The sequence below is a fragment of the candidate division KSB1 bacterium genome, from assembly GCA_034506395.1.
In the GTDB taxonomy this organism is placed as follows: domain Bacteria; phylum Zhuqueibacterota; class Zhuqueibacteria; order Thermofontimicrobiales; family Thermofontimicrobiaceae; genus Thermofontimicrobium.
This window is the reverse complement of sequence record JAPDPQ010000036.1, coordinates 1-48,865: the sequence shown is the minus strand read 5'-3', so window position 1 is coordinate 48,865 and position 48,865 is coordinate 1. Positions and strand designations below refer to the sequence as shown.

The window sequence follows — 48,865 nt, the reverse complement described above, 5'->3', positions numbered from 1 at the left end:
AACTTCATTTTAAGGGCGAGGTGAATGGCATCTCTACCGAATGGAGCGATGAGATTTCCGCCAGCAGCGGCTCGACTATCTATTTGACTGGCGCTCAATGGCAGCGCCGAGTTTCGTTGGTGAGCGAGCAAAATCTGACCATTCATTTCGAAGGCTATGATGGCGATGAGCCCGATGCCGATGACTCGCTGGGCAAGATCGATCTGACTTTTGGGCCTCCCAACTGGGGTGTGCAATATAATATCCAGAAAATCAAATCCAGCAATGGCGATTTCACCTTGTACTATTGGATCGTGGATGCAGGTACGCCTACGGGCTACAAGCGCCTGCAGGTAAAATTCGATCGCATCGATCTGAATGATGATGAAGACCCGTACGGTTCGGGCGAGCTATTTTTCAGCGGTATCGTGAATGGTCAGGAGACTGGCAAAAGCGGTCAGTTCGATCGGGATAGCGGCACCAAAATTTATCTCGGCGGAAAAGGCTGCTGGGAAAAAACCGTTTATGTCCCAGAGAATGGCTCGCTGCGCATTCATTTCAGCGGCTATGATGATGACTGGCCCGATTCGGATGATTCGCTGGGTGAGATCAATTTGGCTTATACCCAGGCGGACAATTGGGGGATTGGCTGCAACCAGCGTGCCTCGAGCAATAACGATTTTGTGTTGCATTATCGGATAAAAGATCTGGACGCGAAGCCGGCTGCCGATGAAGAGCTGTTTATCGTCACCTTCAGAAAGATCGAGGTGCATAACGACGAGGATAATGCTGGTTCTGGCGAGCTATTTTTCTATGGTGCGGTGAACTGTGATTACACGTCGCTCAGTAATCAGATGGATTTGAATTCTGGCTCCAGCCGCGAGTTAGTCGGAGGCAATTGGTTCAAGCGGGTTCGGGTACGCGTTTACAACGGTGCAAACATTCATATCTTTTTTACAGGCTACGATGCCGATGTCACAACGGCTGAGTCATTAGGCGATATTTTTGTCACGCATTCAGCGCAGGACAATTGGGGGGTTGATCAATCGCATCGGGTCCGATCGTCCAATGGGGATTTCACGCTGACTTATACGGTGGAACGACCGTATGTGACCAAATAATGAGCCGATGCCCGTTTAATGATGGATGATCACGCTGAGGCAATTTAATAATCAGCATCGGATCATTTCAGATCCCAGATCGGCTGTCTGAAATCATTTTTTTCCGATTCAAAAGGCATTTCTGTGGCATTTCAGTTCTGTGGGAGCTCATTTTTCATGAAGCTTACTAAAAAAGAACAAGCATTATTAGACGGCAAACACGGACTTGGCTTAAAAAAAGCCATAGAGATTCTGGTTGCTCTGGGCCAAATCTATGGGGCGAAAGAAATGGTAGCGGTAACTTCTGCCCAGATCGCAGGAGTCAGCTATAAAAACATCGGCGATCCAGGGTTGGAATTTTTGCGCGATTGGGCCGATCAGAATGCCCGGGTTCATATCCCAGCATTTATGAATCCGGCTGGGATCGATCGGCAGTTGTGGCGGCAGCTGGGATTTCCCGAGGAATTTGCGCAAAAGCAGCTCGAGATTATCGAAGCGCTGAAACGAATGGGCGTGCGGGCGACATTAACCTGTACACCGTATCACATCGGAATTGTGCCCCAGAAGGGGGAGCATATTGCCTGGAGCGAATCTTCTGCAGTGTGTTACGCTAATTCGGTCTTAGGGGCGAGAACGAATCGAGAAGGGGGGCCCTCAGCATTAGCAGCCGCATTTTGCGGTCGAACACCACGATTTGGATTGCATCTTCATGAAAACCGATTAGCGACGCACCGGGTTTTGGTCAATTGCCAATTAAAATCATCGGCTGATTTTGGTTTGCTGGGTTATGTAGTCGGCAAAAAGATTGGGAATGGCGTTCCATTTTTTCATGGGATCGATCTGCCAGCCGATGAAACCGCGCGGATAGTCTGCCTCAAAGCATTGGGAGCAGCGATGGCAGCTTCCGGAGCGGTGGCGCTGTACCACATCGAGGATTTTACGCCCGAGGCAATATCCTATGGCGAGCGAATGATCAAGCAAAATGCGGCTGTGATCGAAATTCAATATCTGGAAGACGCAAGAATCGTATTGAATCAGCAAGGCAATCAAATCGACCTGGTAACGCTGGGATGTCCTCACGCCTCGCTGGAAGAATTGAGAGTGATTGCAGAAATGATTGGCCAGCGCCAATTGAAAAAACCATTATGGATCGCCACTTCCGCCATTGTCCGAGAGGATGCCAGAGCCAACGGCTGGCTCGAAATCATCGAAAGGGCTGGTGGAAAAGTATTGGCCGATACCTGCATGGTGGTCGCCCCACTTGAGGAGATGGGGATCAAATATATTGCGACCAACTCGGCCAAAGCCGCGACTTATTTGCCATCTCATCAGGCGGCCGTTGTCCGTTATGGGACGACGGAACAATGTGTTCAAGCGGCGATCAATGGGCATTTTTAACTTGCAATTCAAGAATCGGAGCTGATAGTCGTCAGACCATATTGCCCGAAAAATAGATGAGCTCAACGGGTGAAAATCCAAAAAGAAAAATCCTTCAGGTTCACCTATCAGCGGGGTGACAAAATAACCGATCAAATTTTTCACACTCGAGGTCTATGGGAGCATCCGATGGATAGCTAACCTGACTCCTAAAAATCTAAAGAATGAAAACCAGTTAGGTTGGTTCTATCAATTGAGTATCTTTTTCTGACAGGGATCGCAGGGAGATGTTGATGAGTATCTTGACAGGACGAGTTATCTTTTCCGGCAAAGCGCGCGGAAAAGTTGTGAAATCCGATTTGCCCATCAGCTTTTTTGGTGCAGTAGATCAGAAAACCGGGATCATCAAAGAGCCGAGACATCCATTGCAGGGACAATCCATTGCTGGGAAAATTTTGGTGTTCCCTCACGCCAAAGGCAGCACGGTAGGGTCTTATATCCTTTATGCATTAAAGAAAAATAATGTTGCCCCGGCTGGCATGATTCTTGAACAATGTGAGACAATCGTCGCCGTTGGGGCGATCATTAGCGAGATCCCTACGGTCGACCAAGTGGCAATTGATCGATTTCAGACCGGTGATGTGGTTCGGATTGATGAAGGAGAGATCAAGATTGAGAAAAAGAGTGATTGTTAAAATTGGGGGGTCGTTTATCACGGATAAAAACAAGCCCGAGAGCCTGAAAGAAGATCGCGTGCGCAAGGTCGCTCGGGAATTGCTGGTGGCCGTGCGAACGGGTCAAGTGAGTTTGCTATTAACTCATGGCGCTGGCAGCTATGGCCATATTGTGGCTAAAAATTATCGAGCGCAGCAGGGAAGCAATGCCCAATTCGGTTGGCAGGCGTTTTATCAGATCCGGCAGGATATGATCAAAATGAACCTCCGCATCCTTCAGCTTTGTGCCGAGGAAGGCTTGTTTCCGATCACTGTTCAACCATCAGCCATTGCGATGGCCCAGGATGGCAAATTGCTGTTCATGGATACTCGGGCTATCCGCTTTTTACTGGACTCTGATCAGATTCCTCTGATCCACGGCGATATTGTGTTGGATGAAAAGCAAGATTTCACCATTGCCTCAACCGAAGATCAAATACAGAAATTGACCGATTATATCTTTTTCCACCGCATTGTGTTGATCAGCGATGTGCCTGGCGTGTTAGACGCTGAAGGAAAAGTCATCCCAGTGATCGACCAGAGCAATTATGAGAAGATAATTGCTCAATTGGGTGGCTCGGCTGGAACCGATGTCACCGGCGGGATGCGCTCCAAAGTAGAACAAACCTATCAGTTGATCCGAGAGAATCCCAATATCCAAGCGATCATCATTTCAGGAGATTCGGAGCCTGGCTCGATCGCTAAAGCGATTTTGGGTGAAGCGACCAGGGGAACAAAAATTTGTTACTGATAAATCTCAATAAGCAAGTTCCAAATATATCTCCATGCCGGTTCTTTTCAGATCAGAGATGACCATTTAGAGCAAAGGTCGTCAATTGCTTTTAAATTGGCTTTTGAAATTTGAGATTCTTTTGCCATTTGGCAGTCATAGCCGGGAAACTGTTAAATAGCCGAAATTCAGATGCTTTCAAAATTAATCTCCTACTGGCAAAATAAATCTGTGCTTATTACTGGTGCCTCTTCAGGTCTGGGCTATGCGCTGGTCGAGGCGTTGGCTCCTTTCCAAATTCATTTCTGCCTGTTAAGCCGCCGTGAAGAAAGAATGAAAGAGTTGGCCGAAAAATTGAAAAACAGCGGCAGCCGGTTCTGGATCCGGGCTTGCGATGTCCGCGATCGGCAAGCCGTTTATTCCGCCATCAACGACTTTTATCGCGAAGCAAGGCGATTGGACGTGGCCTGGGTGAACAGTGGCATCGGCGTCAATAATTCTTTTCACAAATGGGACTGGGACAAAATAGAATCGGTGATCAATACCAATTTGAAAGGGGCGATTTACACGATCCGCGCCTGCCTTGAGATCATGGTGCCGCAAAATTCCGGGACGATCGTCGGCATCGGCTCGGCCGTGGCCATGCGGGGAGTGCCGACTCGGGGGATCTACGGATTAACCAAAATCGGCCTCGATTATTTCATGGAGAGCTTGGCAACCGAATTCCCTCAGCTTCAATTCACCATAATCCATCCTGGTTTTGTAGATACTGAGATCAATCGCGGCCAGGGCCATCGCATCTGGTTAATGTGCCCAGAGAAAGCTGCCAAACTGATGATCAGGGCAGTGGCACGCAAACGAAAGGTCTACATTTATCCGTTCAGGATGAAATTGCTCTTCCATCTTATCCGAATGCTTCCCACACCCATCTATCGTTCGCTGGCACGCAAGGTGATCCTCCAACGCTACGAAAAAAATCCTGAATAGAGCAAGTTATCTATCTTGATACCACCATGCGACCAGGTTCATTCAAGCCAACCAAAGAATGGTCGCTGTGACGGCTTTCGCTTTTCATTTTCTCAATATTTTTATTGTAGAATTTCATCGGCAAGCGGATCACCTGCTTGAAGTCGATAGAGATTTGGAAATCGAAATTAGGTTTCAACAGTTCTAATACTTTGAGCCATAACCGGTTTTTCTTTTTCCAGATGCGGTTCAGTTTTCGAGCGTAGAGGCCGACCAAAACTTGATACCAACGGAATCGAATGGCGCGCTTCAATAGCTGTGTCCATGAATAAAAGGATTGATGGCCTTTGATCTGAGCGCGTTGCAGTTCGCCGATGCTCAAATGCTTGGCATCGAACACCGCGTGATGCGCATCGTACAACGTCCAATCGAAAAATTTGATACGTCCCTCTTCTTTCAATTTTCGAAACGTCTCTGAGCCAGGCAATGGGGTTAGAATTAGAAATTGGACTGTCCCGATAGCACTGCGGTTGGCGAAACGGATCGTTTCCTGAATCGTGGCAGGAGTATCGGTGTCGAAACCGAACACAAACATGCCATGGATCTGGATGTTATTTTTTGTGAGCACTTTGATGGCGGTTTTGATCTCGTCGACGGTTTGATTTTTTTTCATCGCTTTGAGGCTTTCTGGATCGACCGATTCGAAACCGATATAGACGGTTTCGCAACCTGCCTGACGCATGAGTTGAACCAGTTCCAGGTCCTTAGCCACATCGGCCCGCACCTGAGTGGACCAACTAAATTTGAATTTCTCAGCGATCATTGCGCGGAGCAGCTCTTTGGCGCGCTGGCGGTTCGCGGTAAAATTATCATCATAAAAAAATACCGCGTTCTTCTTGTCATCATATTGGCGCAGCTCATTGATGATATTCTCAGTGGAGCGATAGCGCAATTTCCTCCCAAACATGCCTGTGACCGAGCAGAACTCGCAATCGAACGGGCAGCCGCGCGAGGTTTGGATGGGGATGATCCGATACCCAAAGGTCCGCTTGATGCCCCCTTGGATGAGGGATAAATCAGGATAAGGAATGGCGTCCAAATTTTGAATGGGCTGACCCATCGGATTATGAAAATTCTTTCCATCTTGTCGAAACGATAAATTCGGAACGGAGCTGTAATCCCTTGTTGTCAGCCATTGTTGGAGGAACAGCGGCAAGGCTTGTTCGGCTTCGCCCCGAATGACAAAATCGGCGTGTTGTAAGGCTTCATCTGGCAGGTAACTGACGTGGGGTCCCCCCATGATAACTGGGATGCCCATCCCCCGCACCTGATCAGCGATAACGTAAGCCCGCGGCGCGGTGGATGTGATGGTCGAAATACCGATCATGTCTGCTGAGCTGATATGATCGAAATCCAATTCCTGGTTCTCCTCCAGAATTACCTGGACATCCCAATCCATTTTTTTCATAATCGTACCCAGAATCAAAATTCCGAGGCGGGGAATGACGAATTTCGAATAAATGTGTAAATTGGGGGATTTCGGTTCAATAAAAATGATCCTGGGACGGGTGGTAGAATTCATGTTTTTTTCTCCTTCGCAGCTTTGGTCGCTTGCAATTGATTCAATCGGTTTTCAAATTGTTTGATCTCTTTTTCTTTCTTTTTTAGAAGTTCCTCCCAGCGGTGAATACCCTCCTTGAATTGGTTCATTTTATCGAAAAAGGATTGGATGCGCTCTCGCATGGTTTGCAATTTGGTGCGTGTCTCGTCTGGTGGAAATGCATGGATGGACTTCTGGATCGCTAGAAAATCGCGGAACAGGTCTGATATCTCCTTAATTTCTTCAAGAGTGTAGCCGAACAATTGCAAATCGCTGATCAAATTGCAGAGATAAACCCAATGTTCTGCATAAAGTCGAAACCCACCCTCTGACCGTGTATCTGGTTCAATGATCCCCCGTTCTTCCCAGTATTTGATCGTGCGCGGATTGACATTTACGCGCGTCGCCAATTCACCCACTGTGAGCAGGCGCATCGATGGATGACTCTTTTCCTCAGCCTGTTTGGTTGATGGCAGACCGACCTTTTTGAGAATCTTCTCAATATCCTCAATACTGTATCCCATCGACTGAAATTGCATGATCTCTGTGAGCTGTTGAACCACCCGTTTTTCGAAGACTGGGACGTTTTCATCCACGGTTCCGATCGGCTTGATCATTTTGCGTTTCAAAATTTCCTGAAAGACTTCAGAATCAAGTTTCAGTTGCTCAAGAATCTCTTTTGTGGTCAGAATTTCCTTGTTCATAAATTTGCCAGTATGCTGATAGTTTATATTTTTCGACAGTATCAGTATACGTATAATTTTGATTAAAGTCAAGCTTTTTGTGTAAAACAAGTGTAAAAGAACAGGCCAATTTGATATCCATGCTGGTGCTTCATAACAAACAAATCAATGTGAGCGCGCTTCATGCTGGTCAGTATTTCCATAGTCCGAGGCAAAATATTTAGCAATTATGATTTCATGCAGGTTCCTCTGGGGAGCAACTTGGTCGATGAAAGTATGACAATAAAAAAATATCAGGACGGAAAAATTATGTTGCTATTTTAACAAAAATGGTTTAATTTTAATTGCGCTTTTGGAAAAGTAGACTCGCTTTTATAGCTTCATAAAATGGGGGGACTTAGTTTTCAGTTTCCAACTTGCAGCTTTGGGAGATGCGCTATGGCGAAAAAAGTCTTAATGTTTATGATCATCTGGGGCGCGTGGCTGATTATGATGGTTATTTCCAGCGCGGCACAGATTGCTGGCTATTGGAATAATGCTCGGGATTTGGACCCTGTGGTGGTTTCAGGCAATCTTATCCTTGGTTTGACAGGTGTTCCAGTCAATGAGGTTTATGTCTATAGATTTGATAACAGAGAACGCGATTGGTGTCCGATTCCTTTTCAGATTGATGAGAAGGATAATACAACCAATTACTGGCTACCCAATCCAAATGGTGTTTTTGACGGAAATGACGAGCTCGTTTTCATGGCTAAGGATGTTGGCGAGCAAGCCCCAGATGCCAGCTATTGGATCGATGACGCTGACTCTAAACAATATGAGAGGCTCGAAATAGCAATCGTGGACACCGTGACAAAACAGACTGGTTATGTCTATGTGTTTCGGTCCCCAAATAGGCTTCCTCTTTCTTCCGTTTCTTACATGATGTACCGCCCTGCTACTTCGAGCCAACCCGGAGCCGATAGCGTCCTCGCAAAAAGTTATGTAGAAAATCATACCCAAGGTGGCATTCCGACCGATTGGAAAATGCTCCATGGCACAGGAGTCGATATCTTGGATCGGCAGAAAATTCGGATTACGCTAAATTATGGGATTCTTATCTACGTCGATGAAACCATCAGTGAAACATCGTTCGATACAGTCAGAATCAAGCTCGGGCCAGTGCGGGTGATTCGAGAGGTTTTCTGGCATATCGATCTGTTCCCTGGCCTTATCTCACCAAAAGATCTGAATTTTCCTTTTCTGTACTACCCATTTAGCATCGAATCGGGCGGAATATCGGGATCGATCAAACCGAGTGATCATGTCGATATGATCCGGCAATCATTTGATCTCAATCCGAATGCCAATGGGATGAAATTTTATAATCCCTATAATCTTGCAGGGAAAATCATCGATGGGAGCGGCGGTACTGAGAACATCAATAACAAGATTGACGATGCCCCGGCAGTGAATTGGTGGATGGTGACTGGAAATCAGGGAACTTACAGTTTGGTCTTCCGAATTGAACCGATCGGCAATAAACGGACGCTGTATTACTATGATGAAAAGAAGACCAATAGCGACGATACTGGGGATCAGATGTCCTGGGGTGATACCGGGATCAAGATAGAAGGTAAAGATATCTCTGGAAATATCAGCGTCGGTTATCGCATCTATTTTTTGGGGCCGAATCAACCCATTAGCCTGGGGAGTGCATTGGCTAACAATTTTGCCAGTCCATTCAAACTCCAATTTCAGGCTAACCAGTATGTTCCTGTTGAGCTGGTTTATTTCCGAGCGTTGGAGACCCATGGAATGATCCGCTTAGAATGGCAGACCCAGACCGAATCGAATAATTACGGTTTTGAAGTCCAGCGGAAAACTGTTATAGATACGCTCTGGAAAGCTATTGCCGTGGTGCATGGACATGGAACGACCACCACGCCGCAATTATATTTCTATGAGGATCGCCCTGGAACGGTAGGAACGTACTATTATCGGCTCAAACAAATCGACTTTGACGGCAAGTTCGAGTACTCTCATGAAGTCCGAATAGATCTTGGTGCTCCGAAAACTTTTGCACTTCATCAAAATTATCCCAATCCGTTTAATCCAGAGACCACCATCCGCTATGAAATCCCAGTGGTGGATCAATCCGCTGTAATGGTGGAGCTCAAAATCTTTGATCTCTTGGGCCATGAGGTGAAAACCCTGATTCATGAGGAACAAAAGCCTGGGTATTATGCTGTTCGTTGGGATGGCACTGATGATAATGGTAGGATGGTCGCCCCAGGGACCTATTTCTATCGCCTCAAAGCAGATAATTTTATCCAAACCCATAAAATGCTGCTGATCAAATAGCTCAATGAGGACATGGATTGGTTGGCCATAGAAATAGCTTTCTTGATGAATCGGATGGATCAAACCGCTGAATTGATCGATTGAAATGATCCGGTTCATTGATTGTTTAGTGCATTATTTGAGTTAGTTCGACGATAAGAATACTAATGGCCTTTCGATGGCCATGAAATTAAGCCCCGCGACAATGGTTATCAGAATTTTGAGACAATAATTTTGCCCTACTTTGCAAAGGCGACCAGGTTTGCCTGGGAGAAAAATCCTCTAATCTTTTCGAGTAAAACTGGCTATGAAGAAAAGAAGCTGCTTATTAATTGTTCTGCTGATCGGTTGGCTCAGCCAAAAAGTTTTTGGGGGCGATTGGAGTGAGTCCCGCAAACATGAGGTGATGCTGTTCACGGGCAACTCGATCCCCAGGTTCATCCCAGCGCCGATCAGCCATATTTTCGTTTTCTCTTATCACGAATTGGATAATTCATGGCGCGAGCTCACCGTCCAAATTGATGAGCTGGATGGGAATGCTGGCTATTTTGGGACCAACTATAATGCATTGGTCGATACTGTGGATGAATTTCTGTTTCTGGCGGGAGAAGCGGGAGATAGAGCCCCAGCCACCAGTTGGATTGATGATGAAGACTCGCGGCAATATATTCGCTACGAGTTTGAGATCAATAATCCAGATGACCCCGCTACAAAAAAATATGTTTATGTCTATCGCTCCAGCACGTTGGCACATGACCCAAATCTGCCGATTTATTACATCAAATATATCGCGCCGACGACCGGGGTTGCAGATACCATTAAAGCCAAAGCCTACCTCGAAGGCCATAACTCGCTTGGCATTCCAGATGTTTGGCGAATCGCTGATTCGACTGGTGCCTATGGGCCAGATATTCTGGATCGACAGAAAGCGCGAGTGAATGGCAAATACCTATCGTTCCTCAGCTATAACATGACAGAAGAGAATTTAACTGTCACTCAATTAAATTATAAACGCGGGCCAATTCGCATCTTGCGCGATATCAGTTATAAAAGCTCGTTCGCTGGACTCGATATAAACGTAGGTACCTTTCAATATCGCTACTATCCCTATTATATCGTTGCGTTAGGTGCAGATAAAAAATTGGATAGCGATTATGGTGTGAAACTTATTCGACAGTCGTTTGATTTGAGCGCGAATGCGCGGGGCATGTTGTTCAATAATCCTTACAACCAAAATTTGGTGATTGACGGAATTGCTGAGCCTTCTCCACCAAATAAAACGATTGCTCCGAGCCCGGTTATGAATTGGTACATGTATCGAGGAAACATGGGGTCGGTTGTGGTGCTCAACGAATTTACGCCGCCAAGTAACGCCAGTTACGAATTATATTATCATGAGAGCCTCACTGGCAGTACGGCAGATGGGACAAATGATACTGGTGATAAAGTTTCCTATGGAGATGTGGGCATTTTGTTCAAGGGGGAGAAATTAAAAGGTAGCATCAGCCTGCCGTATCTCAATTATTTTCTGCCTGGCTTGCAGGACTCAACTCTGGGCCCTATTCTGGCAAATCAAGCAAAGAATCCCCTAACAAAAGATGTTTTCTTGCATAATTATATCGCTCCAGCACAAATCGCTGTCTCACTTCCCGATACGACTGGAGCCAGCCAGTATCCGATAGCTATTCCGATTACGATTGGAAATACGAACGGTTTAAATATCCTATCCACACAACTGGTTGTTCGTTTCGATCCCCAAATTTTGCAGGCCAAAGGGATCAGTCAGCTTAATACGCTGACCCAGGGCTGGGATTCTTCTGCTGTAAAAATTGCGAATGATACCCTCTTTGTAACACTGCAGGGGACACAAGCTCTCCAGGATAGCGGCGTACTTGTTTATTTGAATTTCAATGTGATCGGCTCGGAGGGCCAGCAATCACCGCTGCAATGGATTCGCGCCCGATTCAATCAATGGAATCCCATTGCTTTGGCAGATCATGGTTCGCTTCGGGTGCTCCCAATTCCAGAAGTTTCGGTCAGCCTGCCAGATACCACTGGTTTGGTCAATAGCCAGATTTTGATCCCAATTTACATCAGTGATGTCACTGACTTAGCCATTACCAGTTGCTCAATGGAGCTGCAGTATAATAAAAATATCCTCAAAGCTATCGAAGGGGTGACAGATCGAACGATTGCAGCAGGATGGAGCATTACCAACTTTGTCGATGTTGGTGGAGCATTAAGGATAAAAATGAGCGGCTTGCCCTTAAGCGGGAGCGGTCGCCTGCTCTGGATCAAATTTCAGATTATTGGTCAAGCCAATCAGTCCACCAATCTGACTTTTATCAGTGTGGTTTTCAATCAAGGTGTACCAAAATCGAAGACGACAAATGGCAAATTGCTGGTTATCAGCCCTCAATCCATCGAGGTTCAAGTGTCCATTCCTGATACTACCGCCCCTTCCCTCAGCCAATTGATCCTGCCAATTTATATTGCAAAGATCGGGGGATACCAATTGCGCGACTACGCTGGAGAAGTGAGATTTGATCCAAATGTTTTAGAATATCAAGGGGTGGATACGACTGCGACCGTTGCTTTTGGTTGGGAGATGCCGACAACGAATTATTCCTCTGGCGTTTTAAATTTCAGTGCTGTTGGTACGCAACCTATTGATCGCGAGGGAGTATTGCTATGGCTCAATTTTAATGTCATTGGAGCAGATAGTTCCACAACCCTAGTGGATCTTAGTCAAATGTCATTTAATTCAGGGTATTACTTGGCAGAAATGCGCGATGGAATGGTGCGTGTATTCGGTGTTGTTCCAGTCGAATTGAGTTCTTTTTCTGCCACGATAGTGGATCGGGATGTCCATCTCATCTGGACAACGGCTTCGGAACGCCATAACTTCGGCTTTTTTATCGAGCGGAAAAGTGAAATGGCATCGGAATGGCAGACAATCGGGTTTGTGCCCGGGAAGGGAACCACCGCCAAACCTCAGCAGTATGTTTTTATCGATCGCCATCCTGGTTCGCAGAATTGGTGCTATCGCCTGAGGCAACAGGACCTGGATGGGTCAATCACTTTTTCCCAAATCATCATGATCAATTTGCTGCCGAAACAGGTGGCTTTGGCGCAAAATTATCCCAATCCCTTTAACTCGACGACCCAAATTCGTTACGAATTGCCAGCTGGCCAGCATCAAGTGCGGTTGGTGATCTACGATTTGACAGGAAAAACGATCAGAAAATTAGTGGATGAAGCAAATCAAACTGGTGGGGCTTATCATATCATTTGGGATGGCCGTGATGAGATGGGGAACGCTGTTGCCTCAGGCATTTATTTCTATCAACTCTTGTCTGATGGCAAAATTTTCAAAAAGAAAATGATATTAGTAGAATAAAAGCATGGTGAAATCATTATTGCACACCACCAATCACTGATCACTGATTACTGATCACTGATTACTGATCACTGATCACTGATTACTGATTACTTTCTCTCACCCAAAAATCAGTGGGGAGTGCTCCACGGTTTATGCAATAAATTTCACCCAAAAGATTCACAGCGAAGGAAAAACTAAAAGAGAGATGCGCAATTACATCATTCGTCGGATTCTAACTATTATTCCCCTTTATTTCGGAATCACCATCATTACATTTCTCATTATTCACCTTGCGCCTGGCAAACCATCAGATCTGGAGGCACAAATGAAGCCGGGGCTGGCCATCGCCCGTGAGCGGCTGGAGAAGATCTATGGCCTGGATAAGCCGCTCCATATCCAATATTGGAACTGGGTGAAGAAAATGGTGATGCTGGACTTCGGCTATTCTTTCAAAGATAGTCAACCAGTATTGCAGAAGATCATGCGAACGTTGCCCAATACGATCATTTTGAATGTCGCGGCGCTGCTGCTGATCTATTTCATTGCCGTGCCGATTGGCATATTATCGGCAGTGAAACAATATTCTGTGTTCGACAAAGTCTCCACTGTCATGGTTTTTATTGGGATGGCCATCCCCAGTTTCTGGCTGGCGCTGCTTCTGATCTTGGTATTTTCGGTGAAACTGGGTTGGTTGCCTATTTCAGGAATGCATTCAATCATGGTGAATTTTCAATCCTTGACGTTTTGGGAGCGGAGCTGGGACCTACTCAAACATGCCATTTTACCAGTGTTTGTCCAGGCCTTTGCTGGTTTGGCCTGGTTATCTCGATATACTCGCTCCAGTATGTTGGAAATCATCCGCCAAGATTACATCACGACAGCGCGAGCCAAAGGGCTTAGCGAACGCACGGTAATTTTCAAACATGCATTGCGCAACGCATTGCTCCCAATTGTAACCATTCTGGGTTTAAGCTTGCCTGGACTGATCAGTGGCAGTGTCATCATCGAAAAGATTTTCGCGTGGCCAGGCATGGGAAGGCTGGCTTTCGAAGCTGTTATGGCGCGCGACTACCCTGTGATTATGGGCACTTCCGTATTCTCTGTGTTTCTTCTGTTGTTTGGGAATCTGTTGGCAGATATTTTGTACGGAATCGTCGATCCGAGGATCAAGTATGATTGATTTGATATTGTAACTCCCATTTTGATTTCGGCTAATGACAATTCTTGTCGGGTCAAAAAAACGAATAACGATTGAAAAAATGTCGATCACTCATACAATTGCTGGAGTCGCTTTCTTTCAATCAAATGTTAATTAATACCCGAACGAAAACCCATGTTTCTGTCATTTCGACCGCAGGGAGAAATCCTTGAGGCCAATAATCGTATAAAAACCAGATTCCTCACTTCGTTCGGAATGACATTTCTGCTAAAAAGTCAATAGTTTTCGTTCAGACACGAATGAATAGCTGTTTGCCTTTTCAGGCAAGATACGGACATTGTAAAGCATTTGAATTTTGAAGAAATCGAAGATTACTTTATCGGAGGTTATCAGCTAAGAGAGAACTGGCTCAAAACTTGAAAGGACAAGCGAGCCAGTTTTTATGAAGCGGAAACCCATTGCAGAATCGCCGTAACGATCTGGAACATGATAGAAATTCACTCAAAGATCAATTCCAATTAAGAACAGTTTGAAAAATCATCACAGTTTGAACTATCATTAAGCCTATGAACCGGACCGTCTCATCAAGCTCGATGCTGAGAATCATTTTTCGGCAGTATTGCAAGAATAAATTGGCAGTTGCTGGTGCGATCGTAATTATCATTTTAAGTCTGGCGGCCATCTTCAGCCCGCTTTTGACCCCATATGATCCTAATGCCATCAATCTCGACGAAATCTATCAACCGCCATCGTGGCGGCATCCGTTTGGCACGGATATGAATGGCCGGGATGTTTTTGCCCGCGTGCTTTACGGCGCTCGGATCTCCATGAGCGTTGGCTTTATCTCATCTGGGCTTGCGGGATTAATTGGCGTGTTGATCGGTGCGATCGCTGGCTTTTTTGGAGGGAAAATCGATAACATCCTCATGCGGTTTGTCGACTTAATCCTCTGCATTCCATCGTTTTTCCTGTTATTAATGGTTATCGCCATGCTGGAACCGAATATCTATAACGTAATGATCGTGATTGCAATCACGAGTTGGCCAGGCTTAGCGCGGTTGGTGCGGGCAGAAGTGCTCTCGGTTCGGGGACGGGATTATATCCAGGCCGCTATCGCACTTGGCATTGGACGCTGGCGCATTATTTGGCGCCATATCATTCCCAATGTCGTTGCTCCAGTGTTTGTGGCCGTTACGCTCGGTGTCGCTTCGGCCATTTTGGTCGAATCTGGTCTGTCCTTTTTAGGATTGGGCGTTCAGCCACCCACGCCAAGTTGGGGAAACATCCTATGGCAGGGCAGCTCGGTGATGCATTTCGCATGGTGGATGACTGTGTTTCCAGGCTTAGCGATCTTCGTGACCGTGCTGGGTTACAACCTAATCGGTGAAGGGCTGCGCGACGCTCTTGATCCTCGCTTACGCTAACAAGCAATCGGAAAAGTTTGCCAGATCTTTCCTAATTTGCCCGACATCATTCAAGTGTTCCGAACTGGCTCCATTGATGTCCGCAACGGGAGAACACAGCGCTCCCGATAAATTTGAGGTCATTATAAAATAGCAACGAATAAACGGCCCATTTTGGTTTATCAATGGGTGAACACTTTTCTCGCCAGCAGGGGAAAAGCGTATGCATCTCAAGAAATTTTCATTGTGCTGGATTGGGGATGCTATGCATTTGAGCAGTTGCTGGTTGCATTGTCCCATTGAGACTAATATTGTTTCAGAAAATTATCCAAGCGGGTGATGAAATTTTCTTGCACTTTCTGTTTATATGGTAACATTGGGATATTTTCGCGAAAATTCAGGGAGGAAGCATTATGAAAAAAATGACTTCGTTGATCTTTATGATGATCTGCTGCTATTTTTTGACCTTCATTCCTCATTTAGTGTCTGCCCAACAAAATCTGCAATTGACATCGCAAGTCGACCGCTTGATTGGCGTTTGGCAGGGCAAACTATCCTTTCCAGGTGCCGAATTGAGGATAGTCTTTCATCTCAACAAAAGCGAAACGGGCGAATTGACCACGGCACTTGATAGCCCCGATCAAGGTGCTTTCAACATCGCTACCTCTCGTACGAGCATTGTTCAGGACACTTTGGTTATTGAAGTTGCGATGATCCGAGGGCTGTTCAAAGGTAAAATCGCAGCGGATTTCAACTCGATCTCAGGAAACTGGCAGCAAAGCGGAATCTCCATTCCGTTGGAATTGACGCGCACCGATACCGCTCCGAAATTGAATCGACCTCAAGAGCCAACCAGGCCCTATCCATATCTGGAAGAGGAGGTCACTGTTCACAATGAAGCCTATGGGGTCGATCTGGCTGGTACCTTTACCCGCCCCCAAAGCAAAGGTCGTTTTCCTGCAGCAATTTTGATCACTGGTTCCGGGCCTCAGGATCGCGATGAGGCCATTTTCGGCCATCGGCCGTTTCTCGTACTGGCCGATTACCTTACTCGCCGTGGAATTGCTGTGCTACGGATGGATGATCGCGGGGTGGGAAAATCGACAGGAGATTTTTCTAAAGCCACTACTGAGGATTTTGCTGCGGATGTACTCGTGGCTGTAAATTATCTCAAAACTCGGGATGATGTCGATCCGAAAAAGATCGGTTTGATCGGACACAGTGAAGGAGGGATCGTGGCCCCAATGGTTGCCGCCCGCTCGAAGGATGTGGCGTTTATCGTGCTTATGGCTGGGACTGGTCTCACTGGAGAGCAAATTTTGTATCAACAGGCTGAGCTGATCGCTCGGGCAAATGGTGCTAATGATTCGATAATTGCGAAAAATCGGCACTCCCAAGAGCAAATTTTTGCCGTCTTAAAACATGAATCAGATGATTCGAATGCGATAAGAAAGCTTCGTCCAATACTTAAGCAATCTATTGAGCTACTCAGCGACACGGAAAGGAAGGCAATTAGCGATCCTGAAATTTACATCAACGCTCAAATTCGACAGCTCACATCGCCGTGGTTCCGATTGTTCCTCACGTACGATCCTAAAACTGCACTCTCTAAAGTAAAATGCCCAGTATTGGCGATCAATGGAGAGCTCGATCTACAAGTCCCAGCAAGGGAAAATTTGAAAGCGATTGAAGCGGCATTGAAGGCGGGAGGAAATAACCAGGTAACGATTCGTTCGCTGCCACAATTAAATCATTTGTTCCAAACTGCTAAGACCGGCTCGCCAAATGAATATGCAGTGATTGAAGAAACGATCGCTCCTTCGGCGCTTCAACTCATTGGTGATTGGATCATGAAACAGACCACCAATTAGCTTCGCTATTGGAAATTTGGGCGATCTCGGATGCCTTTTATCTGCCTATTGCACTAGCGGTGCTCTCTGCTACAGCCGGAACGTTATTTGTCGAATCCAAATAGAGCCGATCATGCAATAAGCGGAGAATTCTCTTTATCGAATGACCGAACACAACCTTTAAATTTGAATTAAAAAGGTCATTCTGAACGAAGTGAGGAATCTGTTTCCATTTAGGAGGTAAGGCTTACAGATATCTCCATGCGGTCGAAAGGACAAAAGGTAAGTTTTCCTTTAAGCGCTATATATCAATTCATTAAAGTTTAGCGAAATGAGAACGAAATGGCAACCTGATAAATTCGGAAAGGTTGCCATTTTTGTCGGTGGTGTTCGAAGCGTTGGTCAATTGGAAGATAAGCAACGGAGCCAAAGCAGCATCAAAAATTTTGATTAGCTGGGAACATTAACGGAGGGATAGACGTTTATAGTGTTGACTTTTGCGTTATCAAGAAATTCAACCTAATCGCTTAATTATGATATCATAAGGCAGTTACATTGTTATGATGAACCGCGCATAAATTAGGAGTTAGGTTTGAACCCTCAAATCAGAAAATCAGATTTAAATATTTTTCTCCATCTTACTCATTTTCATTTCTGCATTATCTTGCAATTTTTCTAATGATCCAAGCGGTCATTTTTCAATTTATGTGAAATAATGAAACATTTTTGGAATCGTAACAAAGGGAAGTGTTATGATCGAACTGGAAAAAGTTTGCAAGAACTACGGATTAACCAAGGCGCTGATTGACGTTAGTTTTAAGATTGAAAAGGGTCAGATTGTCGGGTTTGTTGGTCCGAATGGCGCTGGGAAATCGACAGCCATGAAGATCATTACAACCTATTCGGCCCCGACATCTGGCACTGTGAAAGTAGGGGGCTACGATGTGCTCGAACATCCCCTCGAAGTACGGCAATTGATCGGCTATTTGCCCGAAACTGTGCCGCTATATTCCGATATGCTGGTCAAAGAATATTTGGAATTCATCGGTGAAGCTAGGCATTTGAACGGCAAATTCCAGCAGCGATTCGATTGGGTTGTTCAGGCTGCTGGGCTAGAACCCGTTTTGAAGCGGAAGATCGGCGAGTTATCGAAAGGATTCAAGCAGCGAACTTGCCTGGCCCAAGCGTTGATCCACGACCCAGAAGTGCTGATCCTTGATGAACCGACATCCGGGTTGGACCCGTTGCAAATCATCGGCATTCGGAAATTGATCAAAAGTCTCGCCCATGAGAAGACCATCATTTTGAGCACCCACATTCTTCCAGAAGTGGCGACCATTTCGGATCGGATTTTGGTAATCAACCAAGGCCGAATCGTCGCCGATGGGACCTTTGAAGATTTGCGCAAAAGTGTCACACGCCAGACTTCGGTCTACTTGGCCGTCAAGAGCGCCAAAAAGGATTTCGAGGCAGCGCTCAAATCGCTATCTGGGTTGGAAAATATCGAATACGATGACAATCGCCGGCGCGGCGAAGTGGCGGCGCATCTGTTCTTCAAATCCAATGTTGACCCTGTCGAGAAATTGAACGAATTTATCCGGAGTCACAATTGGGAGATCTTGGAGTTTCATCCGGAGAAGCTTTCGTTGGAAGATGCTTTTATTCGATTGACTCAGGGGAATGGGGCCGAAAGGGCAGCGTCTGAGACAGTCGGAGAGCAAGGAGGTGCAGCATGAAAGATATCGGGATAATTTTTCGACGCGAATTTCGCGCTTATTTTTATTCGCCTATTGCGTATGTATTCAGCGTGATCTTTATTTTGCTCAATTCGGGCATTTATATGTTTACTTTCTTCTTTTATGGGAATGCTGATATGCGGGAGTTTTTCTCGGCACTGCCGCTCACCTTGGGGTTGATTTTCATTCCAGCGATATCCATGCGGCTCTGGTCTGAAGAGCACAAACTGGGCACAGTGGAACTGTTATTGACTTTGCCGATGAAGACAGAGCACATCGTGCTCGGTAAATTTCTGGCCAGTTTTGTGTTCTATCTGGTGGCGCTGTCTGGCACACTGGTGATCCCAATTTTGTTAGTCATTTTAGGGAAACCAGATTTTGGCCCGATCATTGGCGGTTATTTCGGGGCCATTTTGTTGGGAGCTTTTTATCTGGCCGTAGGAATTTTTATCTCAGGATTTTTTTCCGATCAAATCGTTTCGTTGATCATCACGAGTTTGAGCTGTGGTTTTTTGGCCTTGATCGGCTGGCAATTTGTCCCCATGGTGATTGATGGCTGGATCCCTGGGCTTGGCGAATTCCTCTATCAATATGTGGGCGTCACGCGCCATTTCAATGATATTGAACGGGGAGTGATTGATCTGAAGAGCATTGTGTATTTCTTATCGTTTACCGCACTATTCCTCTACCTGAATGCTAAATCGCTGGAAAGGAGGAAATTCTAGTATGAGAGATTTGAAGAAGGAATTTATTCGGACTTTTGTTATCGGCGCCCTTTTATTGGCGGGTATTGTCATTTTGGTCAACATGATTGTGAATATTTTTAATATTGGTCGATTCGATTTGACCGCCAATCGAATCTATAAGCTATCGCCGTCAGTGGGAAAAATTCTGTCGCAATTAGAGGCACCGATCGAAATTACCTACTATGTTTCATCCTCAGAGAAGATGCCGACGCAGTGGAAGAACCTGGAACGGGATGTGATCGATAAATTGGAGGAGCTGCGGATGGCATCCCGTGGAAAATTAACATACAAGATTTTCGATCCATCGGCGGAAGAAGAAAAGGAAGCATACGAAGAGCAGAAGAGTAAGGAACAAGAGAAACAGAAGTCAAAAGATGTGATCAAAGCTGATGAGAAAAAACCGAAAGTCACTCGGAAAAAGATTGCTGAGCAGCTTTATGAACGAGGTGTGATTCCCTTTGGCGTTCAGAGCACAGAGCGCGACGAGCTATCAGTGAAGCGCGTTTATTCGTCGCTGGTGCTGTCCTATTTGGATCGGAAAGAGGATGTGATCGAAGAAGTCCGTCCTGAGACGTTCGGCAATCTGGAATATGAGATCATCTCGCGAATTTATAAACTGGTCTCGAACAAGCGGCCCAAAATCGCCTTCTATCCAGGGCAACCCGAAATCCCGGCGCAATATCGGCAGTACTATCAGCAGCAGCCGCCCGATCAGTACGATTATGCGGAGAAACTCTTGCGCGAGTCTGGATATGATGTGACGCGGACCAACATTAAGAAAAACGATCCAATACCTTCAGATATCCAGACGTTGGTATTAATGATTGATCAGCCGCTCACTGAACGTCAGCTTTATGAGATCGACAAAGCGATCCACAACGGGGTGCGTGTGGTGATGGCGGCCCAGGAGTACAATTACCAAATCATGCCGTCGCCTGGGCAACCCGGGCAATTTGATCTGCGGGGAATGCCGAGTCGGCTCAATATCAATTCATTGACAAAAAATTATGGCTTCGAATTCGATGACAAAGTGTTCATGGATCGGAGCAGTGCCTATATTCAAATTCCAGTGTATCAAACCCGACGTATGGGGATTCTTCAAATTCGCGAACAGCGTTATGAGCCAGTCACAAAGCCTGTAATCATCAAAGTAAACCCAGAAAACATCAATTCTGAAGTGTCGATATCCAATAAGATCACAGAGCTGTTCTACATGTACGGAACGCGGCTTTTGGTTCATGAAGACATCATGAAAGAGAATAAGCTGGATCATAAAGTGCTTTTTACGTCGAGCAATTTTAGCTGGACGCGAGATGCATATGGCTATGGAAATATCGATGTCTCTGAACCCCCTGCTGAAGATGTATTAAGGCACCAACCGCTTGGTATCTTTGTGAGCGGCAAGTTCAAGCCGAAATATGTGGATCAAAACATTCCGCGATGGACGGATGAGTACGGAAGCAAGCCAGATACCACAGAGCCAGAGAGGCCATCCGAGATTACAGGAGAGCCAAAGGAGAACAAGATCATCGCTATTGGATGCAGCAATATGTTCAAAAGTGACATCTTGCAAGCGGTTACCAGCCATCGGGCGCTCCTGCTGAATGCGGTCGATGCCTTGACCCTCGGCGATGAACTGATTAATATTCGATCCAAGAACATTGTGGCCCGACGCATTCGAGCGACCAGCGGAGTAGGGAAAGCGCTCTCGAAGGCGTTCGTCGTCTGGTTCCCACCTTTGGTGTTCATCGCATTGGGGATATTCATTAATCTCAAGAGAAAAAAGAAATAATTCGATCAATTCGAGGCCAGTGAAACTGTATCAGTTCCGCTTCGCTGGTCAAATAGCTCGATTCATCTGGATTATATGATCGGTTAGTTTGGGTAACGGTACGGAGAAAAAATAGAGGATTGGGGCAATGAAACAAAAACAGCTTTACACTTTCGCAGGTGTTTTTGTGGGGCTGCTGGTTATCTATCTAGCGCTCAGTTTGGTTGTGAAGCAGAAGTACAAAAGTGTCAATGTGGACGATTTGGTGCAATCGGTCGTGATTGGTGTCTCTAAAGATGACATCAAGAACATCGAGGTCTACAAGGAAACTGGAGGCCAGCAGCCCATTCGCATGGCATTTACCATGGCTGATGGCAATTGGTACATCACAACTAAATATAATTGCAAAGCCCAAAAAAGCAGAATTGACGGTCTACTGAACAATGTGCTTGAGATGACTGGTAAAGTGCGCTCTTCCAGCGCCGGTCATTTCGACACTTACAAAATCAGCGATGCTCAGGGGATCCATCTATTGTTGAAAGATGAGGCCAATAAGCCCCTGGTGAACCTGGTGATCGGCAAACGCGGGGATGATTACAATTCTGGGTTCGTCCGCTTCGGAGGCAAAGAGAAGGTCTATGCGGTTGATAAAAATCTGTTGTCGAGCCTCAGTATCTATGGCGAAGTTGACACTCTCACGCAATTCAATGATAACAGCTTTGTCGACCTGTTAGCAGTTGATCAGAAAAAGGACGATTTAGAGTTTGTTGCTTTAGTGGCGAATGGGAAAGAGCTCGTTGTGAAACAGAACAAAAAAGAAGTCGAGGTCACCAATCCCGATTCCACGAAATCTACCAGAACTGAGAAAGAGTGGGTGCTCTTAAAAGGTCCTCGGGAGATCAAGCTGGATCAGAAAGAGGTGGATAATTTCCTTCGGGATGTCACCCAAATTCGTGCGCAGGAAGTGGTCGATCGCATTGGCGGAGGTGGAGCGATTTCGCTGAGCGATTTCAATAAGCCGATGAAATATGGGGTCGATCGCGCCACCCATTACATTATCTTCCAGAAGCCAGGCAAAGAGCGTGAGATGATTCTATTTGGAAGAGAGTATGAGAAAGACAAAGGATACTATATGTTCGTCCGATACGATGGCCTGGTTTATAAATTGATCAAGATCACTTACGACAAAATTTTCAAATGGGTCGATGAACTGCCTAAAAAGGTGGCTAAGTCATGATCTTTTTGGATAGTTTTGCCTATTTGATATTAGAATGAACCATAGCAATTGTCGCTGATCGAATTTTGCTTAAGCTTGAGCATTGGCTTTCCAATCTAAAAGAAAATGGCCTTTCTGGAGGTCAATGGACTTCCGGAGAGGCCTTCTTTTTCTGAAAAAACTCTTTGGGCCTTAGCTGTTGCTTCCTAACTGATGCGAAAGTTAGCGAACCATTGGATAGGCCAAACCACTTTCTTCTGAACAACGCGCAGCGTCCAATTACTTTGCAGTTACTATAAGAATTTTTTTGTTGAACCAAATTGAAGATGACTTAGTAAAATGCAATAGAATCGCTACCACAGAGCAGCTTGAGTAATCGCATTCAATAATTATTCGATAAGTTGGGATCGCGCTTTTTTGATGAACCATTTGGTGCTCGAAGCAAAACTGATCTTTTTTTCGTTTCGACCGGAAAGTTGGTGAAGAGAAATCAATAATTTTCACGATCTAAATGTATCCAGATTCCTCTTCGCCAAATAGTGGACCGGAACGATTTTTCAATTCAAATTTAATGGCTTTCGTTCAGGCACTATTTACTCAAATCCCAGCACGATATGGACCTAAATTACACCGACAACCGGCTGTGTAAATTACCTCTAATTCCCCACATTGAAAAGGACACAAAGGGAGGTTTGCAGCTTCAAAATCGGCTATTTGCTTAATCTGACAAAATAATAATACTGCTAGATGAATAGCTGAGAAATTTGGGAGGAATAAGAAATGAAAAACTCAATTCAAGCATGGCTTTTAGCATTATTTCTTGTCGCTATGCCATTAAGCGACGCTTCGAGTCAATGGTGTGAGTTGTTGTTTCCTACACAAGAGGAGCTCCATAAGATTCGATTTGTAAATGAAACGACTGGGTGGGTGATTGGGACCGATTTCATCTATAAAACGATTGATGGTGGCAGAACCTGGGAAGCTCAAGAAGCGGTTGCAGGAAAAACGGGATGGTGGGGCTATGCTCTCTGTCCCATCTCTGAGACTGTTATTCTTTATGCCAGTCTCCAGGCTAAAAAGAGCCAATTGGGTATTCGCCGAAGCACAGATGGAGGTAAGACATGGACTCAGGTTACCACAACGCCGTTTTATTGTTTGGAAATCGAATTTGTCAATGACCAAATCGGCTATGCAGCGGGTGGCGATACGGTGTCATACAAGCCGGTGATCCAAAAGACGGTGGATGGAGGCGCGACCTGGAGGCTCGCCTCTGATCAATTTAGCCCAGCAAAGAATGAAATTACTGGCATTTCGTTCATCAACGAACAAATCGGTTGGGCTATTACTTACGACGGGTATGTATTTCAAAGCATCGATGGAGGGAGCCACTGGTCCTGCATTGATTCGATCCGAACCACCCTGGTAACGGGCAATCCTCCAATGCGCGATATCGAGTTTGTCACCGCCGATAGCGGTTGGGCGATTGGAGGAATAGCTGGGGGCATGACGATCGCGAGAACCGTAACTGGTGGGAAGGGATGGATCATCGATGTTCATGGTGGGAGCAGCCTCCGAGAGGTCCATTTTGTGACAAGCAAAATCGGCTGGATTTGCGGCGAAAGCAATGCACATCCTTTCATTGCGAAAACTATTGATGGCGGTTTGAGCTGGGAGGACCAGACGCCACAAATTAACGGGATCGTCGGCGTTCAATCGATTTCGATCGTCAACCAATCAATGGGCTACGCCGCGGCGCATAAATCAATTCACAGGATTCCAATCGTTCTCACCATGAGTAATCCTGTCTCGGTTGATCCAAATCGAGATCATCTGACTCGACCCAATCGGATCGTTCTGCTACCCAATTATCCGAATCCCTTTAATCCAGATACGCGCATCGATTACGTGATCAGTACTTCAGGTGACGTCTCACTCAAAATTTACAATGTCAATGGTGAAGAGATCGTCACTTTAGTGAGTGGTCATCAGCAGCCAGGCGCTCAATCAGTCCATTGGGATGGCCGTGATGATCAGGGGCGTATGATGCCATCAGGAATTTATATCTGTCGTCTCAAAGCCGGGGATGTTGTCTTGGCGCGGAAGATGAGCCTGGTTAGATAGCTCAATTCTTCCAATAACGATTAACTATCAGTGCGAACGTGAAAAAAGCAGCTTCCATCATTATATTGCAAAAGTGGCTTTTTCTATCCACAGCGGCAGCCCAATTGCTCCGCATTAGTGGGACAGTGCGGGATATCAATACCCATCATCCCATCAGCGGGGTCAACATCTCGCTGATGGGAACGTCATGGGGAACGACGACGTCGCCCGCGGGACAATTTTTGCTCCAGATTCCAGCGGGGTTCGCCACTGGTCGGCTGAGGTTCCAGCATATTTCTTATTATGCTGCTGACATTTCCATCGATTCGCTCCGAGCTCGTCCAATAATTTCTCTTCGACCAAGAATTATCCCTTTGCCCCCTATCGAAGTGATTGGCGAAGCCGAAAAGCGCTCGATCGCAATCAGCCGTGACCTTCCGCAGTCCCTCTCGCTGCTGGATGCAAAAAGTTTTGAGCTTCGGGGATTTGTCGATGCTGGTGACTATCTTGCCCGCGATGTGGCCATCCAGGTGGATGAAACGTTGAGCGGCAAGAAAAGCCTTTCGATCCGCGGCGGCAATGCTGATGACGTCGTGGTCCTCTATAATGGCGTCAAGTTGAATAACTTGCTGGATAACACGGCGGATTTGGCCCAGTTCAGCATCGATAATTTGCAGCGGCTCGAAATTATCAAAGGCGGGAACACGGCGCTCTACGGTCCAGAAGCGTTCTCCGGCGTAATCAATATTGTGCCCCAGATTGATGAACAATATCTTGCCCGCATTCAATATCGGATTGGCACCTATCGAACCAAAGCTTTTTCTGTTGATCTGAATAAGAACTTTAGTAAGCTTGGCCTCTCCTATGCGTTTCAGAACAACGACGCAACACGGTATTTTGTAGATGGTGCAACTTCGGATGACCGAATTGCCAATCGCAACGCCAACCACGCTTTGGACCTTCAATATCGTTTCGGTAAGGACGAAAGCAACGATTCGATGAATTTGCTCACTTTCGGCTCGCTGGTTTCCAGCCTCGATTATTATAATTATCGAGAAAGTGAACAGGTTAAAGATGCTAATTGGATTGCGGCACTGAATTACCATGGCTCGATGCTGGGGTTGAATGGTTGGCAGCTTCAGTCCTCGCTCCATCATCTCGATAGCGACCAATCGCTCCATTATGAGGCCACAGCGCTGAAACGTTCGTTTCATCATCGAACGCTACATTTTCAGGTGCAAAGGGAGATGAAAGTGAGGCTACTTGAAGGGGTTTTGGGTTATCAATATGAGGCAGGGCATTTGGATTTTGAAGATAATCGTCAATTTACTAACCATGCTATTGTTTTGCAGCAGAACGATCTGCAGCGGCAGCATCATGGCTGGGTAGCAGTGGTGAAAGCCCAGGGCCCGGCTGGTGCAGTGTGGCTGAATCATTTTGAGGTCGATCTGAGCGCCCGCCATGATCAGATTTTAGACAAACAGCAGTCCGAAATCCAAAAGTTCGATCCCGATGAAGGATTTAACCTGAAAGAACCAGAACTCAGGCATCATTGGCAGGCCACCAGTCTCAAAACCGGGCTGATGCTCGCTGGTCAAACACCGATGCTTGTGTTCCAATCCTATCTCAATTATGGGGCTAATACCAAATTTCCAACCTTGCAGCAAGCCACTAGCAGCCTATTGAACCTTAAGCTGTTCAATTTAAAAACGCCCTTGCAGCCGGAGCGCATTCAAAGCCTTGAGCTCGGGATCGAATTGACTCGGGAACTCGACCATCCGATCTGGAAGGGATGGAATATGACGGCCTCCTATTTTCAGACCTATTACACCAATAAATTTCGGTCGTTCTCAATGCCGTTCATTCCAATTGTCTTTTACGATAATGTGCCGACGGCAAAGATCAGTGGAGTAGAGTTGAAGCAGCGCCTCTATTTTTTGCAGAAGAAGCTCACAATCGAGCTGGGTTTGGCTAAAAATGAAATTCCAGAGAAAGCCGCGTTTCCCTTCAAATCCGAATTCAAAATCACCAGTAAGCTGATGGTCGATCATGCGGGCTGGTCCATTGAGTTACTTTGGTTTCATGAAAGTGATCAAATCGGTTGGTTGCGGACTTTGGACAGCTATTTTTCGGAGGTGCTGCTACCCAGCTTTTCCAACCTGGATCTGCATGTCAATAAGCAACTCAAGCTCTGGAAAACGAAATTATTGCTGAATTTCTCCGGCAGAAATCTTTTGGTGGGTGATCAGGTGCTCTTGCAGGGCTTGGCACTTCGGGATCGGCGCTTTTATTTAGCTTTTGGATTTCAATTATAAGCCATTTTGGCTTTTCAGGGAGAAAAAATCCATGGGGAAAAAGACCGCTGTTTCGATTCTGGCGCTCATCATTACGATCACCGCTTGCCAAAATCCATTTTTCGATGACAAAATTTCTGGGGGAAGAACCACTATCACTGGTCAGATGCAATTGAGCGGTGAGAGTAGTTTTGAAAATATCTTCGTCTATCTGAATGGGCTCGACATCGGCACATGGACGGATGCGAAAGGCGAGTTTACCTTACGCCTGCCTCCTCATTTCACAGCAGGAACCAGTCTAAACGGTATCTATGATCTTTATGGCTACGTCGCTAATTTCACGGTAAAAGCCAATCCCATCGCTATCCGCGACGGCCAATTTGTCTATGGTGATAAGTCTCTTGATAGCAAAGGTCGTTTAAGCCCGACACCATTGATTCGAAAAATATTGGAAGTGACGACTCATCTCAGCCGTGGTTACAAAGGCGACTCCAGTATCATGAGCGTGGTGGTGCATCTTTACTCGATTGGAGAGAGGATTTCGGTCGTGCTGCCTAACGCTACTTATGAATTTCTGGGAGGCGTGATCATCCATAACCTCACTACCGGTGAAGTGATTACCCGCGCCATGCCTACGGCTGGCTTCGGCCAACTGCTGGAGGTAACCATCGACGCGGTAGGGAGGGATTTTTATTTTTTGTTCAGTTTGGAGGGGCTCCCAATGGGAGAATACGAGGTGATTCCCCACGTATTACCCAATTATAACAACCTTGCCCGCAAAATCGCCAACTGCATGGGCATCGATCCCACCCGATTGAGCGAAGATTTTCTGAAATGGCCAGTAAGATATCAAGCCGGGCGTTTTACGCTCACGGAATGATCGAGGTGAGAAGCACAATGTGTTGTTTTTGCGGTTAAGTCCCATTAACCCGATATTCAATGGCTGCGCTCAACGCCGATCAACCGCCAGGTAGGAAGATTAACATCCTCGCTTCATCTCGCTAAATATCGGTTGATAATTTAAATCTCAGGATCCGATGATTTCCAGTATCCGCCACATAGACTGTCTTATTGAAATATGCCACTCCCATAGGGCGATGAAACTGCTTTTCGCCATTGCCGAATGCGCCAAAAGAATGCCTTTCCACACCGGATGAATTGAATTTCAGCAAACGATGCAGCCCTGCATCAACGACATAAATATTTCCCTGCTCATCAATGGTCACATCTTCCGGTCGATCGAATTTGTTCGGAGCAAAGATATCGGTGCGACTGACAGAGGGATCTAATTTAATGGCAAAACCATAAACATTGGTGGTGATCCATTGCACCTTATAAAAGTTCTGGCCGGTCTGAACGAAGATAAAATCGAAGAAGTTGGTGGCAAAATTGAAGAACTTGGTAATTGTAATGCCACTGGGGTTGGCGGCCGAGAACATCCCAGTTCCGTTCGGCTCCATATTGATCGGGCCAATGAGCTGATCCATTGAATCGTTTTTCGGCGCGAAATAGTAAATAGCGTTATCGCGCTTCTCTGGGCCATTGACCGTGACATAATACCATTGCTCTAGATATGCAGAGCCGCTTTCGCTGCCGTGCCAAGCGGCCACCGCTGAGAATCGGCGATTTGGGTGATCGACGTCCTCATATACTTTTCTCACTGGAGCAGCCCCGATGTTATGATGGGCTGCAAAAAGATTGATCTTGTAAATCCTGTTCGTGTTGTTAACGATGATTAAGTTCAGCCGCCCGTCCTGCGATAAAGCCACTGGGCCTGGAATCGGCTGCGAGTAACCAACGATGTTCCCAGCCAGGTCCAACATCACGATGCGATCGTGCGCAGAATCAGCCACATAGATGAACGGCTCATTGCCCAACAGAATATCCGTGGGATAGGCAAAATCGTATCCGGTCCCTGGCTCCCAATTTGGATATTGCTGAATATAGGTGGTATCGCTAACGCCAGGAAGAACGTTCTGATCCGTCGGAGCAGGTGGTAATGGATATTTCTGACCACAAGAGAAATAAGCCACAGCCGAAAGCATGATGATCAGGAATAATGAAATGAATGTCGAATATGTTTTCATAAATTTTTATCAATAAGATGATTTTGGATCGAATGATTGATTCAAATGTAATGACAGAATCAGTATCAACCAGCAACAAGGCGAGCAGAGCACAAGCGAACCGATCATGGATACCCAATCAGCAGGGAAAATCGGCTGACGCTTCCTAACCTGCCAAAATCAGAGTAAGCCAGGTCTACTGATAGATCAATGATCTTCAATGGGATTTTGCAGCCCATTCCAAGGCTGAAGGTTTCTTCGTCCACATTGAATTTATAACCAGCGCGGAGGAAAAAAAACTCTCGCCAGCTATATTCCATTCCCAAGTTCAAGTTTTCCGCATTATCATTGGGATGGTTCAGTTGAATCGCGCTGGTGAGACGATGCTGGTTCGTTTGGTAAAGCTCGGTCGCGAATCCCACTTTAAAGATGGTCGGCGGCGAGAACGATTGGAACTCTGAAATGCGCTGCTGGTCTCGATTGATAAAGCTGCCAATTGGCTTGACCTGATTGCCGAAATTGGACATGCACACCGCAAAGCGGCTGGAGCCGAAGCCCGTCCAATAGAATGTTCCCAAGTCGATCATTACGCCGTGCATCTTGAACTCTGCTAACGTCTCCTGAAAATATTTAAAGCTGATACCGAAGCTAAAGCGATCCGTCATTTTTCGGCCGTAAGTGAGGTTGATCCCAATGTCGCCAAACGAAAAATAATTGCCTGTCCCCGCCGGATGATATTCGGTCGTCTCCATCATATCGTCCATATACAGTGCGGTCACGCCAATTCCCAACGAGTTCGTGCCGTCCAAATGATGGACGTAGCCGACGAAATCATGCTTAATATCGACCAGCCAATTGACATGCGAAACCAGCAATTGATTATCTTTGAATTCCACAATACCAGCCGGATTCCAATAAAGCGCCGAGGCGTCGTTCGCTACAGCGGTGAATGATTCTCCCATGCCGATCGCCCTGGCGCCTACGCCGATCTTTAGGAACTGAACGGCCGCCGTCCCTGATCGCTGCCCACCTAAATTGGGAAGTAGTTGTCCCCAACTTGTGGCAACGAAGAGAGGCAAGAATAGAAATCCGGTGCTAAATAATATGGTTTTGCGCTTCATAATCGTCTTAAGATCTGTTGAAATGAATATTGATTTTGCTTCTGCTATAAAATTCTTCTTCCAAGATTTTCCCAGTGCCTTTTTGTGAATTCGCTCACATAAAAGGCGGTCATTGAATATTCTAGGGAGATTTTGGCTGCTTTCACACCTACCGTACTCATAATGCCTGAGAACGAAGCCACCTTAGTTTGAAACATCCATCTAATTCAAGGCTCGACGCTGAAAAGCGATGGGTGCACCAAATTTTCCACTTCGCTATCGAGCGTCGCCACAGAATCAACTTAAAAGATTCTGATTGATTAACTGCTCGAGTGATTAAAATCGGACTTTCAACCCCAGTTTCACATTTCTTGGGTTCAAATACCGAGCTGGATTAAAAGGATAAGGATCCAGCGGTGCCTGCACGTCAGGATAAAGCGGATCGTTCCAGCTATTGGGCGTGGGATCGCCATATTCATAGGCGCGACCAGTAACTGGATTAATGATATTCGAGTTCTTTTGATTGAACAGATTGAGCACTTCAATCGAGAACGTCCAATTGATGCCAGCGATCTTGAAATATTTTTCAAAGTTCAGGTCCACCCACATCCAATACTGAGCTACTTTGCTATATGGATTGTCGACATCAGTGCGATATTCTGGCCGCAGCTTTGTCCCCGACTTGATATAATTGCCAGTGAAATAAGCTGGGGTGTATCTTTTTCCCGATTGTGTATATAATCGAAAATTAAGGTTCCAATCATCGGGAAGTTTGATTCCCCAGATTTTGGGCGCTTTTTTATTAGGGATGAACAGATTGATGCTGGCGTTTCCTTGAAACGGCCGATCCCAGATTAAATAATTTTCGGTGATCGGTTTCTCTTCCAGGCTGCCCTTCGCGACCAGCAGCGCATCATCTGGTGAAGAGCTTTTTCCCGTGGCGATGGAATAAGAGAAACTGAAGGAACCAGTGAAGAATCTCCCAGCGCGCTTTTTATATTCTAACTCAATCCCACGTGCGCGGGAATAATCGAGATTCATATAGGTAATAAACGAACGTCCTGCCAATCGACCGGTGCCCTGAAACGAAACGGTGGTGACGTAATCGAAAATATCCCGATAGTACGCGGTGATCGTAAATACGTCGTTCTCGGTGAATTTGTGCTTCAGTCCCAGTTCGTAAGCAACGGTGGTCTCGGGATTGAGATTCGGGTTGCCAAATTTTTGAAAGGTGGATTTTGCGCTGAATTTACCCAGCTTGGCGTAGACGAACTGTGGCCGAGGCAGCTTGGAAAAATGGCCATACGAAAAGAATAGCATCTGATTATCCGTAATAGGATGGGATACACCGATCCTTGGGCTGAGCCGCGCTTTGAAACGATGGCCGAACAGGCTATAAGTATCCCGCTTGTAATTGATCCGGGTGGCGTCAGAAATAGTGACAATTTCTGGATCCTCAATGGCTTTGTCCACATATTCCCCAGGGAACCAATAATCGAACCGCATACCAAGATTGGCAATCAGACCTCGAAAGGTGATATTGTCTTGAATATAGGCTGCGCCGAAGTTGGGGTGAACGCGATAGATGTCGTTGTTCAATCCCAGCTCGCCGAACCAGGGGCGATAGATATCGATCAATTGCATCTCCCGATAAGTCATCTCAAGGCCAGCTTTCATTTTATGTCGATCGCTGCGATGGCTGGAAATATCGAATTTCAGGGTATAATCTTCGACATAATGATCGTGCCAGGTGGTGGAATTGCCATAATCCCAAAAACCATCTCCAGGGATGACATAGATGCTGGCGCTATCCGGGGAATAAAAGTATTCCACCGGCTGGGTGACGATGTCCTTGGGCTCCTGATATTCGCTCCAATGCTTGCCCTGCCAATCGCTGCGCAAATTGGCAAAGTAGCGAGATAATTTCAACTCGTAAAACGTTCGCGAACTGATCGTTTGGGTCCAATGGAGGCTAAATTGGTCGTTGAAATGGGTGAAGGTATTGAAATTGTCCAGGTTCTTCTCATACTCATATGGGTAGCCTGGTCCTGGTGGCACATACTCCAGATTGGTCTGCAATGATTGCGTATTTTGGTTGATGGACACGGATTGGTTGTAAGCCGCAATCAGCTTATGAGAAGGATCGATGCGCCAGGTAAGTTTGTACATGCCCGACCAGTTGTTCATCTCGCGGGGGGCAAATCGTTCCCCATAGAAGGTAGAGGAGTAGAGTTGTCGGGCGGCGCGCTTGGTGAAATCATCGCTGATGTTCATGTGCCCGTTAGTGAAGAAAAACAATTTGCCCGGAATCTTTAATCCGATCGCTGGCAGAACATAGTGACTGAGCGGCTCCGGGCCATATAGGCTGAGCTCGAGAATATCGGTATTAAAACTAAATCGGCTGCGCCGGCTAAAGGTCCCGATCAACGGCAGATCTGGGTCATAATTGCCCAAATGATCGCGTTTATAGCTTATCGAACCATGAAAATTCTGATCACCTTCTTTGGTCTTCACATCGACTACGCCAGACATGGCCTGACCGTATTCAGCGTTAAATCCGCCAGTGATAATCTCGATCTCCTGAATTGCATCCGTGCTCAAACGTAAGCCAAACCCAGTGCCAGCCAACGGATCCTGAACCGAGATGCCATCTAATAAAAAGGCATTCTCGTACGAGCGGCCGCCGCGAATGTGGATCTCATCGTCAGATTTGACTACTCCCACTTGCGCTGCAACGATATCTCTGATGCTCTTCAGGGTACTTTTCTCCAGTTCCCCGCTGGTCAATGTACGCCGCGTGGCCGTTTCATCGATGTTGAACAGCGGACGCTCACCGATGACCGTTACCTCCTGGCCGAGCGCTAAAACAGTCGGCTGCAATTCCACCATTAGCTCCGTGGTTTGACCAGCCAAGACCCTAACCCCAGTCCTTTGAACCATGGTATAGCCGATCATCGAAATTTGTAACGTATAATCTCCAGGATTGAGGCTTGGAATCAGAAATTTCCCCTCTAAATCAGTTGCCGCCCCATAATAAGTGCCTTTTACCAGCACGTTCACGCCGGGCAGGCCAGATTTAGTCTCCGCATCAATGATCCTACCTTTAATAGCCCCTTTGCTCTGCGACCAGAGGTGCTCTGGATTGATCAGCAGTGCTGCTCCAAACATTATAAGCAAGGAGACCACAACTTTGATATTCCTGTTCATTTTTATCCTGATAACTTAATAAAAGGGAAACGTTCATTTTTTACAAAGGACAATTGGCAATAGCTTCAAGCCCCTCTTAAAAAATACTCCATCATAATGTCTCAGTCGTATAGCTTACTGATTAGGATCAAAACCCAGAAAAAAATTTGATATCAGTTTCATCTTCAGTGTTTGCGGTAGCCGAAGCGTTTCGCATTCAATCAGACATTTCATTATGGGAGTCCAAATTCATCCTTTATGATGATCGCCAATAGCTTTTTCAAGTTCTTGTTCGCATTTAATTGATGGAATGGCACACCAAAGAAATAGAACGTGTTTTCAGCATTGGAAACGGCGATCACCGGCTTCCCGGACCAGAGCGCTGGATTCTCTTGCAGTCGATAGATGACCTTGGCGCTGGGCTTAGGCACCAGTTCTTTGACAAAGGGTATCCATTTGGTGGCTTTTAAGATCGGAAAACCGGGTTTGTTTTCCGTTGGCTCCAACAAGGTATTAGGAAAAACATCGAACGATTTGGGCACCAAGCTATCAACTGGTGAAAATTCCAGTGGATCGCCCTGTTGAGAGAAGAACTCTTTGAACTGGGTGGAGAAAATGATTTTTTTATTGGCCTCTTTCAGGTACCGAGGGATCGCAATCTGCGCCGCTTCGAAATGCGGTTTCGCATCGGTGTACCAAATAATTCGATCGAACAGCAACATCGTTTCGGCAAACATTTCGACCGAACTTGGCATCAGATCATAACGATTGTCCTTGTCCCGATTGAGCTTGATGTTCCAGAGCGAATATGGCAGTCCCAAACTATCGAGCGTTTGCTGATAGAGCACCTCATCGGCATCGACCACCTCATAGTCGTCGATGAGAAGAATCTTTCCAGTAGGACGCTTGACGTGCCAAATTTGTAATTCCTTTTTAGGCATGCGGACGATCGGGCTGGGGACACCAGCGATATCGATGGCGCGCAAATAGAAAACATGATTGGCATTGCTTATGGCATCGGGCAATTTTAAATTCACAAATGGCATGGATCCTGGCACCGAGTTCCACGTCCCATTCGTGTCATCGAGCACATATTCATAGAAAGCGATCGTTTCATCACCATCGAGATCAGTCCCCTTCCAGTAAAACGAGGCAACTGTAAAGGTCGTCTCTGGAATTTCTGTACCAGGGACAAATTCCACTTGCGGTCGACTGTTGGCAACAGGAAACGATTGGGTTGCAGGTGTTGGATCGACCAGGCCCTGATCATCAACCGCGCTGACGCGGAAAGTGTAGATCGTATCGAGTTGCAAAAATTTAAGCGAAAAGGTATCGCTTGTTGCAGTGGTGACCTGCCAGCCTAGGGGCGGATCAGCCGGGATCAATTGTGACGGCACTGGCACACTGGTGTTCCAGGTCAACAAAAATTTCACCACTCGTCCATCTGGATCATCACCCCACCAATGCAATACCTGTCGGCTGGTGGTGGTCGCCAATGTGCTATCCGGAAAAAATGTGAGATAGGTATTCGGTGGTTGATTGGGAAGCGGCTGATCCGTCAACCGTTGACCGCAAGAGCTAACAACCAACAGAAATCCCAATCCCACCAGCATCAATCGCCACTTCATTTTTGATCTCAATTCAGTAATCATTTTCGGAATTTAAATTTGATGCCCGGAGTCCCACTGATGACAAACAATTTGGACCTTACCAGTAGAATATTTTTTATCATCAGTGGGTGTGGCGCGCTGGTTATCGTAACAACACCATCTTATTGGTCTTGATAAATTCGCCCGATTTTAGGCTGTAGAAATAAATTCCGCTGGAAACCAGTTGTCCCAGTTGATTGGTGCCATCCCACGAGACCTGGTAATTGCCAGCCGGTTTCACTTCATCCACCAGCGTTTTGATTTTTTGCCCCAGCACGTTGTAGATGCTCAACTCCACGGCTCCCTTTTTCCCAATTCGATAGGCGATCGTGGTCGTTGGGTTGAATGGATTCGGATAGTTCTGGCTCAAATCATATATTAATTCGTGACTAACTCGCTTTTGTTTAATCCCCGTGGTATGGCCGATGATGTCCGATTCATTGCGCGGATCGAGCTTGTAATGGTAGAAAGAGAAATTGCCGATGCCGATAATCTTCTCAATTTTATCTCCCAATGCGAATGTGGAATCTAAATTCCCGCGATAAGCAATGCTAAAATCATCGCCCACGCGATACCCTCCGCTCCCATCATCGATGACAATCTCCCCGTAATTTGCCGGTCGATCCGGGAACGGATCGGTCACGGTAACGTTGTGGAATTCTAATAACATTCCCTCATAGCTCTCAGCCTCGGGGCTACCATCTCTGGCCTGACCAGTCTTCAAGACAAGGGGCTCCACATAATGGCCAGAGCTCAATATCTCGAATGCGGTAACCGAGGAAAGCGTGGTATAATTATAGTATTCGACCACGGTCCCCGTCACGCGAACCGAATCGCCCCGCATCGGCAAATTAGCCGCATCATCGACGAGAATTCCACTCCACGGTTCCCGACCATTCTGGATCACATAGTCACCCAGAATATCATCTGGGGAGGCGGTCACCACACCAGTGACGGTCACTTGATAGCCCACATAGGGGGAGACGCCGTTGCGAAATGGGGTCCATTGCAAATCTCGAATTGTCAATCCTCCGTCGCGGACCACATAAAAGTATTTGCTCGAGGATGTGTCCCCCGGCATCATGGATAGATGACCATTGTTGTCTGCCGAGATGATGAAATATTGAACCATGCTCCCATCCGGTTGCTTTGGAATTTTGCCGGTATAAATGGTATCGGCGGGCGTCATTCGACCTAAGAGCCAAGCGCCATCATTCACTTTGTAGCGAATATTGGCATAGGCCACTGTTCCATCAATGTCTTTGATGGTTGCTGTTACAAGGACATCATCGTTGGAAGTTGGGGCTGCGGGTTGGCGTACCACATTGGAAATGCGCGGCGGATTGGTCAGAATGGTGATATCCGCAGAGCTCATGGGCCCAAGTTGATAGCCCAGTCCATTGGGATCTTCGCGAACAAAACCTTTAATGTTGATCATGGTACCATTGGCCGGCCAACGGTATCTACCGTTGCGAAGACTGTCATATAAGCCCTTCCCCCAGTCATCCACGATCAGTTGCCCTGTGGCATCAGCGATCAGCATCTGGTTCCCTGGTGCAGCATTATTGATGACTGTGGCATTCTCGATTCGGACGTAACAATTTTCGTAAGGCTCGCCCACTTTTGGTGCAAGATCAGCGCATGTGAGCAAGGTCGGTTCTGGAATCTTGTAACCGTACCCTAATAATTCAACCGGGATCGGAGGTTTATCGATTAAAAAAACTTCGGTATGCGAAGGGCCAGCGACGTAAGAGAACTCCGCCACGCGGCCTGTCAATCGGACTTTATAGCCCTTTTTGAGCGCAGAAAAAAGTGTCCCTTGTTGGGTGGTATCCTCTTGCACTACTTGGAGCCCGCTCCATGGCCCGCCTTTTTCATCCACAATGATGGCGGACCAGCGCGCCCCAATCCAGATATCCCGCGGTCCAGTGGCCATAATGCCCTCAACAATTATTGTGTCGCCAAGCCATGGCGAATTATCTTGACCAACGGCTAATGATTCTGGAGGAACGAACTGGATATCATGGATGGTAACCGTGTCATAGCTGGCAATCGTCTGACCAAAAACGGCCGATGAAACCAGCAGCAGAATTAGCAGAAAAAGTGGTAGCAAAATTTTATTCATTGACACCATCTCCTCTTGATGTTGAAGTTAAGACTTATGGCTGATATTTTAATTTTGAACATCTATGCTCATACTGTCGGCTGTCTGAGGGATGAGAATCTCCTCAGTTTTCTGATCATGAGGACTTTTCCAACCGCAGAAATGACAGAGACAGTTTGATAATTTCGTATTTTGCAGATATCTTTAATTGTGTTGCTGAAGATTATTTGATCACTAAAAATTTGCCAGTTTGAATTTCGCCGGAGTTCAAATCTTCCACTGTAAATAAATAAAGACCAGTCGCGATGGCTTGATCGTCCTTAGTCACTAGATCCCAAGCATGCTCGCCACCAGCAAAGATAGTCTTGCCCCGAGCGAACTTTTGAAACCATTGGATGTCATTGCCATCATAGCTATTGCTTTGATGAATAAATCTATCTACTAAGTCCCCGGCTAACGTGAAAATACGAACCTCACAATATGGAGGTAAATTGCAGAAATAGATCTTCCGATCGCGCTCCAATGTTCCGTCCCAGGCGGCATGGGCGCGATATGGATTCGGATAGACCCAAACTGATCGCTTTATCGATGGATCTGAAACTGCGGGCGTCCCAGGCAGCACTCGGACGATACTGGTCAACGCACTGCTTTCCAAGCTTTCCAGCCTATTCACTGGATCCCCACGATCATAAGCGGTAACCGCGTACGCATATTGCCAGCCATTCAGCAAATTGTCATTGACGAAACGATAGTGATAGAACAAGGTATCCCCATTGGAAATTTCGTCTTCAAAAAATACCAGAGAATCCGACGCAAGCCGGATATATTTGAATCCGGTATCATAGCCGATTCCGTCGATGGAATCGAAATCGGCGATGAGAATGAGCGAACTCAGCAGATCGCGGCCAGGCAGATCCTCCCCCAATTGGGTCCGATAAATTCGATATCCCTCAAAATCTTTTTCCCCAGTGATCAGGTCTCTGGAGCGTTCTGAGTTATTCGACCAATAGATGGTCACTTTCCGATCTCCCGGCACGACTCGAAATTTAGGTGGCGATGGGGGAGTGGGCAAAACATATCGCGTCAGCTTGCCATCTCCATTGATATCTTCACCGAGGTCCAATATCCCATTGCCATTGCGGTCCTCACCTGGATCTAAGATACCGTTGTTATTTAGATCTTCTGAAGGGTCCAGGATCCCATTGCCGTTGCGATCTTCGCCATTGTAGGCGGTTTGCGCCCAACCCGCATTAATATAAAAATAGGTCTTGCTCTCTCGCGTGTCCAATTTCGTCGGCTCCAGCCCGTATTTAGGGCCACAAACAACAGCAATGGCCACATTAATGGATGAATCTGGATCAAATCTTGCGAATGGACCCGTTGAGATCAGCGTCATATAGTTCCCAGGCGTGGTTTTGATGATGTCCATTCCAGCAGGGGGAAGGCCTTGCGACATCTTTTGATATCGTTTGATGTCATCTGCGGGCGAGAAAAAGGTCGGATCCTGCGTGTTGCGGAACAACCAGGCGTTATAAATGCTATTAACTCGATAGCTGGTGTCGTTGGCCTGGGGAGTAGCACCCAGAATTTTCAAACCGACATATAAGCCTGGGTCAGTAAAACCCGGGTCACCGTCGTAATCATACGCGTAGGCGAGGCGAAGCGAATCGTTATACCCATTGCCCACGTGGGAGTAGAAAGCACTGCCGATCCGAGGCGGAGTGATATTGACGTTACGGACCACCAAGTCAGCCCAGAGGCCGATATAGACATTGAAAAATGTATGGCGACTGACATTTTTGATCGTATAGTTCAAAATCACGAAATCATCGGCGAAGGGATAGTTCCAGGCATAGCTTTCTTGATGGACCACAATTCCCATGGGCGTATGGTTGGGGATGCGAGCGTTCTGCAACTCTGGTATATAAATGTTGGTATCGGTGTAATCGCAGATAAAATCCTGATGGCTGATCGCCTCGGGGTGATAAAAAGGGGAATTGACCAAAGACGATCGCTCTTTGACAACATCGTTCGGATCTGCAGAATTGGTAAATTCAAATCCCGAGGCGATATCGATGAGAAATGGGATATCCATCGCCCCAGTCGTCGCCATGATCGTTCCGTCATCGCGGATGCCGGCCACCCAGAGACCGCCATCAAACATATGCTCGATGCCAGAGCCTCTCGGATATTCGCACGAGGGCTGGTCTACTGGTGTTTGGATGACGAAGCCGTCGCCGATCGTGCCGAAATTGGTAATGGTTAGCCCTATATTGCCAACCGTCGTATATTTGGTATTATCGTCAATCGTTGACTTGAAGATCAATTTGAGAACACGATCCAAATTTTGGCCGTTAAGTTGGCTATGAAGCAATCCAAGCAAGCATGCAAGAATAGGACAAAATTTTGCTTTCATGTTATCATGATAGGATTATTAAGGACTCGATGCAATTGCGACGAAAAATATACAAAAATTAATTTCAAAAATCAACAACTAAAATCCCTCTTCTCAAAAAGAAAAAAGCCGCTTCATTGATGAAGCGGCTTTTAGTTCATTTGAAAAGATTTTAGTTGAAATTGTATCTCAGGCTGAGCATGATCCTGAACACATCGGCAATGCCAGCGGTGTATTCGTAAGATTTGCTGATGAGTTTGCCGCCGATATTTCGCAGACGATAAATTGGCCGGCCTTGGGCATCAGCAGGGCTGCCTGAAATGATCAATGGCGAAGTAGTGACCAACCGTTGTCCGACGCCCCAATTCTTATTCAGCAAATTGGTGACGTTCATAAAGTTAATTCGGAATTGCAAGCTATTTCGCTTTTCGAACAGATCGGTGAACAGATCCTGAGTGATGCTGAAATCAGCGCGGAACACCATGGGCAACTGAATGCCGTTGCGCTCGGCGTATTCACCGCGATGTTTGCTCAGATATTTATCCTGCTTAATGAATGCCTCCCAGGCGTCGGCTTGCTGTTCAGCAGTGAATGTCACACCCCCGGATGTATAAGTCTGAAAGTTCATTTCAGATTTATCCTTGTGGATGTAAATGAGATCATTGGCCGTGCCGCCATCGCCGTTCAGGTCGCCGCTAAACACATAACTGGCCGTTCCCAATGAATATCCATCGAGGAAAAGCGAGAAAGTGGTGGCGCCAAAATTAAAATATTCCTTGCGATAAGATATTGAGCCTAACACACGATGTCCAGGGGAGGTAGTAGCGAAGGAGACGCCCGGATTATTGGGATCGCCAGAGTGCGGATTATTATTCCACGAACCAAAAGCGATAGAACCCGGATCTATGGTGTTCTTGGAAATGCCGTAGCTATAGGCAGCTTTGGCGAACAGACCATGGCTGAACGGCCGCTCTAACGCTACCGTAAAATCCCAGAAATAGCCCACGTTCTGATTCTTCAAGACAATGGCGTTATCCACCTCAGCATTGATCTTATTGCCGGAGGTCCAGCGCGGGCGGCTATCCGGTCCGACAAATCTAGAGTCTGGGGCTTTTAAATTGGCATTGATGTAATAGATGCCATTCACGTCCTTACTGTACATAATTTCGGCAGTCCCGATGAATCCGAATGGCAGTCGCTGATCAATCGCGAGGTTGCTGCGCCAAACTTGTGGGAATTTGAAATTCGGATCGGTCAATGCCAATTCATAGGTCTTGGCCGGCTCACCAGTCACATCCTTGGGCTTATAATGATTGGGATCAGGATGGAACGGTCGTTCGGTGGTTTTATCCTTGCGCTCGAAGCCGGTTAGCACCCCAGTGTTGCCGATCTGGTTGGAGATCCACACATAGGCGGGTCGGCCAGTGAAAATGCCGGTGCCACCGCGCAATTGGGTGGAGCGATCACCAGTAATATCCAAGTTGAAGCCCAGCCGTGGTGACCAGAGAATATTCGGATCTGGCAGCTTTTTGGTTTTATATTGGACGGGCTTACCATACTCATCCATGAAGGTCAGTGCATCGGCTTTATAGTTCTCGTATCCAGTATCGCCGAAGAACGGGACGTCCAATCGCAAGCCAGCCGTGACTTGAAAGTTTTTAGAGACCTGCCATTCATCCTGAGCATAGACACCCGCGTAAATGACCTTGAGCGGTTGAATCGGCTTGGTTTGCCCAGGAATATTGGACCAGCGCACTTGGAATCGCTCCAGCGTCACCGGCGAAACCGTGCGATTGGGATTCGCTAAATAATCGTTGGCATCTGTATAGAAATCGGCCAGCGAGTTATAGACGTAAACGCTTTGCGAACCAGGGAAGAAGACGTTTTCCGAGCGATAGCGCTCGAGGCTCAAGCCAAAGGTCAAGCTATGCTGATGCAGATAGAGCATAAAATTATTCTGCAATTGATAGCTGCCATAGCGCAATTCATTATTGGGTGTGAATGGCTCAAACCCGAACGAGGTGTAGACCGAGCCACCTTCTTTGATGTCCACGAATGGGAAGAAAGAACCGCGGGATTTTCGGCTTTCGTCATTGTAAGTGTAACCAACGATGAGGTTGTTGGCCATATTTTTCCCGATCATCGAGTTCCATTCTCCAACGATGGAGCGGATATTCTCCATGATGATGTAATTGGAATTCTGGAAATTCAATCCCGTGGTGCTGCTTCTTCGGTTGCCAAATCCAAGAGAAGAGGAATTTGACAGCAGCACATCCGTTTCAGAATCGAGATGGTTGTAGCGTAAGCTGATTTTATTTCGCTCATTGAGGTTATAATCCAGTTTGGCAATAAATCGGGTGGCGGGGGTATAGTGATTGTAGCCTTCATATGGGCCAGTGTCGTAACCAAAATTGGTTTTGAGATACTGGCTCAGCGCATCCAGATCCGAAGCCAACACACGAGTGATATTCCCACCTACAGTTTCACCGCCTCTATTTGCGCGGAAAGTCGTCCCTGGTTGGGTAAGCTTATCGCCTTCGTAGTTCAAGAAGAAAAATAATTTGTTTTTGAGAATCGGGCCACTTACCCGCGCACCAAAGCGATTATATTTGAATGTCCCAGGATCAACTTTATTTTCTCGAGCTTTGGTCCCAACCCAGTCCTGATTTCGGGTTTGCCCATAGATGGACGCTGAGAATTCGTTGGTGCCGCTTTTGGTTACGGTATTCACATTAGCGCCGACGAAGTTACCTTCGCGAACGTCGTAAGGCGAAATGTTCACCTGAAGCTGTTCGATCGCTTCTAATGAAATTGGCGCCACACCGGTACGGTCGCCTGGCTGGCTGGCCAGTCCGAAAGAATTGTTGAAATAAGATCCGTCTACCGTGATATTATTCAGTCGTCCGTCTTGCCCAGCAAAGGATGAACCATAGCCCGAGCCGTTGGGGTTATATTGTGGCGTCAAGCGGACAAAATCCTCAATCCTACCAGTAATGGTTGGCAGAGTAATGATCGCTTCTCGGCTCACCGAAGTGGCTGCCCCGGTTCGAGAAGCACTTAGAATGGCGTTGCGCTCTGCTACGACTTCCAGAGCGCCAACTTCCAGGGCTTCCTCGGGCAGTTTAAACTCCAGGCGCAAGTTCTGACCCAAGTTTAAGTAGACATTTTCGATCTTTTGGGTCTTATAGCCAATGTACGAGACGGTGACCGTGTAAGGACCACCAACGCGCATACCAGTAATGTTGAAATTGCCATCGTTCCGGGTGGCCGCTCCGAAAATCACACCGCTGGGAACATGCATCGCAACAACGTTCGCTCCAGCAAGCGGCTCCCCTGAGGTGCTGGTTACCGAGCCGCTCATGGCAGCGGTGGTTAAACCTTGCGACCAAACCAAGTTAGGAACAATGAACAACAGCAGTATCACGCTTACCAGATACTTCATTTTCTCCATAAAATCCCTCCATTGATGGTTAAATGTGATAGGTGAATTAATAAAAGTTATCTACTTTTATGAAGTTCGTGCGCGTGAAATGATTCATGGTTACCAAATAAGCGATAACAAAGATAAACGGTTAATGTTACAGATGTATTAAAATTTGCAAACTCCAATAAAAAAATTCAAATGACCTTTTGGTAGATTCAATAGGCCGCGATATATTCAAGCAACGGCAAAATTATTAATCCTAATAAACAATGTCAAGCAAAATTTTCATTCAATACATTTTTCTCGTGTTTGCAAATATCTTTTGATTCGCTCGACCCCAAGCTGGATATTATCGATCGAATTCGCATATGAAAACCTCAAAAAGCCTTCCCCATTGGTACCGAAATCGATCCCTGGAGTGACTGCTACGTGGGCATTTTCTAATAGCTCAAAGGCAAATTCATAGGAGTTGGAGCAAAATCGCTTGGCATTCGCGAACACATAAAACGCTCCAGTGGGTTCAACAGAAATCTTGAATCCGAGGTCTCGGAGTCGTTCGATCATAAATTTTCTTCGCTGATCGTACGTTGCGACCATGGTCTCGATCTCTGGATGCGATTCGGTGAGCGCAGCAACTCCAGCCCATTGCACAAAAGCATTGGCCGAAATAAAGAAATTTTGTTGCAATTTCTGAATCGGGCGCACCAATGCTTGTGGGACAATTAAATAGCCGAGCCGCCAGCCAGTCATAGCAAATAACTTCGAAAAACCATTCAACACCACGGCGTTTGATGAGAACTCTAAAATGGAATGCGCCGGATCCCCATAGACGAGGCCATGATAAATTTCATCTGATATGACCAGTGGCCCCAAATGTGCGATCTGCTCCATGACCTGAGCCGATAGCAGATTGCCCGTAGGATTTGAGGGGGAATTGATCAGAATCGCTTTTGTTTTTGGAGTGATCTTGGCTTTAATCTGTTCTGGCCGAAACTGAAAACCATCGTCTTCATATACCTTCACTGGGTGGAAGCGAGCACTTAAATAGGCGATAAAATTTTTATAACACGCATAGCTGGGATTGGCACAGATCACTTCGTCCCCGGGGTTCAAAATGGCCGACAACACCAAAAGCAGGGCAGGTGAGGTTCCAGAGGTAACGATCACCTGATCTGGAGAGACTTTGATGCTATAATTTTTCGAATAGTACTCCGCAATGGCTTCGCGCAGCGGCCAGATGCCAAGGCTATGGGTATAGTGGGTTTCACCCCGTGCCAAAGCAGCTTGACCAGCTTCCACGATTTTGCTCGGCGTCGCAAAATCTGGTTCGCCAACCTCAAGATGAACGATATGTTCCCCACAGCGTTCCATCTGCTGCGCTCGCTCCAACACTTCCATCACGATGAATGGCGAGATCTTTTCAGTACGCCTGGAATGAATCTGAGCGCGGTCCATCGCTATTCATTTCCTTGCAAATCAAATGAACAATGCTAATATTTGATAACTGATAGCTGATAACTGATAACTGATAACTGATAACTGATTACTGATTACTGATTACTGCCTTCTGACTGCAGATTGCCAATCATAACTTTTACACCGATCGTTATTGAAAAAAACAATGCCCATTATTCACCACACCCAAAACCTTGCCCGACAGTCGCCAACCATGGAACGGTGTGTTCCTCGAACGTGATTTGAATTTGGTTTTATCGACCAGCCATGTGGCATCTGGATCGATGATAGTCAAATTGGCTGGTTGGCCGATCGCGATCTGCGGCTCGGGCAGCCCAAGAATCCTATGAGGATTGAGACACAATTTCGCCGCCATTTGCTGCCAATTTAAAATTTTGGGCTTTATCAGCTTCTCAATAATCAAGCCAATTGCTGTTTCTAAACCAATGATACCGAACGGCGCTGCGGCAAACTCTGTTTCTTTTTCTTCAATTGAGTGTGGCGCATGATCGGTGGCAATGGCATCGATCGTGCCATCTTTTAATCCTTCTATAATTGCTTGGACATGTTCCCTGCTCCGCAGCGGAGGGTTCATTTTAAAGTTTGCATCGAACGATGTCACCATCTCATCAGTTAGCGAAAAATGATGTGGGGTGGCCTCGGCCGTAACGGCGATACCCTTGTCTTTCGCGCGACGCACCAGTTCGACAGCCCCTTTGGTTGAAATATGGGCGATATGGATCTTGCTTTTTGTATATTCCGCCAGCATAATGTCCCGCGCGACGATCACATCCTCTGCGATGGAAGGAATACCAGGCAATCCAAGGTTGGTTGAAACAAAGCCCTCATGCATCACGCCCTCCTGAGCTAGCGCGGCATCTTCACAATGCTCGATGATCGGGATATTGAACATTCGGGCATACTCCAGCGCACGCCGGAGCACCAAGCTATTGGCTACCGATTTGCCGTCATCCGAGAACGCCACCACACCAGCCTCGACAAGTTCGGCCATTTCGACCAGTTCCTCGCCCCGCTGCCCGCGCGTGATCGCCGCCACAGGATAAACCGTGATGAGATGTCCCTTGACCGTTTCTCTGATAAATTCAACAATCTCCCGAGAATCCGTGACTGGCTGGGTATTGGGCATGGTGCACACGCCAGTAAAGCCACCAGCCATGGCCGCTGCTGCGCCACTGAGTAACGTCTCTTCATCCTCTCGCCCAGGCTCACGAAAATGAACATGCAAATCAAGAAAGCCGGGGAAAAGCAGTTTATCCCTCAGATCAAATATCTCACCATCAAAATCGCTGGCAAGCGAAATTTCAGGACGCAGATCTGCAATTTTTCCGTCGATGATCAAAAGGTCAAATCTGCCCTGGTATTTCTCGCTTCCATCAATGATTTGGCCGCGGCGCAACAAAATTTTCTGAGCCGATCGCAATCCAGCCCTTCCAATGGCGCTTCCCGATGCATGACTGGTGGTAAGTATTTCTCTCATAGAATTCATAACCAAATTGAAGTTCAAAGCAATAATTTGGGGATGCCCGGTTGTGATTGATCATCCTCAGGTGCTAAATTAAATTCAGCAGATCAAAAAATGTATCCCTCAACGAGCGCCTTTGCTCACACATGATCGCATCAACCCATAGCCCTAATATAGGATATGACGAAACACTGCTTACTGCTTACTGATCACTGCTTACTGATCACTGATTACTGATCACTGATTAATATTCACTGCCTATTTCCCCATCTCCCCACTCAACAAATACAGAATTGCCATTCGAACTGCCACACCGTTGGTCACCTGATTGAGAATCACTGAGAATTCTGGATCATCAGCCAGATCGCTGTCGAGTTCCACTCCACGATTGATTGGCCCCGGGTGCATGAGAGTGACCTTCTTGTTCGCTTTTACCAGCCGCTCCCGCGTGATGCCGAAATAGTTGTGATACTCCCGAAGTGAAGGGAAGAAGTTCGCTGTTTGACGCTCCAATTGGATGCGCAGCACCATAATCACATCGGCCCAACTGATGGCATGATCCACACTGTAAAGGATTTTTACCGGCCATCGTTCGGCTTCGATAGGGATCAATGGAGCTGGGCCGCAAATAACCACTTCGGCGCCCATGGTTGTTAGACCAAAAATATTGGAGCGAGCAACGCGCGAATGCAGAATATCCCCCACAATTGCGACGCGCAATCCTTTCAGCTCGCCATAAATTTCCCGCAGGGTCATCATGTCCAGCAATGCCTGAGTAGGATGCTCGTGCATCCCATCGCCAGCATTGATCACCGAGCCCTTGATCCAATGGGTCAGAAAATGGGGCGCGCCGGCTGCCGAGTGGCGAATTACGACCATATCTACCTTCATCGCTTCAATATTTTGGGCTGTATCGCGCAAGCTCTCGCCTTTTTTTACGGATGAGGTGCTGGTGGAAAAATTGATGGTATCGGCGGATAATCTTTTTTCGGCAAGCTCAAATGAAATGCGGGTGCGGGTGGATGGCTCATAAAATAAATTCACAATCGTCTTGCCCCTTAGGGTTGGCACTTTGGGGATAGGGCGCTCCAAAACTTCCTTGAAAGACGTTGCGGTATCCAGGATCAATTTGATCTCCTCTGCCGAAACGTCTTCCAGCCCTAACAGATGTTTTCGTTTGAAAACCACGTCGTTGCTCTTTTACCTCATATTTTGTTCAGCTCATTCGTACCCGCTGGGCTCTCTACCAGCAAGACACAATCCTCATCGTCGATTTCTCGCATTTTCACTTGTACCTCTTCGCCGATCGAGGTGGGGATGTTTTTCCCGACGTAATCCGGCTTGATCGGCAGCTCACGATGACCGCGATCGACCAGCACTGCCAATTGGATCCTCGCTGGTCGGCCGAAAGACATCAGTGCCTCCAGCGCCGCCCGGGTGGTTCGACCTGTATAAAGGACATCATCGACCAGCACCACATTTTTGTCATAAATATCGAACGGAATATCGGTCTGCTGCACCACAGGGTGTCTCAGCCGTTGGCGAAAATCATCGCGATACATGGTAATATCCAAGACCCCCAACGGCAGTTGCCGTCCCTCGATTTTCGCAATTTCATTGATGATCCGTTGTGCCAGATATACCCCTCGGGTCCGAATGCCAACAATGACCAAATTCTCAGCCCCCCGATTCCGCTCCAAAATCTCATGCGCCAATCGCGTGATAGTCCGTTTTAACCCGATTTCATCGATGATTTTCGCTTTGACCTTTCGTTCCATGCCGTTTCCGTTTTTAGACATAAAAAAAGCCTTCTCAGGGCGCATGAAGGCACTTCTATCAAAACGCCCCTTTCCCTTCTCTCTGGATCGGTTTAAAGGGGAGCCAAATTTATTTGACACTAATATAACAATTTTTTGGTGATTGTCAAGGAAAAATTATTTCTAATTAAGCGTTCCTAAACCTCCCAGGTTTAGGAACGCTGGCTTCAAAACATTTACCGAACTAACACCATCTTCCTCACCTGCCGAAACTCCCCGGCGCTGATGGCATAAAAATACACGTCCGAAGCCACTGCGCTGCCATTTTCATCGCGATCATTCCAATTCTCCATTCGATAGGCAGCAGATTGATCTCTCCAAACACCATACAGATTGTGCAGCTCGCAGCACCTGAATCTCAAAGGACAGATGAATCTCATCAGGAAGCCGAGAGCGAAATTCTACCATCGGCTTGACCGGAGCTTGCATTCAAGCTGTTCCTAAGAGCAAAACATCCTTTTAATTCATTTGAATCTGGATAAAATTTATGATGACCCGAGGCAAATTTTGAATGGAGAAATTCTGGTGTCTTAACAGGAGATAGGGGGATTATCGAAGCTTCCACGGGTAGGATTGGCTGCTGCCGCTGCGGTAAATTTAATGTGCTGGCTGGCCGTCCCATTGGCAACCAACTTGCCTTGCACAAGAAGATATTGACCAGTATAAAATTTCACTGTGCTATTGGGAGCAATTGTCAACGTCTTTCCCGACGGCACGGTGATGCTGCTGGACACATTGACCGTATCCGTATCCCAGGTCTCATTGGCCGCAAACATGGGACGCAATTCAAATAATCGCCCTCTGCCAGGGCCAATGGTGATATTGCGGAAATAGCCATTGCTGGTAACAAACAACTCCCCAGAATATAAATCCCGAATTTGGTATTGCCCTGATTTATTGGTGCGAACAGTGATGGTCTGCGCTGGCGCAGGCGTCCCATTGTTATCGCTGGAGCAGCGGCGATTGACCAGCAGGAAATAATCGTAATTGTTGGACGGATGATCCATGAGGCTGATCTCGATGGTGCCATGACCACCGTCATCGACATCATCGATAATA

The 48,865-nt window shown here is 46.6% G+C and carries 31 protein-coding genes; 17 read left to right on the top strand and 14 right to left on the bottom strand.

All coding sequences use genetic code 11. From position 1 onward, the window contains the following. The 5 genes from ONB37_17435 to ONB37_17415 all read left to right on the top strand — a co-directional run. The coding region (locus tag ONB37_17435) for a hypothetical protein (protein MDZ7401944.1) at positions 1 to 1,100 on the top strand (1,100 nt) is incomplete at its 5' end. Between the two features lie 156 nt (positions 1,101 to 1,256). Further along, the gene (locus tag ONB37_17430) at positions 1,257 to 2,477 is read left to right on the top strand and encodes an aconitase X catalytic domain-containing protein (protein MDZ7401943.1); all 1,221 of its coding nucleotides are present in this window, start codon (positions 1,257 to 1,259) and stop codon (positions 2,475 to 2,477) included. A gap of 272 nt (positions 2,478 to 2,749) precedes the next feature. Next, positions 2,750 to 3,151 carry a DUF126 domain-containing protein gene (locus ONB37_17425; protein ID MDZ7401942.1) on the top strand — a complete coding sequence of 134 codons (402 nt, stop codon included), beginning with the start codon at positions 2,750 to 2,752 and terminating at the stop codon, positions 3,149 to 3,151. Continuing rightward, the gene (locus ONB37_17420; protein MDZ7401941.1) at positions 3,129 to 3,920 is read left to right on the top strand and encodes an isopentenyl phosphate kinase; all 792 of its coding nucleotides are present in this window, start codon (positions 3,129 to 3,131) and stop codon (positions 3,918 to 3,920) included. Before ONB37_17425 ends, ONB37_17420 begins: the two co-directional genes overlap by 23 nt. 171 nt (positions 3,921 to 4,091) lie before the next feature. Beyond that, the gene (locus ONB37_17415) at positions 4,092 to 4,886 is read left to right on the top strand and encodes an SDR family NAD(P)-dependent oxidoreductase (protein ID MDZ7401940.1); all 795 of its coding nucleotides are present in this window, start codon (positions 4,092 to 4,094) and stop codon (positions 4,884 to 4,886) included. 10 nt (positions 4,887 to 4,896) lie between these two features. Here ONB37_17415 and ONB37_17410 read toward each other — a convergent pair whose 3' ends face one another. Both ONB37_17410 and ONB37_17405 read right to left on the bottom strand, forming a co-directional pair. Continuing rightward, complete coding sequence (locus tag ONB37_17410; protein MDZ7401939.1) at positions 4,897 to 6,447, bottom strand: B12-binding domain-containing radical SAM protein; 1,551 nt, start codon at positions 6,445 to 6,447, stop codon at positions 4,897 to 4,899. Beyond that, entirely contained in the window at positions 6,444 to 7,169 is a 726-nt protein-coding gene (locus ONB37_17405; protein ID MDZ7401938.1) for a MerR family transcriptional regulator, read from the bottom strand. Before ONB37_17405 ends, ONB37_17410 begins: the two co-directional genes overlap by 4 nt. 417 nt (positions 7,170 to 7,586) lie before the next feature. On the opposite strand from ONB37_17405, the gene ONB37_17400 reads away from it, so the two are divergent. The 12 genes from ONB37_17400 (at position 7,587) to ONB37_17345 (ending at position 28,007) form a co-directional block, all read left to right on the top strand. Continuing rightward, positions 7,587 to 9,491 (top strand): T9SS type A sorting domain-containing protein, encoded by a 1,905-nt coding sequence (locus ONB37_17400; protein ID MDZ7401937.1) that lies wholly within the window; start codon positions 7,587 to 7,589, stop codon positions 9,489 to 9,491. A 286-nt stretch (positions 9,492 to 9,777) separates the two neighbouring features. Beyond that, positions 9,778 to 12,870, top strand: a complete 3,093-nt coding sequence (locus ONB37_17395; GenBank protein MDZ7401936.1) for a cohesin domain-containing protein — start codon at positions 9,778 to 9,780, stop codon at positions 12,868 to 12,870. A 187-nt stretch (positions 12,871 to 13,057) separates the two neighbouring features. Then, entirely contained in the window at positions 13,058 to 14,032 is a 975-nt protein-coding gene (locus ONB37_17390; protein MDZ7401935.1) for an ABC transporter permease, read from the top strand. A gap of 572 nt (positions 14,033 to 14,604) precedes the next feature. Continuing rightward, positions 14,605 to 15,435, top strand: coding sequence for an ABC transporter permease (locus tag ONB37_17385; GenBank protein ID MDZ7401934.1), 831 nt, complete (start codon positions 14,605 to 14,607; stop codon positions 15,433 to 15,435). Positions 15,436 to 15,827: 392 nt separating this feature from the next. Further along, positions 15,828 to 17,285: an alpha/beta fold hydrolase gene (locus ONB37_17380; GenBank protein ID MDZ7401933.1), complete on the top strand. Its 1,458-nt coding sequence runs from the start codon at positions 15,828 to 15,830 to the stop codon at positions 17,283 to 17,285. A 731-nt stretch (positions 17,286 to 18,016) separates the two neighbouring features. Further along, entirely contained in the window at positions 18,017 to 19,000 is a 984-nt protein-coding gene (locus tag ONB37_17375; protein MDZ7401932.1) for an ABC transporter ATP-binding protein, read from the top strand. Then, positions 18,997 to 19,725, top strand: a complete 729-nt coding sequence (locus ONB37_17370) for an ABC transporter permease (GenBank protein MDZ7401931.1) — start codon at positions 18,997 to 18,999, stop codon at positions 19,723 to 19,725. The genes ONB37_17375 and ONB37_17370 overlap by 4 nt, the downstream gene beginning before the upstream one ends. Before the next feature lies 1 nt (position 19,726). Further along, positions 19,727 to 21,538, top strand: a complete 1,812-nt coding sequence (locus ONB37_17365) for a GldG family protein (GenBank protein MDZ7401930.1) — start codon at positions 19,727 to 19,729, stop codon at positions 21,536 to 21,538. A gap of 127 nt (positions 21,539 to 21,665) precedes the next feature. After that, positions 21,666 to 22,754 (top strand): DUF4340 domain-containing protein, encoded by a 1,089-nt coding sequence (locus ONB37_17360; GenBank protein MDZ7401929.1) that lies wholly within the window; start codon positions 21,666 to 21,668, stop codon positions 22,752 to 22,754. Positions 22,755 to 23,513: 759 nt separating this feature from the next. Continuing rightward, positions 23,514 to 24,854, top strand: a complete 1,341-nt coding sequence (locus ONB37_17355) for a YCF48-related protein (GenBank protein ID MDZ7401928.1) — start codon at positions 23,514 to 23,516, stop codon at positions 24,852 to 24,854. Positions 24,855 to 24,892: 38 nt separating this feature from the next. Further along, entirely contained in the window at positions 24,893 to 27,148 is a 2,256-nt protein-coding gene (locus tag ONB37_17350; protein MDZ7401927.1) for a TonB-dependent receptor, read from the top strand. A 31-nt stretch (positions 27,149 to 27,179) separates the two neighbouring features. Continuing rightward, a complete protein-coding gene (locus tag ONB37_17345) occupies positions 27,180 to 28,007 on the top strand; it encodes a hypothetical protein (protein ID MDZ7401926.1) in 828 nt (275 codons plus the stop codon). Between the two features lie 121 nt (positions 28,008 to 28,128). Here the strand turns inward: ONB37_17345 and ONB37_17340 are convergent, their stop codons facing one another. The 12 genes from ONB37_17340 to ONB37_17285 form a co-directional block, all read right to left on the bottom strand. Beyond that, positions 28,129 to 29,214: a hypothetical protein gene (locus tag ONB37_17340; protein MDZ7401925.1), complete on the bottom strand. Its 1,086-nt coding sequence runs from the start codon at positions 29,212 to 29,214 to the stop codon at positions 28,129 to 28,131. Between the two features lie 104 nt (positions 29,215 to 29,318). Beyond that, a complete protein-coding gene (locus ONB37_17335; GenBank protein MDZ7401924.1) occupies positions 29,319 to 30,314 on the bottom strand; it encodes a PorV/PorQ family protein in 996 nt (331 codons plus the stop codon). A 315-nt stretch (positions 30,315 to 30,629) separates the two neighbouring features. Beyond that, positions 30,630 to 33,500, bottom strand: coding sequence for a TonB-dependent receptor (locus ONB37_17330; protein MDZ7401923.1), 2,871 nt, complete (start codon positions 33,498 to 33,500; stop codon positions 30,630 to 30,632). A 212-nt stretch (positions 33,501 to 33,712) separates the two neighbouring features. Beyond that, the gene (locus ONB37_17325; GenBank protein MDZ7401922.1) at positions 33,713 to 35,107 is read right to left on the bottom strand and encodes a hypothetical protein; all 1,395 of its coding nucleotides are present in this window, start codon (positions 35,105 to 35,107) and stop codon (positions 33,713 to 33,715) included. 124 nt (positions 35,108 to 35,231) lie between these two features. After that, positions 35,232 to 37,253 carry a T9SS type A sorting domain-containing protein gene (locus tag ONB37_17320; protein ID MDZ7401921.1) on the bottom strand — a complete coding sequence of 674 codons (2,022 nt, stop codon included), beginning with the start codon at positions 37,251 to 37,253 and terminating at the stop codon, positions 35,232 to 35,234. Between the two features lie 202 nt (positions 37,254 to 37,455). Then, the gene (locus tag ONB37_17315; protein MDZ7401920.1) at positions 37,456 to 39,648 is read right to left on the bottom strand and encodes a hypothetical protein; all 2,193 of its coding nucleotides are present in this window, start codon (positions 39,646 to 39,648) and stop codon (positions 37,456 to 37,458) included. Between the two features lie 151 nt (positions 39,649 to 39,799). Further along, positions 39,800 to 43,078: a carboxypeptidase regulatory-like domain-containing protein gene (locus ONB37_17310; GenBank protein MDZ7401919.1), complete on the bottom strand. Its 3,279-nt coding sequence runs from the start codon at positions 43,076 to 43,078 to the stop codon at positions 39,800 to 39,802. A gap of 258 nt (positions 43,079 to 43,336) precedes the next feature. Then, positions 43,337 to 44,506 (bottom strand): pyridoxal phosphate-dependent aminotransferase, encoded by a 1,170-nt coding sequence (locus tag ONB37_17305; GenBank protein MDZ7401918.1) that lies wholly within the window; start codon positions 44,504 to 44,506, stop codon positions 43,337 to 43,339. 151 nt (positions 44,507 to 44,657) lie between these two features. Further along, the gene (locus tag ONB37_17300) at positions 44,658 to 46,004 is read right to left on the bottom strand and encodes a dihydroorotase (protein ID MDZ7401917.1); all 1,347 of its coding nucleotides are present in this window, start codon (positions 46,002 to 46,004) and stop codon (positions 44,658 to 44,660) included. A gap of 243 nt (positions 46,005 to 46,247) precedes the next feature. Then, positions 46,248 to 47,177: an aspartate carbamoyltransferase catalytic subunit gene (locus ONB37_17295; GenBank protein MDZ7401916.1), complete on the bottom strand. Its 930-nt coding sequence runs from the start codon at positions 47,175 to 47,177 to the stop codon at positions 46,248 to 46,250. 17 nt (positions 47,178 to 47,194) lie between these two features. After that, a complete protein-coding gene (gene pyrR, locus ONB37_17290; GenBank protein ID MDZ7401915.1) occupies positions 47,195 to 47,767 on the bottom strand; it encodes a bifunctional pyr operon transcriptional regulator/uracil phosphoribosyltransferase PyrR in 573 nt (190 codons plus the stop codon). A 569-nt stretch (positions 47,768 to 48,336) separates the two neighbouring features. Next, positions 48,337 to 48,865 (bottom strand): hypothetical protein (locus tag ONB37_17285; protein ID MDZ7401914.1); only part of this gene is annotated, 529 nt, incomplete at its 5' end.

Bases quoted from the DNA above. Each gene is read 5' to 3' on its own strand.
- ONB37_17430 (MDZ7401943.1), top strand. From the start codon at position 1,257: ATGAAGCTTACTAAAAAAGAACAAGCATTATTAGACGGCAAACACGGA.
- ONB37_17425 (MDZ7401942.1), top strand. From the start codon at position 2,750: ATGAGTATCTTGACAGGACGAGTTATCTTTTCCGGCAAAGCGCGCGGA.
- ONB37_17415 (MDZ7401940.1), top strand. From the start codon at position 4,092: ATGCTTTCAAAATTAATCTCCTACTGGCAAAATAAATCTGTGCTTATT.
- ONB37_17410 (MDZ7401939.1), bottom strand. From the start codon at position 6,447: ATGAATTCTACCACCCGTCCCAGGATCATTTTTATTGAACCGAAATCC.
- ONB37_17405 (MDZ7401938.1), bottom strand. From the start codon at position 7,169: ATGAACAAGGAAATTCTGACCACAAAAGAGATTCTTGAGCAACTGAAA.
- ONB37_17400 (MDZ7401937.1), top strand. From the start codon at position 7,587: ATGGCGAAAAAAGTCTTAATGTTTATGATCATCTGGGGCGCGTGGCTG.
- ONB37_17395 (MDZ7401936.1), top strand. From the start codon at position 9,778: ATGAAGAAAAGAAGCTGCTTATTAATTGTTCTGCTGATCGGTTGGCTC.
- ONB37_17390 (MDZ7401935.1), top strand. From the start codon at position 13,058: ATGCGCAATTACATCATTCGTCGGATTCTAACTATTATTCCCCTTTAT.
- ONB37_17385 (MDZ7401934.1), top strand. From the start codon at position 14,605: ATGCTGAGAATCATTTTTCGGCAGTATTGCAAGAATAAATTGGCAGTT.
- ONB37_17380 (MDZ7401933.1), top strand. From the start codon at position 15,828: ATGAAAAAAATGACTTCGTTGATCTTTATGATGATCTGCTGCTATTTT.
- ONB37_17375 (MDZ7401932.1), top strand. From the start codon at position 18,017: ATGATCGAACTGGAAAAAGTTTGCAAGAACTACGGATTAACCAAGGCG.
- ONB37_17370 (MDZ7401931.1), top strand. From the start codon at position 18,997: ATGAAAGATATCGGGATAATTTTTCGACGCGAATTTCGCGCTTATTTT.
- ONB37_17365 (MDZ7401930.1), top strand. From the start codon at position 19,727: ATGAGAGATTTGAAGAAGGAATTTATTCGGACTTTTGTTATCGGCGCC.
- ONB37_17360 (MDZ7401929.1), top strand. From the start codon at position 21,666: ATGAAACAAAAACAGCTTTACACTTTCGCAGGTGTTTTTGTGGGGCTG.
- ONB37_17355 (MDZ7401928.1), top strand. From the start codon at position 23,514: ATGAAAAACTCAATTCAAGCATGGCTTTTAGCATTATTTCTTGTCGCT.
- ONB37_17345 (MDZ7401926.1), top strand. From the start codon at position 27,180: ATGGGGAAAAAGACCGCTGTTTCGATTCTGGCGCTCATCATTACGATC.
- ONB37_17340 (MDZ7401925.1), bottom strand. From the start codon at position 29,214: ATGAAAACATATTCGACATTCATTTCATTATTCCTGATCATCATGCTT.
- ONB37_17335 (MDZ7401924.1), bottom strand. From the start codon at position 30,314: ATGAAGCGCAAAACCATATTATTTAGCACCGGATTTCTATTCTTGCCT.
- ONB37_17330 (MDZ7401923.1), bottom strand. From the start codon at position 33,500: ATGAACAGGAATATCAAAGTTGTGGTCTCCTTGCTTATAATGTTTGGA.
- ONB37_17325 (MDZ7401922.1), bottom strand. From the start codon at position 35,107: ATGAAGTGGCGATTGATGCTGGTGGGATTGGGATTTCTGTTGGTTGTT.
- ONB37_17320 (MDZ7401921.1), bottom strand. From the start codon at position 37,253: ATGAATAAAATTTTGCTACCACTTTTTCTGCTAATTCTGCTGCTGGTT.
- ONB37_17315 (MDZ7401920.1), bottom strand. From the start codon at position 39,648: ATGAAAGCAAAATTTTGTCCTATTCTTGCATGCTTGCTTGGATTGCTT.
- ONB37_17310 (MDZ7401919.1), bottom strand. From the start codon at position 43,078: ATGGAGAAAATGAAGTATCTGGTAAGCGTGATACTGCTGTTGTTCATT.
- ONB37_17305 (MDZ7401918.1), bottom strand. From the start codon at position 44,506: ATGGACCGCGCTCAGATTCATTCCAGGCGTACTGAAAAGATCTCGCCA.
- ONB37_17300 (MDZ7401917.1), bottom strand. From the start codon at position 46,004: ATGAGAGAAATACTTACCACCAGTCATGCATCGGGAAGCGCCATTGGA.
- pyrR (MDZ7401915.1), bottom strand. From the start codon at position 47,767: ATGGAACGAAAGGTCAAAGCGAAAATCATCGATGAAATCGGGTTAAAA.